This window comes from Bhargavaea sp. CC-171006, assembly GCF_009761675.1.
GTDB classification, from domain to species: Bacteria; Bacillota; Bacilli; order Bacillales_A; family Planococcaceae; genus Bhargavaea; species Bhargavaea changchunensis.
The window spans coordinates 1-56,259 of record NZ_QUZH01000028.1 but is presented as its reverse complement, the minus strand read 5'-3'; the positions used below and the strand labels follow the sequence as shown (position 1 = coordinate 56,259).

Sequence of the window (56,259 nt, the reverse complement as noted above, 5' to 3'; positions counted from 1 at the left end):
GATCATCTTCCTGTATTATGTTTTGGCGACATTGCTTCCGATCGATAAGATCATCGGGCGGCTCTATCCATGGTTCGGCGCACTGCTTGTGGTCTCGGCCTTGGGTGTTGGCATCGGCCTTGTCGTGACGGGGGCACCGATTCCGGAGCTGTCATTCACGAACATGCATCCGGGTGACCTTCCAGTCTTCCCGCTGCTGTTCTTCACGATCACTTGCGGCGCACTGTCCGGTTTCCATGCTACGCAGACGCCGATTATTTCCAGGACGACGAAACAGGAGAATGAAGGGCGTAAGATTTTCTATGGAATGATGATAGCAGAAGGCATCATCGCCATGATCTGGGCAGCAGCCGCCATGAGCCTGTTCAACGGCTACGGCGGGCTGAATGAGCTTCTTGCTGCTGGCGGGCCGGCAGCAGTGGTCAGCGATGTCTCTGTCATGATGCTGGGTGCCATCGGAGGAACTCTTGCAGTCCTTGGTGTCATTGTTCTTCCGATCACTTCCGGGGACACGGCTTTCCGTGCGGCCCGCATGATCATTGCCGATTACTTTAAAATCGGGCAGGCGAAGATTCTGAGCCGCCTCTGGATTGCGATCCCGCTTTTCATTATTTCCTTCGTGCTGACGAAAATCGACTTCAATCTGCTATGGCGCTATTTCTCATGGGCAAATGGAGTCACTGCGATGATCGCCCTCTGGGTCGGCGCGATGTATCTGTTCCTGCAGCATAAGAACCATTGGATCGCAACGGTTCCGGCGATCTTTATGACGTCCATGGTGTTCGTTTATATCCTGTTCGAGCCGACGATGGGCTTCGGGATCGACTTGACCGTGTCCTATATCGGCGGCACCATTGCGACCCTATTCGTGACGGCATCATTCTTCATCTCCGCCCACAAAAAGCGGGGGACGGGAATCCTGCTGGACGAGGATGTATCAGGATTTAATCGGGCTACGATTTATTAATAGAAAAAGTGAAATGCCGATGCCAAACCTTGGCATCGGCATTTTTCTGTGTATTGGAGGAATGGATAGGTGAGACCGGAACTGGGATTTCCGCAGCGTCAGATTTCAGCGGATCGGTTCCCGGCGTGCAAAATCACCCCCGTGAAAGCTCCGCCGGTCACGGATGTAAAGAAGATGCCCGTTTCATCCATCAGCACTTCGGCTTCTTCGACGGTCATGGATGGCTGGAGGTAGAGGACATGGAGCGCTTCCGTTGTCTTTTCCGTGACTGCGGTCCTGCCGGAATCTACAAACGGACTGCCGAACGGCCCCTGTTCATCGGAAGTTATAAGCAGGTTCTCGAGATTGTTGATCCTGCCGTTCAGGCCTCCGTATTCGTCTTCAGAAGAACCTTTGCGTATGGACACGTCACCGGTAACCGCATCCAAGTCGTACAGGCCGCACGGAATGCCTTCGCGGACGGAGAAGAAGTTATTCAGGTCCGCGCCGAGATTGATCTCACCCGGCATCTGGCCTTTTTTCACGCGGCGGATCAGCGCTTCGGCGGAAGGGCGGTAGCGGCCGGGATCCTTACCGAACGCTTTCCAGACTTTACGCCATTCCGCGACACCCGGGATGTCGGTCACGTTCTTGTCTTCCAGGCCGATCTGCATTTCCTGGTAAAAGTAGCCGATCCGCCCATTCAGCATCCCGGGGGCGTCAGAGGTGCTGATTCTGTTATAATGGAGAATGCCGAATTTCAGATCCGGCACCGTTTCAAACAACATCTGATCTGCTGTAATCTTCATGGATATCACCTGTATATTGTGACTTTTCATATATCGTACCATAACAGAAAGGGGCAGTCCCTATGGATACCGTCACGTTGCAAAGGGAACTGCGGGCATTCGCGCGGGAGTCGGGCATCGACAAGATCGGCTTCACGACCGCCGATCCGTTCAGGGAGATGAAGAACCGGCTGAGGCGACAGCAGGAGTCGGGGTTCCAGTCGGGCTTCGAAAAGGGCTCCCTTGATGAACGGACCGACCCTGCGCTGCTTCTGGAAGAGCCGGAGAGCATCATCGCGATTGCAGTCGCCTATCCGTCGAAGCTGGATGGCGCGCCCAAGGGAACGAAGGGAGCCAGGCGGGGGATGTTCTGCCGCGCCTCTTGGGGACAGGACTATCACGATGTCCTTCGGGAAAAGCTCGCGCTGCTCGAGGCCTTCATCCTGGAACGGGTGCCGGACGCGCGTCTCCGGTCGATGGTCGACACGGGAGAGCTTGTCGACCGCGCGGTTGCGGAGCGGGCCGGCATCGGGTGGTCAGGGAAGAACTGCTCGATCATCACGCCTGAATTCGGTTCGTATGTCTATCTCGGGGAGATGATCACGAACATCCCCTTCGCGCCGGATGAACCGATCGAAGACGGCTGCGGCGATTGCACGCTTTGCCTTGATATTTGCCCGACAGGCGCCCTGATCGAAGGCGGCAGGCTCAATGCACAGCGCTGCATCGCATTCCTCACCCAGACAAAAGGCAGTCTCCCGGAGGAGTTCCGGACCGAGATCGGCAACCGGGTGTACGGCTGTGACACCTGCCAGACGATCTGCCCGAAAAACAAGGGCATGCACAACCGGATCCATGAGGCGTTCCGTCCCGATCCGGAACTGGCGAAGCCGCTTCTTGAGCAGCTCCTGAGTCTGTCGAACCGGGAGTTCAAAGAGACATACGGCCATATGTCAGGTTCCTGGCGCGGGAAGAACCCGATCCAGCGCAACGCCATCTACGCGCTCGGCCATTTCAGGGAACAGTCCGCACTGCCGGAACTGTCCCGCATCCTCCGCGAGGATGTGCGGCCATACATGCGAGGCGCATCTGCCTACGCCCTTGGCAAAATCGGCACGGAGGAGGCGGAAACCGCACTCCGGCACGCCGAATCACGCGAGCGGGAAGAGGAGGTCCTGGATGAGATCCGGACCGCGCTCCGCCGTATCGCAGACCAGAAGAAGGAAGTGCACGAATGATTCACGTCGTTTTACATGAACCGCTGATCCCGGCAAACACCGGGAACATCTCACGCACCTGCGCGGGCACGGGGACCCGGCTCCATCTCGTCCGCCCGCTCGGTTTTTCCACCGACGACCGGATGCTGAAGCGAGCAGGTCTTGATTACTGGGAACATGTCGACCTGGAGTACCATGACCGGATCGAGGATGTGTTCTCCGCCTATCCGGGCGGCGATTTCTACTACCTGACAAAATTCGGGGAAGGAAACTACGCCGACAGGGACTTCTCAGATCCGGACCGGGATATCTTTTTCGTTTTCGGAAAAGAGACGTCCGGCCTGCCGAAGGACCTGCTTGCCGCCCATCCGGAGCGCTGCCTGCGCATCCCGATGAATGACCATATCCGTTCGCTCAACCTGTCGAACACGGCGGCGGTCCTCGTCTTTGAGGCGCTTCGCCAGCAAGGCTTCCCGGGCCTCCATTAAGGAAAGCGCGCATACAAAAAGGGACTGCCTGAACGGCAGCCCCTTTTTATCAGCTTCGGCTTGATTTGTTATCTTTTGCTGTGCCCGGCTTGTCTTCATAGCCGCCCGTGAAGATTGCGGAAAGGAAAGCGAAGCACACACCTAGGATCAAGAGAGTGTTCATGTCGTTACCTCCTGGTTCGAAGTTCGATCTCCCATCAGTATAACGCATCCCCGTTAAAAAGAAAATGGTGCTGCGGACAAGCAACAGCACAGTTCGGCGGAATCGCCAAAAATTCGTCACGGAATCTCTATGTAAAAATGAAACTTTCGGCCTGTACGGCCGTATAACAGATAAGACTAAACGAAAGCAGGGATCACTCATGAGAGCATCCACCATCATGCGCTGGGTTACGGGACTGGGAGAGGCTTTTCTTGCCATTCCATTCTTGGGCGGACTTTATGTCATGGGTTCAGGATATACGTTACTCGGTGTCATGTTCGTCCTTCATGCCATCACGCTCATCCTCGCCATCAGGGACTTTTCCGCCAAGTCCGGCTCCATTGCCGGCCTGGTGACAAGCGCCATCGCCTGGATCCCGTTCCTCGGCTGGTTCATGCATGCGGTCTCCGCAGTGCTGCTCATCATCCAGGCCGTCACATCGCGTCCGAAACAGCACTACTAATGGCTGATCATAAAAAAGGGAGACCATTTCACGCATGGATTCTTTGCTCATACTGATGCTCCTCGGCTTGGCGCTCATCTCGGGCGGCATCTTCGGAGCCATCTTCATATCGCTCTACCAGAAAAACAGGAAAGCCGGTCTGGCCATGCTCGTCACCGCATTGCTCGCCGCGCTCGTCCAGCTCTACCTGCTCTTTACCCTGTCCCCATGGCTGACCGCAGCCGTCTTCGTCATCTACGCAGTCATTGCGGCATTTGTGGCACGGACACTAAAGAAAAAGCAACAGGGAGCGGCATATAGAAAATAAAGCAACAAACGGCAACGGTCAGGCACCGTTGCCGTTTTGTTTTTTCTTCCGGAAGAATATCTCCAGTTTAATTGATTTCACCTTGTACCTCCGCCGGATGAATGATTATGATTGGATTTCAGCGAAGGGCCCGAGACACCTACGGGAAAAGCCGGGCAGGCGAGACCCGCAGACGCAGTCGCGGGGCTCGGCGCCGGCCCGCGGTAAGCGAAGGGCCCGTAGCGGAAATTCGAGGGATTCTGAGTGAAAGACCTAATTCAATGTGGCAGGAACAGCAGCTGATAAGCGAACATCACCGCAAACAGATAAAGCAGCGGGTGGACATCGCGCCATCTGCCCTTGACGATCTTGATGATCGGATAGGAGATGAACCCGAGAGCGATTCCTGTCGCAATGCTTGAAGTGAGCGGCATTGTGAGGATGATCAGAAATGCAGGGAAGGCCTCGTCGAACGATTCCCATTCAATCTCCTTGACGATGCCGATCATCAGGCTGCCGACGATGATCAGAGCAGGGGCGGTGATCGCCGCAACCCCGGACAGCGAACCTACAAGCGGGCCGAAAAACGAAGCGATGATGAAGAGCACTCCGACCGTCAAGGTTGTAAGCCCGGTCCGTCCGCCCACGGCGACGCCAGAAGAGGATTCCACATAAGCCGATGTCGGGCTCGTCCCGAACATCGCGCCGAAAGTAGCTGCGACCGAATCGGCGAGCAGGGCAGGGCGGATTCTCGGCATCTTGCCGTCTTTGATCAGTCCGGCCTGGCGGGCGACCCCGAGCATCGTGCCGGTCGTATCAAAGAGGGTTACCATGAGGAATGCAAATACGACACCATAAAGGCCATGGGAGATCACGTCTCCAAATGCATCAATCGGATTCCAGACAATGAGGCCCTCCGGCAGATGCGGCATTTTTACGAAACCGTCCATGAAACGCAGCTGGCCGGTCAGATAAGCGACGGCACCTGTGACCGCCATGCCGATGAAGATCGCTCCGTAGACATTGCGCGCCATCAGGATGACTGTGATGATCAGGCCGAAAAGTGAAAGCAGGACAGGCGGGGAAGTCAGGTCGCCAAGTTTCACCAGATTGGTTTCATGATGGGCGACAATCCCGGACAGCCGCAGGCCGATAAAGGCGATGAAGAGCCCGATTCCGGCAGTAATGCCGTGCTTCAGGTTTTCCGGAATCGCATCGATCAGTTTCTCCCGGATCGGCGTAAGCGATAAGATAACGAAGATGATACCGGCGACGAAGACGGCAGAAAAGGCTGCCGTATAGTCCAGTGCGCCGTCTGAGGCGATGATGACAGAGGTAAAGTACGCATTCAGCCCCATGCCGGGTGCGATGGCGATCGGGTAGTTGGCGAATAGCGCCATCCAGAGTGTCCCGATGACAGAAGCGATGATGGTCGCCATGAACACCTGGTCAAACGGCACACCGGCATCTGCAAGGATGATCGGGTTGACGATGATGATATAGGCCATTGTCAGGAATGTTGTCATGCCGGCCAGAACTTCAGTTTTGACGGATGTATCATGCTGTTTCAGTTGAAACATTGATTTTCCTCCTTTGAAAACACGAACAATTAAAAGGACCATCCACCATATTATTCGTTTTATCGACAGATTTCAACTAAAACTTTTAAAAACAGATGGGTCGATTTCATTCTCGTGCTCCTATAAAATGAAAGAGAATGAGAAGGAGGGAATGAGATGGAACTGAATCTGCAATCGAAGAAGACGCTTGCCAACGGTGTGGAAATGCCGCGCCTCGGCCTTGGCGTGTACAAGATGACCGAGCCGTCCGAGGCGGTCGAAGCCATGGCGGCGGCACTTGAGGCAGGCTATCTTGCCATCGACACAGCTTCCCTATACGGCAACGAAGCTCAGGTCGGCGAGGCGATCCGCGCATCCGGGGTGAAACGGGAAGACATCTTTATCACATCAAAGGTTTGGAACACCGATCAGGGTTATGATGAGACGCTGCGTGCGTTCGAAAAGTCGCTGGAAAACCTGAAGATGGACTATCTGGACCTGTACCTGACACACTGGCCGGTCGAAGGGAAGTTCACGGATACATACCGGGCGATCGAACGCCTCTATGAAGAAAAACTGATCCGTGTTCCGGGGGTTTCGAACCACCATCGCCATCATCTTGAAGCCGTCTTCGCGATTGCCAATGTAAAGCCGATGGTCAACCAGATCGAGCTTCATCCGTACCTGAGCCAAGAGCCGCTCCGCGAATTTTGCCAGGAAGAAGACATTGCAGTGACGGCATGGTCGCCGCTTGCACGCGGAAAGCTGATCGAAGAGCCGGTCGTGAGGCGTATTGCAGAAGCCCACGGCAAGACGCCTGCCCAGACAGTGATCCGCTGGCACCTTCAGCACGACATCATCGTCATCCCGAAATCTGTCCGTCCGGAGCGGGTCCGCTCAAATGCGGATGTGTTCGACTTCTCTCTTTCGGATGAAGAGATGCAGCAGCTCGATGCGCTTAACCGAAACGAGCGTACAGGCAAAGATCCGGATAAAATGGATTTCTGAACACGAAAAGACAGGGTACGGACGCAATGTCCGGCCCTGTCTTTCTTTTAAGATAGAAGCCATTCCGGCCGCAACGGATCCTCGGCGTCCAGTAGTTCGCCGGTAAACGGATGAAGGAAAGAAAGCTTTGCTGCGTGCAGCCTGTAGGAACCATCCGGTGAAGGACGTCCCCCGTACAGCACATCTCCGATGATCGGATGGCCGAGATGGGCCAGATGGACGCGGATCTGATGGGTACGGCCGGTATCCAATTCAAGCTCTATGATGGCACGGCTGCCACTCCCGCCGATCACTTTATAATGGGTGACCGCGTGCTGGCCGGAAGGGGAGACCCTCCTGCGGGTGGCATGATGACGGTCCCGTCCGATTGGAGCGGAGACCGTCCCGCTCTGTTTCTTGAATGGTCCCGCCGTCTCCGCAACATAAGTGCGCCGGATCGCCTTTTCCTCAAGCATCCGGTCGAACACGGCCTTAGCCACCGGGTGCCGCGCGACCAGAACCAGTCCGGATGTCCCCTTATCAAGACGGTGCACATGCTCCGCATAAGGTCCGAAACGGGAAATGACCCGGTTCATGAGGGTTCCGGTGCCGCCCGGTTCATTCGGATGAACGGCGAGGGATGCCGGCTTATGGACAATGAGGCAGTGAGGGTCTTCGTGGACTACGTCCAGCTCACCGATTTCAGGAATATAGTCCGACTTTGATTCGGGCAGGCGAATGGAGAGGGCCGTTCCGGCTTGGAGCGGTTCGTTCCAGCGGATCTGACTGCCGTCCGCCAGCTTCACGGAATCCGCCATCCGCAGTTCATGCACCGTCTTGCGGCCGAGGCGCCACCGGTCCCTGAGAAGCTTTTCTACAGGCAGCCCTTCTTCTTCGGTCATATAAGTGAATTCCATGTGTTCACCTCTTGAAAAAAGCCGCGCTTGCCGCGCGGCTTTGGATTATTTGGCGTATTCGTTCAGGAATGATTCGATGTTCTCATTCGGCTGGGCACCGACCATACGGCCGACTTCCACTCCGTCCTCGAAGTGGATCAGTGTCGGAGTGGCTTCGATTTGATATTGTACAAATCCATCCTCGTATTCGAGCAGGTTAAACTGGTCAATCTGGACGTCCATGTCCTCGGCGACGGGCATCAGGCGCGGCGTCATCTCCTGGCAGTACTGGCAGGTCGGGCTGAAGAAATAAGCAGTGACCGCTTCGCCGGACTCAATCTTCTTCTCCAGTTCGTCAGGGAGGATGATGTTCTGGTAGTTCTCATCATCCAGCTGGTCGATTGTCGCCTGATCCAGCTTCTTGTCCCCATATGGACTGTTTTCCAGCTTGGACTTGTTGGATTGGTTCGTGAGGAAGATGATCATTGCGAAAACGACGATGACCGCGCCTCCGATGATAAGCAGTTTTTTCATGAGAAATTAGTTCGTCTCCTTTTGCCGTTTCAGCATGAGAAAGCTGATGACGGCGATGATGATGAATGCGATCAGGGCCAGGAACGGGATTGTCACAAACCCGAACCAGTTGATATAGGCTCCCGTGCAGCTGACCTGGCCGCAGGCCGGTGCGGAGTCCTGGAGGGCCGGCAGCTTCTGGATCCCGTAGTGGTAAAGCGAGATCATACCGCCGATGACCGACAGTGCCAGGGTATAGGCGGCTGCCCGGAAGTCCTTCCTGAAGTAGGCGACGGCACCAATCACGACGATCGGATACATCAGTATCCTCTGGTACCAGCACATCTCACAAGGAATGTATCCTCGGACCTCCGAGAAATAAAGAGATCCGGCCGTCGCGACAAGCGATACCGTCCAGACGGCCAGCAGCATATTTTCAAGGCGTTTTTCCATAGAAGGCGCTCCTGACTTTTGATTTCATTCTGATTATAGGGCGAGTGCTCCGGGCTTGACAATGATTTTGTCCCGCAGCTCTCCGGAACAGTGACAATCCGGTGGCGCATCCGGTGTGCCGGAAACGTTTATTTTCTTGTGCTCATGGGAAAAGAAATAGAGTTTTCCTGATTGGCCCTGACAGCGTATAATGGGCTCAATGCAATGAAAAGGGGGCTCTGTCATGTCGGAGCAATTTGATCTGTCTTCATTTGAAAAAAGCATGGTCATCCGGGAGATGACCCATGACGATATCGATTCGATCCTGAGGATGCAGGATGCATGCTTCCCGGGTATGGATCCGTGGGACCGGGAACATCTTGAAAGCCATTTGAACATTTTCCCGGAAGGCCAGTTTGTGGCAGAGCTCGACGGAGAAATCATCGGCTCCTGCTCGAGCCTCATCATCAACTTCGATGAATACGACGACCGGCATACATGGGATGACGTGACCGACGAGGGTTACATCACCAATCACAATCCGGACGGCTATAACCTGTACGGAATCGAAGTGATGGTCCATCCGGACTACCGGAGGATGCGCGTCGGGCAGCGGCTGTATGAAGCGCGCAAGGACCTGGCACGCACGCTGAACCTGAAATCGATCGTCATCGGCGGGAGAATCCCGAATTACTATAAATACGAGCATGAAATGACGCCGCGCGAGTATGTCGATGCCGTTTCACGCCATAAAATCTACGATCCGGTGCTGTCTTTCCAACTGCTGAATGACTTCATGCTCATGCGGGTCAATCCCGACTACCTGCCGGATGACACAGCATCGCGCAAGTACGCGACGCTTATGGAATGGAACAATATCGACTACAAACCCCAGTCCAAGCGTCACTTCAAGACCAGTTATCCGGTCCGAATCTGTGTGGTCCAGTACCAGATGCGCCAGATTTCCAGCTTCGAAGACCTGGCAGGCCAGGTGGAATATTTCGTGGATGTCGCATCGGATGCCTATTCTGACTTTGTCGTATTCCCGGAGATCTTCACGACCCAGCTGATGTCGTTCCTGGACGAGCCGATCCCGAGCATCGCCGTCCGGAAGATGACCGACTACACTGAGCAGTACATTGAACTTTTCAGCGATCTTGCCGTTCGCTACAACGTCAACATCATCGGCGGATCGCACTTCGTGAAGGAAGAAGACGATGAGATCTATAACATTGCTTATCTGTTCCGCCGTGACGGCTCGATTGAGAAGCAATACAAGATCCACATCACGCCAAACGAGCGGAAATGGTGGGGAATTTCGGCAGGCGATGCAGTACGGGTATTTGACACCGACTGCGGAAAGATCGCCATCCAGATCTGCTACGATATCGAATTTCCCGAACTGGCACGCATCGCGACAGACATGGGCGCGAACATCATCTTCACACCGTTCAACACGGAAGACCGCCAAGGGTATCTGCGCGTCAGATATTGTGCGCAGGCACGGGCCGTCGAAAACCAGGTATATACGGTCATCTCTGGAACGGTCGGCAACCTGCCGCAGACCGAGAACATGGATATCCAGTACGCCCAGTCGGCGATTTTTGCACCCTCCGACTTTGAGTTTGCCCGCGACGGCATCGTCGGCGAGACGAATGCCAATGTCGAGATGGCGCTGATCGGCGATGTCGACCTTGAAATCCTCCGGCGCCAGCGCCAGGACGGCACGGTCAAACAGCTGAAAGACCGCCGACACGACGTTTACCGTGTCGAGTACCGGAAAAACTGATGAACCAAAGAGTCCCGTCCAGGGGCTCTTTTTTGATCGAGGCGATTGACCTTCTGAAAAATGGTTATTCTGTATTCAAGCGGGTAATGATGGAATGAACAGTCAACGCACAGTCCAAGAGGAGGAGTACATCTATGGCAACCAGCAAATGGCTAAAACTCAGCGCGGCAGCATTCCTGTCTGCAGGCATGCTCGCAGCATGCGGCGGCGGGGATAACGAAGATGACGACATGGACGTAAACGAAGAGGAACCGGTAGAGGAACAAGCACCGGCCGGTGATGGCGGAACTGATGACGGCGAAGGTACCGATATGAATGACGATACCGAAACCGATACCGAAACGGATACAGACACTGAAGAAGATGATTCGACCAATGACGCCGATACCGATGACACGACGGACGATGAAGATATGCTGGACGAGACCGATGAGGAAAACAACAACTCCTGATGAAATAGCAAAAGGTGATTGGAAGCATCTCCTTCCAATCACCTTTTTTATTTGCGGATATCAACCCCCATTGCGGATATGTTTCCCGCCGTTTGCCGTAACGGCACCGATGATCGGCTGATACCCCTGAAGCATCCTGCCTCGTTCAAAATGATAGGTCTTCCCGTCTTTCATCTTGAATTCCAGCGATTCGACGAACAGGGTGCCGCCTTCCTTGGTCAGATTCTCCGTGACACTCTCGAAATCTGTCCATTCATACGTCTCGCTCGTCAAAGTGAACGGTCCGTTGATCACAAAGTGATCAGGCGTGTAATAGTAGTAGTCCTTTACGGTCAGCAAAATGCCTGCAACGCCGACTGCAAATAGGGCAAGTGAAATCGTCCATTTTTTCTTTTTGTCTTCCATTGCGGCAAAAAGGACGAAAACAGCGGCGAGGGCGAGAAATCCGATGCCTCCCGTGATCAGCGACCAGCCGCTCGTGCCGATCACCTCCGCTTCCCGGGTGATGAAGCCGGTCTTCAGCGGGAGAAGAATGGCAGCGGGGCCCAGAAAGGCCATGATGAATAGTATGATCGCGATGGTAAAGGAAATGACCCTGCGCTGATCTACGACGTCATACAAAATAAATCCCCCTTCTGTTTCTGTAGTCATGCCAGATGCTCACCCAACATGCGCTTTCATGGGATGAGCAATTCCGAATGTTTCCAACCTTAATACGACTATGCTCAGAAAAGGTTTCAAATACCTTGCAGAAAAGCCATATGTGTTCAGTTCATAAACATTAATTGGCGATGGACATACATAGTATAGAAGACGAAAAGGGGGCGGTCGTCTTGTCAATTAGGAGGTTTTGTCTGTATGGCGTGGTGGTTTTGGCCGGATTGCTGATTGGGATTGCCGTGACGTTTCTCATGTCTTCGTAAGCTGGAGACTGGCCAATACCTATGAACTTGTGAACAGCAGGTCTGCTATTGGTCGTCATGCCATTGCTATTGTCTTCAACTTATCTATAGCATAATCAAAGCCATGAACCCTTGGGGCTCATGGCTTATTTGGAAATTCCGGCTCGATATGGACGAGCACGGTGGAGAGCGGCTTCACTTTCTGCATCCGCCGCTCGATCTGTTCGGTGATGCGGTGGCTCTCAATGACGTTCAGTGAAGGATCGACAGTGACTGTCAGATCGATGAAGATCATATTGCCGTGCATCCGCCCCTTAAAGTCTTTTAACCGGATAACCCCGGGGACGGAAGCGGCCAGATGGGCGAGCGCTTCTCCTTCTTCTTCGTCGAATCCATCCGTGAGCGTGTAGACGGCTTCCTTGAAGATCGAGGCTGCGGCAAGCAAAATAAGAAGCGCAATAATGAGGGCGGTGATCGTATCGATCACCGGTAAGCCGAATATGGCGCCGGCGATACCTGCGGCTGCACCCAGGCTGACGAGGGCATCGGAGCGGTTATCGAGTGCGGCCGCCCGGAGTGCGGAACTTCCGATCCTTTTGGCCAGCCGGAGATTGTACCGATAGACGGCATACATGATGAGCCCGCTTGCCAGCGCGATGAATCCGGTAAATGCGGAAGGTGTCTGTGCTTCCTCGCTATAGATGGAGCCGATGGCATCCGTCAGCACCTCCAGCCCGACGGCCGCCATGATAAAGGAGGCAATAAGTGAAGCGATCGTCTCGGCACGGAGATGGCCGTAGCGGTGATTGTCATCCGGCGGCTTCTGGGAGATACGAAGTCCGATCAGTACTGCTACAGAGGCAATCACATCGGTCGTATTGTTCAGTGCATCCGCTTTTAGCGCCTCGGACGTTCCGGCGACACCGGCGATAAACTTGACGGTGCTCAGCACAAGGTAACTGATGATGCTCACCCAGGCCCCTCGTTCTCCCTGTTTAAGATTTGAATAAAGGTCCATGTCCCCACCTCCGGATTGTTCAGTATACCCCAATTTTTCGTCGGATGTTTTCCCGCCGGAAACTTCAAATGGCATTCACTCGGGGACAAATAAAAACCCCCGGAAGCCGAGCTTCCGGGAGCGGATCAGGACTCCGCAGCAGCGGCATCTTCGGCCGCCAGCGGTTCAGGTTCGCTTTTAACTTTTTGTACTTCGATGTACAGGATATGGTGTCCTTCCATGTCTTTGACAAGGAACTCATAGCCCTGCTCGTGGATTTTTTCACCTTTGACGATATCGAATCGCTTGGCCATGAACCAGCCGCCGATCGTATCGATATCCTCTTCATCTATATGGATGCCCAGAATGTCGTTCACGTCCTCGATGAGCATCTTCGCGTCGAAGATATAATGGCCTTCGCCGATCGCCTGGACATCCGGCACTTCATTGACATCAAACTCATCCTGGATGTCTCCGACAATCTCTTCAAGAATATCTTCGATGGTGACGAGACCGCTCGTTCCGCCGTATTCATCCATAAGCACGGCCATATGGATCCGCTCGCGCTGGATTTTCAGGAGCAGCTCGCTGATCGGAATCGATTCGATCACTCGGATGATCGGCTGGAGGAAGTCCGTTACAGGACGGTCGCCGGCTGCCGGGTCTTTGATGTAGGCGGTCAGGAGATTCTTCATGTTGATCAGCCCGATGATATGGTCCTTGTCACCGTCTGTCACCGGGTAGCGTGTATATTGCTCGACGCCCATGACGTCCAGCACTTCACGGAGCGTCATGTCCTGTTCGACAGTCATCATCTCGGTCCGCGGAGCCATGATTTCACGGGCAATCCGGTCATCAAACTCGAAGATCTTGTTTACATATTTATATTCGGACTGGTTGATTTCTCCGCTTTTCAGACTGTCTGAGAGAATCATCCGCAATTCTTCCTCGGAGTGTGCTTCCTCGGACTCCGACATCGGCTTGAACCCGAACAGGCGGATCAGCCACTGCGCCGTGCCGTTCATCGTATGGATAAACGGATACATGAGCCGGTAGAAAGCAACGAGAGGGCCGGAAAAGTTCAGGGTGATCGCTTCCGCCTTCTGGATGGCAATCGACTTCGGTGCAAGTTCCCCGACAACTACATGAAGGAACGTCACCACCGAAAATGCGATGATAAACGAAAGCAGCGAGGAGACGTTGCCCTCGATGTTGAAGCGCTCGAAAAGGGGATGGAGCAGACGTTCGACGGTCGGTTCCCCGAGCCAACCCAGACCGAGGGCAGTGATCGTAATACCGAGCTGGCACGCGGAAAGGTATTCATCCAGATTGGAAATGACTTTCTTCGCCCGGATGGCTTTCCGGTTCCCTTCGGCGATCAGCTGGTCGATCCGGGTCGTCCTGACTTTCACGATTGCGAATTCACTCGCGACAAAAAACGCGGTGAATGCGATTAAGGCAGCAAATGCTGCCAATCGTATGGCAATGTCCAAACAATTCCTTTGTCCATGACCCGAATGAGGGGGAGGACAAAGTGTACACCTCCTGTGAATGTAAAAAATAGTGAGTTACTTTCAATGATAAATCTGCATTGCCAAAAAGACAATAAAAAAATCCTGTAAGCCGCCGTAAATTCGTCTATTTTGTGCAGGCGTGAGATAATGGGGGAAATCAAAAGTTGGAGTTGGAATGATGAAAACGAACAGTGTAAAAGTTGATTCAAAAACAGCGGAGGCCATCCGGGCGGGTCAGCCGGTTATTCCAAAGGATGCTGTACGGAACCCTTCTTTATTCGGAGCTGAAGGAACATTATTGCGTTTGGCGGATCCTTCCGGAAATTATTTGGCGACAGGCTACCATGGCCTGCAGAACAAAGGCGCGGGCTGGGTGCTTTCGCGGGATGAGCGGGAAACCATCGACAAGGCATTTTTCTCACGGAAGATCCGGGAGGCTGCGGACCGCCGGAAACCGTTTTTCGAAGACCCGGACACTACGGCATTCCGTGTGTTCAACGGGGAGGGTGACGGCATCGGCGGGATGACAATCGACCATTATGACGGTCATTGGATGATCAGCTGGTACAGCGAGGGCATCTATTCGATGCGGCAATTTGTCTACGACTCCCTGAAAGAGATGCCGGAAGTCCTCTCCGTCTACGAGAAAAAACGATTTGACCTGAAAGGCAAATATATGGAACAGGACGATTTTGTATCGGGAGATCAGCCGGATTTCCCTCTGATCGTAAAGGAAAACGGCATGAACTTTGCTGTTGATCTGAATGACGGCGCGATGACAGGGATTTTCCTGGACCAGCGGGATGTCCGGAAGGCGATTCGTGATGAATATGCGGATGGCCGGCGGGTTCTCAATACATTTTCCTATACTGGGGCATTCTCGGTCGCTGCCGCCTTGGGAGGCGCCGCAGGAACGGTGAGTGTCGACCTAGCAAAGCGGAGCCTTCCGAAGACAATTGAGCAATTCGCCGTCAACGGCATCGATTACGAAGCACAGGACATCGTTGTGATGGATGTTTTCGATTATTTCCGGTATGCCGGACGGAAAGGGCTTGAGTTCGACCTGGTCGTCCTGGATCCGCCGAGCTTTGCCAGATCCAAAAAACGCACGTTCAGCGCGGCAAAAGACTATGCACGGCTTCTGGAAGACGTATTGGCGGTAACGGCCAAAGGAGGCATCGTGGTCGCCTCGACAAATCATGCGGGCTTCGGAATGAAGAAATTCAAGACCTTCATTGACAAGGCGTTCAGGTCATCCGGGAGAAAGTACCGGATCCTTAAGGAGTACCGTCTGCCGGAAGATTTCCGCACACCGCGGAATTCACCGGAATCCGATTATCTGAAGGTCGCTGTGATCAAAGCGGACAGCTGAACGGCAATTGTTTATTAAAACTTTGTAAAGTGCTCCATCTTCCGGGCTGACTCCTTTAGAATGGGGATGGAGATTTTTTTGGAAGGAGTTTTTTCATGGAAAAGAAGGAAAGAGGGTGGTATGGCGAAATCCTGTCGGCGTCGCTTAAGCTCGGCCTGACGTCGTTCGGGGGGCCTGCCGCCCATCTCGGTTATTTCAGGGATGAATACGTCAAAAAACGGCAATGGCTTGATGACCGGGCCTACGCTGATCTGGTGGCGCTATGCCAGTTTCTTCCGGGACCTGCCAGTTCACAGGTCGGCATCGGAGTCGGCCTGATCCGCGGCGGCATCGGAGGGGCGATGCTGTCGTGGTTCGGTTTCACGATGCCGTCTGTCATCATTCTCATGCTGTTTGCATATCTTGTTGCTGGTGATGTGCCGTTCGACACCGGATGGATCCGCGGCCTGAAGATTGTCGCGGTCGCGATTATTCTCCACGCACTGATCGGAATGGGCAAAAATCTGACACCGGACATTCCGAGAATGGCGCTTGCCGCGCTTGCTGCGGCCGGCGTCCTTCTCGTGCCGACTGCCTGGGGCCAGATCGGCATCATCGTCCTGGCCGGTCTCATCGGTTATATCCTATATCGGAACCGCAATGAAGGGAACGGCGGTGAAGAAGCGGCCATCCCGATGCCGATCGGGAAAAAGGCCGGTGCGGTGGCATGGGGGCTGTTCTTCGCCCTGCTTGCGCTATTGCCTCTGCTACGGCAGACCACTGATCATATTCTCGTATCGATCACCGATATCTTCTACCGTGTCGGCTCGATCGTCTTCGGAGGCGGCCACGTTGTCCTTCCGATGCTTGAGCGGGAAGTGGTGCCGCAAGGATACATGGACGCGGAGACATTCATTGCGGGCTACGGTGCCGCTCAGGCCGTGCCGGGACCGCTCTTCACCCTGGCGGCATACATAGGGATGATCATGGACAGCGTGCCGGGCGCGCTCATCGCGGTTGTCGCGATGTTCCTGCCGTCGTTCCTCCTCGTCGTCGGAACATTGCCGTTCTGGTCGGTACTCCGCCGGAAAACCTGGCTTAGGGCCGCGCTGGTCGGCGTCAATGCCGCGGTCGTCGGGATTCTCGCGGCTGCATTGATCAACCCGGTCATCCCGAGTTCGATCTTTTCGGTATGGGATGTAGCAGTGGCTGCGCTCTGTTTCTGGCTGCTCCAGTTCAGGAAGTCACCCCCGTGGGTCGTTGTGGCGGTGGCAGGCGTGCTCGGTGCACTGCTCCATGTATTCCTGTAAGGCCGTATCCACAAATAATGAATCAGGTATATCTGCGGCCATTCTCGGAGATGATGAATAAGTCAAGTGCCAATTTAGAAATTTCTCTGAAAACGGTTGACACGGACTGATCCGCAAGGGTAGTCTGTTAAGGAAAACAAAACCAACGGAAGGGAGGTATGGACGATGTACAACATGATCATTCAACTCGGACTCGACAACAATTGCATATCGCCATGCCTGCCCGCACTGCGGCCGTAATTTCGCGGCACCAGTGTCGATACAAGGGTCCGGCATGCCTGCCGGACCCTTTTTCATTGAGCGCGCCTCCATGATTCGGGGGCGCGTTTTTATGCCTTTTTCAGGTATCACCGCGCAAATGCGTGCTGAATACAAAACAAAAACCGGAGAGGAGAAATGGTGATGTGCATCACAAAAGAACGGAAAATTCTCGTCAAGGAATCTAAAGAAGGCGGGTAGTCCCCGCCATGGAGAGAAGGGATAACCAATGTTCTCAGTCTTATTTAAACTGAACTGGTTCTTCAAGGAGAACTGGAAGCGGTACACGGTGGCACTGATTTTGCTCACCTTCACCAACATCCTCGTCGTCGTACCGCCATGGCTGATCGGCCGGGCGATCGACACGATGTACCGCGGCGATATGACAGAAGGGCTGCTCATGACCTTTGCCGGCGTGATGGTCCTCGTCATGGCCGTCAATTACGCCTCGAACTTTATCTGGCAATACCAGTTGTTCGGCGGGGCGAATGTGATCGAACGTGTTCTCAGGAGCCGGCTTATGAAGCACTTCCTGAAAATGACTCCGACTTTCTACGAAAAGAACCGGACCGGCGATCTGATGGCCCGCTCGACAAACGACCTGCGTGCAATTTCTGAAACGGCCGGGTTCGGCATCATGACGCTGATCGACTCGACGCTTTATTTGGCGACGATCTTGCTGACGGCCGGCTTCCTCGTCTCGTGGAAGCTGACACTGGCGGCCATCCTGCCGCTTCCGATCCTGGCGATCATCATGCAGGTGCTCGGCAAGAAAATCCACGAGCGGTACGTCGTCGCACAGGACGCTTTCGGCGACCTGAACGATGACGTGCTCGAGGCGGTTGCGGGAGTCCGGGTCGTCAGGGCATACGTCCAGGAACGCGCGACTGAAGAAAAGTTCAGGAAGAAAACGGAAGAAGTGTACGAGAAGAACATGGCGGTCGAACGGATCGATGCGCTGTTTGCGCCGACATCGAAAGTGCTCACCGCGGCCAGCTACGCAATCGGCCTCGGCTACGGTGCTTTTCTCGTCTCGACCGGCGAGATGACGCTCGGCAACCTCGTCACGTTCAACGTCTATCTCGGAATGGCCGTTTGGCCGATGATCGCAATCGGCGAACTGATCAACGTCATGCAGCGGGGGAATGCCTCCCTTGACCGGGTACACGAAACCTTATCCTATCTGGAAGACGTGAGGGACCCGGATCGGCCGAAACGGGCTGGTCAGCCGGATGACGTGACTTTCAATGATGTGACATTCCGTTATCCGCAGTCCTCATCGGTCAACCTGGACCGGGTGAAAGTCCGACTCGAACGCGGCGGGACGCTCGGAATCGTAGGGAAAACCGGCAGCGGAAAGACGACGTTCGTCCGCCAGCTTCTCCGGGAATATCCGGCAGGAGACGGTGAACTCAGTTTTTCCGGTGTCTCTGTCAGTGACCTGACGAAAGACGAAGTGCGGGACTGGATCGGCTATGTGCCGCAGGATCATGTGCTGTTTTCACGGTCCATCCGGGACAATATCCTGTTCGGCAAGCCGGACGCGACCGATGCGGATATCGATGAAGCCATCCGCCTGTCGCATTTCCGAAAGGATCTCTCAATGTTGCCGCAGGGCCTGGAAACGCTTGTCGGTGAAAAGGGCGTTGCACTCTCAGGAGGCCAGAAACAGCGGATCTCCATTGCCCGGGCACTGATCAAGGATCCGGACATCCTGATCCTTGATGACTCGCTGTCGGCGGTCGATGCCAAGACCGAGACGGCAATCATCGAAAACATCCGGCAGGGCCGGCAAGATAAGACGACAATCATCACGACACATAGGCTGTCGGCGATCGAGCATGCCGATTGGATCATCGTACTTGAAGACGGCAAAGTCACCGAGGAAGGAACGCACGATTCCTTGCTGGAAGCGGGCGGCTGGTACCGTGAACAATTCGACCGGCAGCAGATCGGGGAGGTGGATCACCATGAGTAAGGGAAAACGTCTGGTGCGCTATGCGACGGACCAGAAACGGTATGTCATTCCCGGCGTGATCTGCCTGGCACTCGCTGTCGCGGCTGACCTTGCCGGACCGCTGATTGCAAAAAAGATCATCGATGACCACATCGCCGGCAGTGAAGGAGGCGGGATGGAATTCGCCCCGATCCTGATGCTGCTTGCGGTCTTCATGGGCTTGGCAGTGGTCACGGCGGTATTCCGCTACATGGAATACCTGCTCCTCCAGAGAGGAGCGAACCGCATCATCCAGAAGATGCGGAACGAAGTGTACGGCAAGATCCAGACACTTCCGGTCCGCTACTTTGACAACCTGCCGGCGGGCAAAGTCGTTGCACGTATCACAAACGACACGGAAGCGATCCGGGACATGTACGTCACGGTGCTGTCCCAGTTTGCGACAAGCGGCATGTACATGATCGGGATCCTCGCCGCGCTGATCTATCTTGAGCCGGCAATGGGAGCGATCACGCTTCTGCTCATTCCAGTGCTTTACATCTGGATGATTTCCTACAGGAAGTACGCCTCCAAATATAACCGGATCATCCGCGGCAAGGTAAGTGACCTGAACGCGATGATCAACGAGGCCATCCAGGGCATGACGATCATCCAGGCTTTCCGCCGGGAAAAGCAGATGGAACAGGAATTTGATGAGCTGAACGACGAGCACTTTAAGTACAACAATAAGCTGCTGTTCCTCGACTCGGCGACGTCGTTCAACCTGGTCGACGTCCTCAGGTCGATGACGTTCATCGCGTTCATCCTGTACTTCGGCAATGTGGCGATCTCCGCTCCTGCGGCGATCTCCGTCGGTGCACTTTACGCGTTCGTCGACTACATCACGCGACTCTTCAACCCGATCACGGGCATCGTCAACCAGTTCTCCCGCCTCGAGCATTCGCTTGTCGCGGCTGAGCGGGTCTTCGAACTGCTCGATCAGGAAGGGGAGGACGTGAGCGACGAGAAGATCGCCCGCTACCGGGGGAACGTCCGGTTCGAGGAAGTCTGGTTCGCCTACAAAGATGAAGAGTATGTCCTGAAAGGAATCGACTTTGAGGCGAAACAGGGTGAGACGGTGGCACTTGTCGGCCATACCGGTTCCGGCAAGAGTTCGATCATGAACCTGCTGTTCCGGTTCTACGACCCGACAAAGGGAAGGATCGTCATCGACGGCACCGATATCACCAAACTGTCCCGACAGACAGTAAGGGACCATATGGGCATCGTCCTCCAGGATCCGTATCTGTTCACCGGAACGATCGGGTCGAACATCAGCCTGGACGACCCGAGGATATCCCGGGAAGTTGTGGAAAGCGCACTAGAGGCCGTCGGCGGCGACCGGGTGCTGAAGAACCTTCCGGGCGGGATCGACGAGCCGGTCGTGGAAAAGGGCAGCACCCTGTCCGCCGGGCAACGCCAGCTGATCTCATTCGCCCGGGCGCTCGCCTTTGATCCGGCGATCCTCATCCTCGATGAGGCGACGTCGAACATCGATACCGAGACGGAAGAAATCATCCAGCATGCGATGGATGTCCTGAAAAAGGGGCGGACGACATTCGTCATCGCCCACCGGCTGTCTACGATCAAAAACGCGGACCGCATCATCGTGCTGGACCGCGGAGAGATTGTCGAGCTCGGCACCCATGACCAGCTGCTCGCCTACGACGGCCAGTATGCGCAGATGTATAAGCTGCAGGCGGGCTCACAGGCTGCGGGGAAGACCGGATAACAGAAAGGCCGGGGCTACAGTCCCGGCATTGATCAGTCTCGTCATTCGCCCGCTTAATCTCGTCATTCGTCAGTTCAGTCTCGTCATACGCACGTTTAATCTCGTCATTCACAGCCGGCCGGTTGCGAATGACGAGATTTTTGCCGTGAATGACGAAATCGGAGCGGTGAATGCTGAAATCGGACCTCCGAATGGCGAAATTGGATCGCAGCGAGAGCGGTCCCGGTGATTCTTCGCCGGGAGCATCTTGTTTTATAAAGAGTGAGATTGACTCCTGCAATGAATTCAATAATAATCTGAATAAATATAGAGACGCTAAAAGGGGAGAAAAGGCCAATGAGGTCAAGCCGGGAAGAAGTAATGTCCATAACAAAAAAGCTGGTTCAGCAGGAGAGCATCGTGAATACGGAGGGGGAGAAGTTGCTTGCACAGACCCTGCACGCACTGATTTCCGGATTGCCGTATTTCATGGATCACCCGGATCAGGTGATTCTCGCCCCGACAAGTGAGGATGAGCGGGAGCGGCACAATGTGTTGGCGTATGTGAAAGGGACGAAAGGGAACAGCGGGCGCACGGTGCTCCTGATGGGTCATCTGGATACGGTGGGCACGGATGATTTTGTCCATCTGCAGGAGGATGCCTGCCATCCCGACCGTCTGATGGAAAAGCTGCGGAAAGAAGAGCTCCCCGATTCTGTAAGGGAACAGCTGGATTCCGGTGATTGGCTTTTCGGACGGGGTGTGCTGGATATGAAAAGCGGGCTGGCTAGCAATACGTACCTCCTGAAGTATTATGCGGAGCATCCCGAAAAGCTGGACGGGAACATTGTGTACCTGGCGGAGTGCGATGAAGAGGACAGCTCCCACGGAATCCTGTCCGCGCTGGACATGCTCAGGCAATGGAAAGAGCAACTCGGCTTCACCTATGTAGGGGCCATCAATGCGGACTTCGTGTCTCCACGCCATACAGAAGACAGGAACCGCTACGTCTATCGGGGAACCGTCGGAAAACTGCTTCCTTCCTTCTTCATTACAGGAGCCGAAGCACATGTGGGATCCTGTTTTGAAGGGATGGACCCGAACCTGATCGCCGCGGAACTGACGAGGCAGATCAGCTACAATCCGGAGCTTTGTGATGAAGCGGACGGGGAGGTGACCGTTCCTCCGGTCTCATTGAAACAGACCGATCTCAAGCCGGGCTACACGGTTCAGACGGCCTTGTCCGCTTTTGTTTATTACAATTTCTTCGTTCATTCATGGTCACCGGAAGACGTATTGAATAAGTTGAAAGGGCAGGCTCTGGTTGCATTTGAACATGCCCTATCCATTTACGGAGCCAGATATCGCCAATACTGCGAGATGACCGGCGAGCCGGTTCGCCAAATTCCCTGGGCGCCGAGAGTGTTCACTTATCAAGAGATGGAAGAACAGCTGGTCCATGAACATGGTGTACGGTTCACTGATCATATGGATCGATTCAAAAAGAATCTCCTCGAAGACACGAGTTTGGACGTGAGGATGTTTTCAGTGAGGGTGGTCGAAGAAGCCTGGAAGTGGATGGCCGACCGGTCGCCCGCGGTTGTCCTGTTCTATTCCTCTCTTTACTCGCCAAGGGTGCGGATCACCGGGGAAACCTCGGATGAAGCAGCGCTGAACCGGGCACTGGATCGGGCGATCGAGGACGTGCAGCCGATGTATCCCCACCCGATCAAGGTCAGAAATTTCTTTCCCCATATTTCCGACATGAGCTTTGTATCCATCAGTGACGATGAAGAGGGGATCGGGGCGGTCAGGGACAACAACCCTGCCTGGGGCACCAAGCACTTCGTCGATTACGAAGCAGTGCGGGAACTTCAGATTCCGGTGATCAACATCGGGCCCTATGGGATGGATGCGCACAGCAAAATGGAACGGGCGGAAATGGCTTATTCATTTGAAGTGGTTCCCGCATTGACCCGGAGCGTCATAGAACGGCTGATCGGCGCAGATGAAACTCAAACTGCGCCTGTCATGGAGGTGCGGGAAGCCCATTCATGATTCCCCATCTGATACCTTCAAGACCATTCCTTCTATTGCCTTTTCCTTTCCGTTTTCGTATAATTCGTATATCGAAATAAACGGAAAGTGAAGGGCCTGTCCATGATTAACTGGTTGAACGAATGGAAAAAGAAGGTCTCTGGATTTAGCCGCAACGTCCGGCTGTTCATACTGGCCAATATCCTCATCCAGGTCGGGATGGGGGTATTTGCCGTGATGTACAATCTGTATATCAAGGCGCTCGGAATGCCGGAAACCGTGAACGGCAGTATAATCTCGATGACGGCACTCGCGACGGCGATCATCCTCATACCGGCTGGGCTGCTCAGTGACCGGTTCGGACGGAAGTGGCTGCTCATCGGCGGGTCTGCGCTTACGATGATGACGTTGTTCTACCGAGCTGTTGAAACGGCGGAAAGCACACTTGTGGCGGCCGCATTCGTGACTGGTCTGACGATGGCATTTGTACAGGTGTCCGGTGTCCCGTTCCTTGCGGAAAACTCGACTGCTTCGGAACGGGTCCATCTGTTCAGCCTTTATTTCTCGCTCGTCACCGTGGCAGGAGTGTTCGGCAGTCTCGGGGGCGGAGTGATTGCGGACATACTGGAAAAGTCGTTCGGCCTGTTCGAAGTGGAGGCGGTCCGGTGGTCACTTCTTGCAGGAGCGGCAATCTTTGCGGCTGGGATTCTTCCGCTCTTCTTCCTTTCTGGTGGAAAGCGGGCGGACCAGCCGCATGTGACTCCGGACCGGATCCCCGAACCGCCTGAAGCAGGTGAGCCGGATGAGGCGGCACTGGGCAGAAACGTGAAACTCATTTTCCATCTCGGACTTGCGAATCTGCTGATCGGTTTCGGGTCAGGGCTTGTCATCCCGTACCTGAACCTGTACTTCGCCAACAGGTTCGATGCATCAAATGCCTACATCGGCCTGATTTTATCACTCGGGTCCGCTATGACGGCCGTCGCGATGATGATCGGTCCGGCGCTGGTCAAGCGGGTCGGCAAGGTGAAGGCGCTCATCTTCTTCCAGCTCGCATCGATCCCGTTCCTGTTCCTGACGGCTTATACGATGTCGCTTGGCCTCGCTTCTCTCGGATTCCTCATGCGCCAGGCGCTCATGAACGCCGGCAACCCGATCCAGAGCGCCATCTCGATGGAAATCGTCCACGACAAATACAAAGGCCTCGCCAACTCCGTCAACCAGACCGTCTTCCAGATGGGCTGGGCGGCGATGGGCCCGGTGTCCGCGGGTCTGGTCGTTGCCTACGGATCGTACTGGGGATACGCGTGGGCGTTTACGATCACGGGCGTCCTGTATATGATTTCGTCCATCTACTATTACATGGTGTTCGGGAGGAGGAAGCTGGCGGGGGAATAGGAATGATTAATCCTTCCAAGCTTTTTTTATGATCGTAACAACCAACCAGATGGTTCCGAGAAAGAATAGGTACATTATAATGAGTGGCGATACAGTAATGAATAATTCCATTAGAATCCCCCAATTTATTTAAAAGGTAATTTGACATATTTATTTATATGTAAAGATGTGAAATGACATGTTATAGCCCCGGCTGCCATTGGCTGTCGGGGCTGTTATTTGTCTTTGCCGGCGGAGATCCCTTATTTGACGGGGGAGCATTAGTAAATATGTGCTAGAATAGACTGAAAATAATGAGTTCTTATGTAAGGTGTCACAGGGCTCAGGTTTGTTTGAGTTGATAACAGAAATCAGAGAGTGTGGTTTGATAAGTTGTGAACAATCAAGGTCCTCAACAGGTTCGTCTATTCGTATATGTCTCTCTGATTCTGATGTTCTTTACAATCAATATCAAACCTGTCTTGGCGGCATCAGAACAGCAAGAATTGGAAGAGGCATTATCTGATTACCTGAACGAACATGGAGAAAAGGCGGCAGGCGTAGCTGTGATCGTCGTCAATGAAGATGAAATCACGTATTTGATGGATGGGTATGCTGATATCAAGCGGCAGGTCCCGGTCGATGAAGAAACAATCTTTGAATGGGGATCTGTTTCCAAAGTCCTCATCTGGATCAGCATTCTGCAGCTGGAAGAGGCCGGTCACCTTGAGTTGGATAAAGATATCGCAACGTATCTGCCCCGGGACTTTCACTCAAAACTTTCATTTGACAGTCCTGTTACATTGACACACTTAATGAATCATACGGCTGGCTACGATGACAGCTACACGGATTTGATGGTTCTGAAACCGGCCGAAATAGCTTCATTAAAAGAGGTACTGGAAGCTGCGGATGTCCGGCAGGTATTTCCTCCGGGAGAGGTTGTTGCGTACTCGAACTACGGGGCCGGGCTGGCCGCCTATGTGGTTGAAGAAGTGAGTGGCATGGACTTCAGATTATATGTACAGAAACACATTTTCGAACCTCTTCAAATGACGAAAACATCAATAGACGCGGAACAAAATGATCTCCCATGGGTGAAAGAGCAAAGGAAAAACGTCCAGGGCTACTCGGAAGATCTGCAGCTGATCCAGCCGAATCATTATGTGATTCCCCTGTATCCTGCCGGAAGTGTGACGGGAGTTGCTTCTGATCTTCAAAAACTGCTGAAGGCGCTGTTGAGTGAAGACGGAGCTCCTTTGTTCCGGCACCGCCAAACGCTCGACGCCCTGCTCCTGCCCACTTTATATTACCCGGGAACGAATGTGCCGAGGATGGCCAATGGGCTGGTTTCCTTGCCGTCCGAAAGCGGACAGGTTTTTGGACACGGTGGGAATACCGTTGCCTTCAGTTCTTCATTTTATGTAGACAGACAAGCGGGGACCGGTGTGTTGGTGATGACCAATATGGCGAATGAGCGCACCTTCACACTTGGTATTCCTGAAATCGTCTTCGGAAAGCCCCATAAGGAAAACCCGTCTACCTTGGAAGACTCATCAAAGTGGGCAGGAATTTATGAGCCGGCCCGCGTGCCCCGGCACGGATTCAGCAAGGTGTATGGCCTTCTTTTGAGAAGCAAATCTGAACAGGCGGAAGCACATGATCTCACGATGAACGGCCTCCGCTATTCGCAGACGGGACCGGGAATGTATCTGACAGGGGACGACTTCAGCGCCTATGCGATCGATGTTTATTCAGAGCATCCGGTAAACGGAAACATGTTGTCTTCCGCTCAAACGGACATGTTGCGTATCCCAATTTATCAACATCTACTTGAGTGGGGATCAATCGCCCTGGGGGCTCTTGCTGCACTGTTATCCATTGTTTTCATGCTCTTCTCCCTGCTGAGAAAAATAAGGATCCATACAATCCTATTGATGCAGCATGTATTGAACCTGCTGGCGGTCCTCAACGCCGTCTGGATCGCCTATCGCACCGCATCGATAACGACCTACACATCCATTCATCCTTTCCTGACTGCGAATTTGTTCTACGTGGCCGCTTCATGGGTCGTCAGCGGCATCCTGATTGCCCGGATGAGAACCGGACGGAAGGACAAACGGGAAGCTTTCATCGGAATTCTCACAGTGATGACTGCAGTCGTACTGACCGGTAACATCCTATATTGGGAATTTTATTTTTAAATGATTAAAAAGCCTCCACATCCGGTTATTCGGCTGTGGAGGCTTCTTGCAATTATTTTCTTTGGTTGTCGGCAGTATTGATCATCCGGTTCTGCTCATTCGGCTCGCGGGCCTTGTCCTTCATCGCTTCCTGTTCGCGTCGCTGCTGTTCGTTCAGCTTATCTTTCTCTTCGAAGTTGTTCTGCGATTTGCTGTCTCCCATCGGGAATTCCTCCTTCCGGTATTACTTGGAGTATTCCCGGCAGACGCTCAAATCAAACGGTCATGTTGAGTGTCCGATCTGAAATAAGGAAGGGAGTTGCAATAAGGCCGCTCGAATTGAAATAAGGGGGCTGAAGTTGCAATAAGGCTGCCCGACTTGAAATAAGGAGGTTGAAGTTGCAATAACACCGCTCGAATTGAAATAAGGCCGCCCGACTTGCAATAAGGAAACCCGACTTGCAATATGGCCTCCCAAGCCGAAACAAGCCTCACTCGTAGACGTGGAACGTCATCAGTTCGTGAATCATCTTCTTGACCTGATCTTCATCCGGCGGTGTTTCGCCTGACCAGACGATCGAGCCGTCCTGGCGGTAGTCGCCGCCGTAGCGCTTGTTTTTATAATGGAAAGAGAACGTCCAGCCCGGGAGCCGGCCTCCTTCGAACATCGGTTTGTACGTGAAATGCTGCAGCATGTCCCTCATCCCTTTCATGATGGCCGCTCCAAACGCATACCTTGGTGTAAAGATGACGAAAGGATGCGACCGCGTGTTTACCGATCAGCTCCGCGAAGCGATAGAGGACAAGTACAAGACGTTCTATTTCTACAAGTCGATGGCTTCGCTCACGAATGACCGGTACTGGCTCGACTTCATCCAGCATGCATTGGATGATGAGAAGAGCCATTATGAAATGTTCCAGCAGCTCTATTATATGATGACGGGCGACTACGTTCAAAGCCTCAGGAAGCCGGGGCCGGTCGACAATATGAAGGGTGCGCTCAAGCAGGCGGTCCGCGACGAGCTGGAAGGGACCGATAAATACAAAGTCATGATGCTTGAATCGCCTCTCCAGGAGGGCATCAACCCGTTTTTCATTGCGATGCACGACGACATGGAACATGCCATCCGGTTCTCAATGATGTACAACGCCATCTGAGGGTGGCGTTCCTTTTTCTGTATAAGTCTCTGTCTGTTATAATGGGACGGACACCAACAGAAAAAGGTGAAGTGATTGAATGCATTTCTGACCATCGCGATGATGGCTGTGATCGGCGCCATCATCGGGGGCATTACGAACCATCTGGCGATCAAGATGCTGTTCCGCCCCCATGAGGCTAAATATATCGGCAACTGGCGTGTGCCGTTCACGCCGGGACTCATTCCGAAGCGCCGGGACGAGCTGGCCAGGCAGTTCGGCAGAATCGTTGTGGACTACCTTCTGACGCCGGATACGTTCCGGAACAAGCTCTTCACGCCCGCTGTCCGGGAAAAGGCGGAGGCAGTGATCGGCCGGCTGATCGGCAAGCATGTATTCGGCGGGGATAAGACATTATCAGACTGGCTGGACATGGCGGGTATGCGGGGCGCAGACGAGAAGATCGAGACAGTCGCGCTCGGTCTCGTGGATGTTAAGTTTGAGGAAGCAAAAGCGCGGCTCCTTACCGGCACAGTCTCGGAGCGGGTGCCTGAACACTGGATGGAAGAGGCGGAGGAGAAGCTTCCGGAAATCCGCCGCTATATCCTGTCACGCGCCATGGACTATGTGAACTCGGCGGATGGCCGGAAGACGATCCGCAACATGCTGGATGACTTCCTGGAATCCCGGGGGACATTCGGCGGCATGCTCCAGTCGCTATTCGGGAGTTCGGAAACCCTCGTCGACAAGATTCAGAGAGAAGGCCTGAAGTTCCTGTCTGCTCCGGGAACCGCACGTCTTTTGGATGGACTGATTGAAGGGGAATATGAGAAACTGAAAAACCGCCCGGTCGAGGAACTGATCGGTGGATTTGACTGGGACGGCCTGAAGGCATCGGTCCTCGCCTATGTCAGGAAAGAGCTGGCTGCAGGCGACCGGCTGGACCGCACGCTGAAAGACTACTGGCCGGAAGGGGAGGCATGGGTGGCGAACAATGTGACGCCCGCCCTCACCGACTTTGCCTTCAGCCAGGCGGAGGCGAAGATGGAAGAGGCGCTCAGCCGCCTGAAAATCGACCAGATGGTCAAAGAGCAAGTCGACACGTTTCCGGTATCCAGACTGGAAGACCTGGTGCTCGGAATTTCCAAACGGGAGTTCAAGATGATCACGGTCCTGGGGGCGGTCCTTGGAGGCCTGATCGGGATCTTCCAGGGGATCTTGTCGTTGCTCATTAATTGATTGGAGTGATGGAAAATGACAGTGAATATTTATGATGACATCAACCGGCTCGAAGCGACATTCCGCAAGACGGATGAATACGCAGCGCTTGTCGGAGCGATCGAAAACGTCAAGAATGACGAAGAGGCGCTGAACATCTTCCGGAACTTCCGGAAGATCCAGATGGACCTCCAGCAAAAGCAGATGGCGGGCGAAGAGATTGACGGCGATGTTCTGGAATACGCGCAGAAAACGGCGCAGCTTGCCCAGAACAACCCGAAGATCGCCGGGATGCTGCAGGCTGAAATGCAGCTGAGCCGCATCATCGAAGACGTCAACCGGATTCTCATGAAGCCGGTGCAGTCCCTTTACGAGAAAATTTAATGAAGCTCAAGCCGTCCGGGGCATATTGCCTTCCGGGCGGCTTTTTTGTGTGTTGATTTCAGTCGTGAACGACTCCGCCTGTCCATACAATGTAGGAAAGTGAATGACTAGTGACGGGTACAGGCAAATGAGAGAGGAGCGGCAAATGAATGAGCTGAAGGTCTGTGTGATCGGCGCCGGGATGATTTCGGATTTTCATTTGCAGTCGTACAGGCAAAACAGGCGGGTGAAGTTGTACGGGGTGTATGACCTGTCGATGGAACGGGCGGCGGAGAAGGCGGTCCGCTTCGGGGTGCAGAAGGTGTTCCGCACAGCGGAAGAGGTGTTTGCGGATCCGGAAGTGGATGCGGTCAGCATCTGTACATGGAATCACACGCACGCGGAACTCGGCGTGAAGGCACTGGAGCACGGCAAGCACGTGCTGATGGAAAAACCGCTCGCGATGACTTTTCCTGAAGCGCTTCGGATCAGGGATGCCGCCGTGGAACCGGACATCGTGTTCCAGGTCGGGTTTGTGCGCCGTTTCGCGGCAGGGACACGTGTGCTGAAAACGTTCATTGACGACGGATTGCTTGGCGAGATCTATTATGCGAAAGGCACCCATCTCCGCAGAATCGGCAACCCCGGGGGTTGGTTTGCGGACCGTTCGCGGTCGGGCGGTGGGCCGCTCATTGATCTTGGGGTGCATCTCCTTGATGTCTGCTGGTATTTGATGGGGAAGCCTGAGGTCGCCCGCATCAGGGGAGTGACGTTCAGCGAGCTCGGAAACCGCGGAAATGTGGAGGGCCTATCGTTTTACAAGGCGGCGGATTACTGCGCCGGCAAGAATGACGTGGAAGATCTGGCGGCGGCAATGGTCACATTCAAAAACGGGGCAACGTTAATGATTGATGTCTCCTTCAGCCTTCACGCCAAACAGGATGAGACCGCAATCCGGCTCTACGGAAAAAATGGAGGGGCGGAGCTCGAGCCGGAACTCGTGCTGATGACCGAACAGAACGATACGATTTTAAACATCCATCCGCAGATCGACCATTTGACGATTGATTTTGATGAGGCGTTCGGTGCGGAAATCGACCATTTTGTCGAGTGTTGCCTGGACGGTAAAAAGTCGGAAGCGCCGCTTGAGGACGGGATTGAAGTGATGAAGATGCTGGACGGTGTCTACGAATCATCCAAAACCGGACGGGAGGTCGTTTACGATCAGGATGACCAATAAAGTCGGGATCATAACGGATAACTTGAGGCTGCCGGTGCGGGAGGCATTGAAGAAGGCGAAGGAAATGGGGGCTGACGGTGTCCAGATGTATGCGGTATCGGGTGAACTGGATCCTGCGGAAATGAGTCCCACAAAAAGGCGGGAGCTGAAGGCGTTCATCGATGACCTCGGTCTTGAGGTCTCGGCACTTTGCGGGGATCTGGGCGGACACGGATTTCAGGACCCGGAGGCGAACCCTGCGAAGATCGAGAAGTCAAAGCGAATCATTGACCTCGCCAAGGACCTTGGAACGGATATTGTGACGACGCATATCGGGATTGTGCCGGAGGATGAATCGGGCAGAATCTATGCGGCCATGCAGGAAGCCTGCAGGGGCCTCGCGTCCTTTGCAAAAGGGATGGACGGGTATTTCGCGATCGAGACGGGACCGGAGACAAGCATCCGGCTGAAGAAGTTTCTGGACAGCCTTCCGGGGGACGGCGTTTCGGTGAACTTCGATCCCGCGAATCTCGTCATGGTCACCGGAGATGATCCTGTGCAGGGGGTGCATGTGCTGAAGGAATATATCGTCCATACCCATGTAAAAGACGGCGTCCGGCTGCGTGCGGCTGATCCTCGCGATGTGTACGGGATGCACGGATACTGTCCGGGCGGCTCACACGAAGAGATTGCGGAGATGGTGGAGCGGGGGGACTTTTTCCGGGAGGTCCCGCCGGGAGAGGGGGCGGTCGATTTTGATGCCTACTTCCGGGCACTTCAAGACATCGGTTATGACGGGTACCTGACCGTGGAGCGGGAAGTGAGGGCAGATCCGGTACGGGATATCTCGGAAGCGATCCGGTTCATCAACCAGTACCGGCATCCGCCGTGAGATAGAAAAAGCACATTCGGCAGAAGAAAATGAATTCGGCGGACCTGTCTGCTATAATAAACGGAGATTTTTCATTCCACTGAAACAAGGAGCACAACATGAAACCCATTCATATACAGCAACAATTCGATCACGACTGGATCCGCATGTTCCAACATATCGCCAATCTGTTTTTCGAGGAGACTGAAATGACCGGTGAGAAGCCGGAGGACGGCATCAGCGTCTCGATGGACTGGTCCGAAGAACGTGGAACCATCAGCGGCCGGGCGGTGCTCCTGGAAGGCAATCGGGAATTCACCGCTGCCTACGAAGAGGAATCCGCACACGGCGGCGATCCGAAAGCCGAAAAACGCCAGCTGAAGCGGGTGCTTTCCCATGTCTTCCTCGATGTCCTCGAGCAATCGACAGGGCTGATCCAGCCGTGGGGCATCCTGACCGGCATGCGTCCGACGAAGCTGTACCACAAGATGCGCCGGCAGGGACTCACTCATGAGGAAATCTCGGAGCGGCTCATCAGCGAATACCGCATCACGCCGGAAAAGATCGAACTCATGAAAGACATCGTCGCCCGGCAACTGAAGATGATCCCGGATCTCGACCGGATCGGCGAGGAAGTCAGCGTCTACATCGGCATCCCGTTTTGTCCGACGAAGTGTGCCTACTGCACATTCCCGGCTTACGCGCTCCCGCGCCGCGGCACGCGCGTCCAGTCGTTCCTGGACGGACTGCACGTGGAGATCGAGGAAATCGGTGCCTGGCTGAAAGAGCGCGGAATCAAAGTGACGTCCGTCTATTTCGGCGGCGGCACGCCGACCTCGATCGAAGCGCATGAGATGGATGCGCTCTACGAGACGCTTTACAAGTCCTTCCCGGACATTGAAAACGTCCGGGAAATCACGGTCGAGGCGGGACGTCCCGACACGATCACGCCGGAGAAGATCGATGTGCTGAAAAAGTGGAACATCGACCGGATCAGCGTCAATCCCCAGTCGTACACCGACGAGACCCTCAAGGCGATCGGGCGGTTCCACACCGTGCAGGAGACGATCGACAAGTTCCACCTGTCCCGCGAGATGGGCATGAACAATATCAACATGGACCTGATCATCGGCCTGCCGAACGAGGGGACGGAGGAGTTTGCGCACTCGCTCGCCGAGACGGAAAAGCTCCAGCCGGAATCGCTCACCGTCCATACGCTGTCGTTCAAGCGGGCGTCCGAGATGACGCGCAACCGCTCCAAGTACACAGTGGCGGACCGCGACACCGTCGTCGACATGATGCACATGGCGCAAAATTGGACCGCGCGGAATGGTTACGTCCCGTACTACCTGTACCGCCAGAAAAACATCCTCGGCAACCTCGAGAACGTCGGCTATTCCAAGCCGGGCGAGGAAAGCATCTATAACATCGTCATCATGGAAGAGGTCCAGACGATCATCGGGCTCGGTTGCGGCGCATCCAGCAAGTTCGTCCATCCTGGAACCGGCCGCATCACCCAGTTCCACAACCCGAAAGACCCGTCCGCCTACATCCTGAGCTATTCGGAATCGATCGACAAGAAGCTCGAAATGCTGGACGAACTGTTTGGGGGAGCCGTGCCGGCAAAGTAAAAACGAGATCAAAAATACAAGAGACCAAACCCATTTCGGTTTGGTCTCCTTTTTTCATTTGTTCGGGTTCTCTTCCAGGTGATCCTGGTAGAAAGGCGAATCCGGGTCTTCTTCAACGACGCTGAACGTATTGCCGTCCAGGTCAAAGAAGTCAAAGTATTTCATGCCGTTTGCTTCCTTAATCGGCGTGGTGACGACAGCGCGGGTGCTGAGTTTCAGGTGCAGGTCGCGGGCGTCCGTGACAAGCAGGTTGAAAAACACATGACGCTCTTTTTCGTCCACGAAGAATTCCGTACCCTGCTGCGTTTTCGTGCGCACAAGCGCAAGCTGTGCGGAGCCGTCCGGCAGCGCATAGCCGATTCCTCCTTCCCACTCGCCGATCCGCTTGAGATCCAGACGGGATTCATACCAATCGGCAGAGTGGTTCAAGTCCGATACCGGGACAAAGATGCTTCCGATTTTCATGGTCAGTACCTCCCTGAGACATGCTTTCCGCTCTATTATAACGAATACGGCAGCTCTATTGTTGGGATGAGTGCTCCTATCCGGTATCTGAAGTGATTTTTAATTTCAGAACAAAAAAGGGAAACGCCTGAACGGTACCGAAAGCCTATAGTGGTGAACGACTATTCATATAATTGATAGGAAGAGGTGTCGTTTTTGGCTTACGAAACAATCCGGCTTGAACGGGAAGGGAAAATTGCGCGTCTGGTGCTGAACCGGCCTGATGCGATGAATGCGATGAACAGCACGATGATGAAGGAACTCGCCGATGCCTTGGAAGAACTCAAAGAAGACCGCTCCACCCAGGTGGTCATCCTGAAAGGCGAAGGCCGCGCGTTTTCCGCGGGGGGTGACATCAAGGAGATGATCGACCCGGAAAGCCCGATGGACCTGAGCATCGTCATGAAAGACGTCAGTCGCCTGGCGATTGCGCTTTATACACTGCCTCAGATCACCATCGCTTCGGTGCATGGCGCCGCAGCTGGCCTGGGATTCAGCATGGTACTCGCGTGCGACGTCATTATCGCGGAGAAATCGGCAAAGCTTGCAATGAACTTTATCGGCATCGGCCTTGTGCCGGATGGCGGCGGACACTTCTTCCTGAAGGAGCGGATCGGCGTCCCGAAAGCGAAGCAGATGATCTGGGCGGGCGATGTCATGCAAGCCGAACAGGCAGCAGGCTGGGGACTTATCGATGAAGTCGCACAGGACGGCACGGCTCATAAAGAATCGGAAGGGATGGCGCAGAAGCTCCTGTCCACACCGATCAGTGCGATGATCGCTTCGAAAGGCATCCTCCACACGTCACGTCTGGAAGAACTACGCAGCGTCCTCGAGCTCGAAACAGACGCCCAGCAGGCGATGAAGGAAACCGCGGACCATAAAGAAGGGATCAAGGCATTCGTCGAGAAAAGAAAGCCGGCTTTCACAGGGAAATAAAGAGGAACCCCGCAGTATCCGAGAAAACGGATGCTGCGGGGTTTTTTCGTATCAGGAATGGAACAGCAGCAGTTTGCCTTCCGGAGAGGCGAGGCGGTGAGTCTGTTCGGACAATTCCTTTTCTTCGAGGAGAGCGCGCCCCTTTTCCTTCGCCGCGTCGTCATGCTCCGCCTGGAACGACTCCTCCGTGATCAGTTCCCCGTCCTGCTTGTATGCCGTCAGTTTATACGTCTTCATTTCAGCATCCCCCTTTCACTACTATCCCCATTATAAAAGATATTCTGAAAAAATGAAGAATTATTGTAAAGGTCGCTTGACGCTATGAATAAAGTAAAGTAAGCTTTACGTAAAGTTTTAGTTACGTAAAGGAGGCTTTACTTTGGCCGTGCAGAATTTTGCCTCCCTGAAGGCACCGGGGAAAGGTGTCTTCACAGGGCTTGCGATTTTTCATACTGCCGTAGCGGGACTGTTCGTCCTTTCATCGGTTCTTTCGGGAGAGTTTCCGCTTGGGCATGAGCTTATGCTGACCTCCATGGCAATCATGCTGTGGTGCCTGTCTGCGCTGCACCCGCATTTTGCCGCGGATGATGAGCGCTGGAGGAGAATCCGGGAACGCGGGATGTTCTACAACTACATTGTTTTGTTGATATTCCTGGCGTTTCTCGTGAATGTTTTCGCTCTGACACCTCTGGAAATGAGCGGCTATCAGACCGTTTCCGTCATTGCCTCGTTCCTCGTTTCATCGGTATTTATCACATTCGTCATTTTGTCCAAGAGGATGTAGGGAGTGGAATATATGAAGCCAAGTGAAAAGTTTACCAAGTGGTTCTTGATCACCTTGATAATCATCGTCGTATTTTGGGGCGTATCCCGAGTGATCAGCCAGATTCAACAAGGAAATATCGGATGGTTTTCAGCACTGGTTCCTTTTATGCTGTTAATTCCTCTTTTCTATAATCTGATCGTTTTCCCGCATTGGGACATGAAGGATGAACGGTGGCGCCGAATTATCGAGCGTTCATCTTTTTACAGTTCCCAAGTTCTCATCTTGGCTCTCGCCGGACTGATCCTAGTGTTGGCATCGTATCCGACCCATTTGACAGCACTTCAGACCGTATTTGTCATTTTTGTGTTTTACGGATTGAGCCAAACAGTGATCACGATGGTCCTGACGAGAAGGATGTAGGAGGAAGCCATGAAAAACTATATCAGGGACAATCGTTCAGAGCGGGGAATGACACAGGACGATCTGGCCGAGGCGCTCGGCGTTTCCAGGCAGACGATCATCTCCCTTGAAAAAGGGCGATATAATCCGTCGCTTGAGTTGGCGTTCAAACTGGCTGCCGTTTTCGGCTGCCGCATCGAAGACTTATTTGATCCGGAGGAGGAGTGACCATGTACGAAGGGTTTGAACTTGGTTCGTTTCTTGCAGGCCTGCCGTTTGGTCTCGCTGTCGCGGGGATTGTCATGTTCTTTAGCTGGAGGAAAGGAAAGAAGGAGCGGCGGTACGACGAACGGTTTTATGCAATCCATAATTGGGCCAGGTCGTTTTCCTGGGTGGTCACAACCATCGTCATCCTGATTGCCTGGACGGTCGTGATGATCATCGAGCCGGTCGGGACGGCATTCTTTGTCCTGATGACGGTCTATATGCTGCACATGATTTCATATATTGTCGGCGCAGCCATCGCCTCAAGTAAGTATTAATCTGAAACTTGCAGCCATCTGGAACCGTATAGGAAATGAAAGGGGAGAGATCATGGCGCTCGAATTAAATCACGTAACGAAGAAGTTCGGGGAGTTCACGGCGGTCGACAACCTGTCGCTCGCGATCGGGGAGGGAACGATGTACGGCTTTCTCGGGGCGAACGGCGCGGGCAAGACGACGACGTTCCGGATGATTCTCGGGCTCCTCAACCCGACTGAAGGACGCATCACCTGGAAGGGGAAGCCGATCGACTACGGAACAAGCCACAAGATCGGCTACCTGCCGGAAGAACGCGGCCTTTACCCAAAAATGAAAGTGGAAGAACAGCTGATCTTCCTCGGAAAACTCCGCGGCATGCACCGGCTTGATGCCAAAGCGGCAATTCGCGAATGGCTGGACCGCTTTGAAGTTCCCCACTATCTCAACAAAAAAGTCGAAGAGCTTTCCAAAGGGAACCAGCAGAAAATCCAGGTGATTGCGGCTCTGATGCACAAGCCGGAGCTGGTCATCCTCGATGAACCGTTTTCCGGCCTCGATCCGGTTAATGTGGAAATACTGAAAAGCGCGGTGAAAAATGTCCGGGATCAGGGCGCGACAATTGTGTTTTCCAGCCACCGGATGGACCATGTCGAGGAATTATGTGAACAGCTGAGCATCGTCCACAAGGGACAGCAGATCGTGGAAGGATCCCTGCGCGATGTCAAGCGGTCGTTCGGCAGGCAGAATGTAAGCATCCGGTCCGACCATGATCTGACAAGGCTGCAGTCCGTACCAGGCGTCCGCAATGCATCCTATGCGCTAAATGGAGCGGTCTTCCAGGTAACGGATGACGAGACGGCGCACAAGTTGCTGCAGGAAGCGCTGAAGGCCGGACCGGTCCGCCACTTCAGCATCGAGGAGCCGTCGCTGCAGGATATCTTCATCGCGAAAGTGGGGAACGAGCATGCGTGATTTCTGGATTATCTTTAAACAGGCCTTCATGAGCAAGGCAAAGTCGAAGACCTTCCTTATCACCACTGCTGTGGTCATTGCCGGCATCTTCCTCCTGGCGAACATCACGACGATCATCGAGGCGTTTGACGACGGGGAGGAGAAAAGCAAGGCCATTCCGGTCGTGACGGACAATGAAGCGGTCGTGGACCGGCTCGCTCAGCAGCTAGCGGCTATGGGGGAGGAAGCTGAGTTTAAAGTGACCGGAGATTTGCGCGGTGCACTCGAAGATCAGCTGAAGGAAGGCGAAATCGAATCGTTCCTCATTCTCCAAGTCCCGGATGGCCATTCAATCGAAGCCGAATATGTTTCGGAGAGCTCGGAAATGTTCGGCTTCCCGATGATGTTGCAGGAGGCCCTGCAGTCGATGCAGACCGAGATGCGTGCAGAAGAGATGGAACTCGCACCGGAACAGGCGGGCGCGCTGTTCGAGCCGGTCGGCTTTGAGCAGACGACGGTTTCCGCATCCGGCAAGACAGAAGAGGAAATGAACCAGGCGCGAATACTCGTCTATGTGCTCATGTTCCTCATCTATTTCGCGGTCATCATGTACTCCAACATGATTGCAACCGAAGTGGCGACTGAGAAGTCCTCCCGGGTCATGGAGATCCTGATCTCCAGCGTATCGCCGGTGAAGCATATGTTTGCGAAGGTGCTCGGCATCGGAACACTAGGACTCGTGCAGATGCTGCTGTTCGGAATCACGGGTTATCTGGCAATCAGGTCGTCTTCTTCAGTATCCGACCTGTCTGAGAGTTTCTTCTCGGAGATGGGCCTCGGAGACATCCCGGCCACGACCATCATCTATGCAATTGTGTTCTTTGTCCTCGGTTATTTCCTCTATGCGGTGCTTGCGGCGCTCCTCGGGTCGCTTGTCAGCCGGACAGAGGATGTTGCCTCGCTGATCACGCCGCTGACATTAATCATCGTCGTGGCGTTCATCATTGCGGCTACGGGCCTATCGACCCCGGACGCGGCATTCGTGACGTATTCTTCTTTTGTGCCGTTCTTCGCTCCACTTGTCATGTTCCTCCGTGTCGGGCTGCTCGACCTCCCCTGGTGGGAGCCGGCCCTTGCCATCGGGCTCATGGTGCTGACGATTGCAGTGCTCGGCTGGTTCGGCGCACGCGTCTACAAAGGCGGTGTCCTCATGTACGGCCCGTCCCGCTCACTGAAAGACCTGAAAAAGGCGATGCAGCTCGGGAAGGAATAAGAGATTTGTCCCCCGCTTTTGCGGGGTTTTTTTAATGGGGGAGTGCGAAAGTGATGAAAGGGGGCGTGAAAGTGATGAAAGGGCGTACGAAAGTGATGAAAGGGTGCGCGAAAGTGACGAAAGGGCATTCGAAAGTGACGAAAGACCGTCGATTCACCAGAGCGTGAGGTTCATAGGAGGAACATGGCAAATCTCATTTCCAAGCCCTACCCTGATATGATAGAATAGGAACAAACATTCGCTATTGAGGAGGTGTCCGGATGACGATCCGATTCATCCATGCGGCCGACCTGCACTTGGGGAGCCCGTTCAAAGGCTTTGCCGGTCTGCCGGGCAAGATATCGGAAACTGTCCGAGAAAGCACGTTCACGGCGTTCCGCAATCTGATTGATTATGCGGCTGGCGCGCGGCCGGATTTTCTTCTGATTGCAGGAGACATCTATGATGGCGAGGACCGGAGCCTGCGGGCGCAGGAGCAGTTCCGCCAGGGTATGGAAACGCTCAGCGAGGTGGGGGTTCCCGTCTTTGTCAGCCACGGCAACCATGACCACCTGTCGGGTTCCTGGGTACGGTTTTCCCTGCCGGAAAATGTCCATGTGTTCGGGCCTGAAGTGGAGACGGCTGAATTGACTGTCCGCGGGACCAACGTGAGAATCCATGGCTTCAGTTATCCGGAGCGGCATGTTACAGAGCCGGTCATCGGACACTATCCGCAGGCGGATAGCGATGCTGTTGAAATCGGGATGCTTCATGGGAGCATCCGGGGAGACGAGGCGCATGACGTGTACGCCCCGTTCACAAAGGACGAGCTCCTCGGCAAGGGGTATGACTATTGGGCGCTCGGCCATATCCATAAGCGCCAGGTGCTCCACAAGCAGCCGCCGATTGTTTATCCGGGCAGCCTCCAGGGCCTTCACCGGAAGGAAAGCGGTGTGAAGGGGTTCTATGACGTGACGATCCGGCAGGGAACTCCGTCACTGGAATTCATCCCCGCAGGTGCGCTTGTCTTCGGCGAAGCCGAAGTGGACTGCAGCGGTATCCGTCATGCGGACGAGTGGCTGGACCGGTGCATGGATCAGATCCGTGCGTTCAGGGAAGCGAACGGCCCGGGACTGATCGACCTCCTGCTTTTCGGGATCGACGAGCAGTCGGAAGCGATGTTCAGTGATGCTCCGGAATCCGAATGGCTGGAATTCATCCGGGAAGCAGCCTCAAACGACTTTCCGGATATCGGAGTCCACCGGATGACATGGGAGCGGGAGGCCGCTCCGTCGGTGCCGGGCGGACTGATGCGCGATGTGCTGGATGAAATCGGAAGCTGGGATATGGACGGCTGGAAAAGCCGCCTTTCCGACCTGTACGGCCACCGCCAGGCGTACAAGTTCACCGGCCGGCTGGACGAGGAAAGCATCAGGGAAATCAGAAAAGAAGCGGAAAGGCTGCTCACCGACGGGCTGATGAAAGGGGGGCGGGCAGAATGATGACCATCACGAAGCTCGTCATCTACGGATTCGGCAAGCACGAGAACGTGACAATCGACCTTGAACGGGGCATCAACGTCCTGTACGGGCCGAACGAAGCGGGCAAGACGACGATCCGGCAGTTCATCCTCCACACGCTTTTCGGCTTTCCGCAGCGGGGAAGTTCGCTTCTCCGGTACGAACCGAAAACAGGCGGCGCGTACGGCGGGCAGGTGCATGTGACGGACAGCGAATTCGGCCCTTGTGTGATTGAACGGATTGCGGGCCGCTCCGCCGGTGAAGTGACTGTCCGCTTTCCGGACGGCAGGGAAGAAGGGGAGGAAACGCTCGGGCGGCTGCTGCGGGGTTACGACCGTCAGTCGTTTGAGTCCGTTTTCTCATTCTCTCTCCTGCAGCTTCAGGAAATCGGCAGGATGAACGAAGAAGAACTGGGACAGGCGCTGATCGCTTCCGGAACAACCGGGGCCGAGGATCTTGCGGGTTACAAAGCACGATTGGAAAAAGAGATGGACGGGCTGTTCAAGAAGTCCGGCCGGGTTCCCGAGATGAATGTCCTGCTGAATGAGATGAAGGAAATCGAGGCTGAAATCGGGGAACATCGGAAAAATTCGGATGCTTATGCCCCCATGAAAGAGCGCATGGCGGAAATCGCTTTGCGGTTAAATGAGATTGCGGAAGAAGAATCCGCACTTACCGCTGATCAGGAACGGCTGTCCATCCTCAGGCAGGCGGCTCCGCTCGAAATCGAACGCCGAAAGACGGAGGAAGAGCTGCAGGCAATCGGTGATGCCCCGTTTCCTGCCGAAGGGATCCGGCGGTATGAAGCACTGAAGGACCGGAAGATTGCTGCAGATGCAGCGATCAGGAACCTTCAGGAACGGATTGCCGCTGTCGGAAAAGAGATGCCGGAAAAACCGGATGCGGAGCGGCTTTCAAAACTCCGGTCTGCTCTCTCCGACGAAGCCGCCTGGCATGAAGCGCGGTCACTGGAGACTGCTGCAGAGCATGCGCTGCGGGAGCTTACCGCAATGAAAGACGGCCTCCTTGCCCGTCTCGGTCTGGCTGACGAAGAAACAGCCGCCCTGGCGGACACATCAATCCGGAAAGAGGAAGAACTTCACAGCCTGACAGAGGAACATGACCGCGCAACAAGAAGTCTCGAACGTCTTGATGAGCGGATTGCAGAAAAAACGGCCGAGGCCGGGCGGATTGCCGATGAGCAAAACAAACTTGAAGCATCCGGGCCGGATGACGGGGAGATCGAGTGGGCATCGAAATGGCCCACGCTCAAAAAGCGCCTCGTGGCTGCTGCAGCCAAACAAAACACAGGGCATAGCGATAGCCGGCAGCCGATCCTGATTCTTGCAGGCCTTGCCGCATTGATCATCGCCATGGCCATCTTTTCTGAGAACTGGCTGTTTGCCGCTGCCGGAGTGGCGGCGGGTGCCGCCTCTGTGTACCTCCTCTTAAGGCAGGGGGACGGCAATGACGGACTGACGGAAGAGGAGCGACTGATTCTCAGCCAATACGGCGGCAGGGAAGAAGAGCTGGACCGCAGGGCAGAGCGGGTGCGACGGCACTTCATTGAACTCGACCGGCTCATCGAAGCGGAAGAACGTATCCGGAGTGAGGTCGGGGAACTCAACACATCATGGAAATCCGCCGCGGCGGTTCTTGATGATACCGAAGAAAGGCTTGGCACATTCCTGGAAGGCTACGGAATCACGGGAAGGCTGCCTGCGGCAATCATGCCGGAACTGTTCCGGCTGGTACGGGAACTGCAGGAAACGTTGCGCCGTATCCGCTCAGAAGAAGAAAAGCGGGACCGGGCGATCCGGACGGCCGGTGCCATAAGGAACGGCGCACATGAACTGATCGGTCATCCCGTGCCGGATCATCTCCTGTTTCCGGGGCTTAAAGAAGCGGAAATGTACTTGCTGAGGACCGGCGAAAAAAGGGACCGGCTGCTTGAAGAACAGAACAGGCTGTCAGATGAACTGGCGGAAGCTGAGAGTCTCAAGACAACTCTTGAATCCGAAATCAATACGCTGTTTGCGACTGCGGCAGCAGAAGGAGAACAGGCGTATTACGAAGCCGCAGGAAAAGCTTCGAGGAAAACGGAGCTAGTGGAGATGATCGGCCGCATTGGTGAGCAGTTAACGCGTATCGGAGCTCCGGGAAAGGCAGCCGCTCCGGATATTGAGCAGATTAGCCTGCGGATCAAGGAGAACCGTGAATCCCTGCAAGCGATCGCGGAAGAGCGGACCGGCCTGATTAAAAGACAGGCAGAACTAAAAGCACAGATGGGTCATCTTGTAGCAGATACCGCATATGATGCCCTGTTGCAGGAATTCGAAGAGAAAAAGGCGGCGTTCCGGGAGCTTTCCGTGAAATGGGCCGCCCGCAAAGCGGCCGTCTCCGCGATCAGCGGAGCCACCGGGAGACTCAAGGAACAGAAGCTGCCGGACGTGATCGATCGGGCTTCAGGATGGTTCCGGGAACTCACGGGCGGTGTCCATGCGGCGCTTGTACTGAATGTCGACGGCCTGATCGAGTCGGAAGGAGCCAGCGGCATGCGATTTGGCCTGAATGAGCTGAGCCAGGCGACAAAGGAGCAGGCTTATATCTCCATGCGGCTGTCTCTTGCAGCCTCTCTTCTGGATTCGGCCCCGTTTCCGATCATCATGGATGATCCGTTCGTCCACTTCGACCGGGCACGGCTCGGCAATATGATAAACTTATTGGAAGAATTGAAGATTCATCACCAGTTCCTGTATTTCACCTGCCACAAGGAGATGGCCGGCGCCTTCAGTGAGGCAGCCGTCATCAGCGTGGCCGGAGCCGGGAGCGAAAGGGGAGTGCTGAGATGAAAGGAGTCGGTACCGAGATGAAAGGGATCGGAACCTATAAAACAGGCGAGCGGGTCGATCTGTTCATGCTCATCAAGCAGGCAACCAAAGGCATGACGACAACAGGAAGCCCGTTCATGACGCTGATCCTGCAGGATAAGACGGGCGATATCGAAGCGAAGCTCTGGGATGCGAAAGAGGAGCATGAGAAGATGTTCCAGCCGGCCTCGATCGTCCGGGTCGGCGGTGATGTCCATGAATATCGGGGCAGAAACCAGCTCCGCATCAAAAGTATCCGTCCTGCCAAGCCGGATGAGCCCATCCAGATTTCCGACCTCGTTCCAAGCGCCGAGAAATCAAAAGAGGAACTATATGAAGAGCTGTCACCCTATATCTTCGAGATCACCAATCCGAACATTCAGCGCATCACGAGATACTTGCTGAAGCAGCACCGGGAGGCGTTCCTCGTTTATCCGGCCGCAACCAAGAACCACCACGACTACGTGTCGGGCCTGCTCGACCATGTCGTCTCGATGCTGCGCCTCGGCAAGGCGATTGCCGAGCTGTATCCAACACTAAATAAAGACCTTCTGTATGCAGGGATCATCCTCCACGATGTCGGTAAGGTGGTGGAGCTGTCCGGCCCTGTCGGCACTGTCTACACGCCTGCAGGCAATCTTCTCGGCCACATTACGATTATGGTCAACGAGATTGCAATGGCCGCAAAAGAGCTCGGGATAGAAGGGGAGGAAGTCGTTCTCCTGCAGCATATGGTCCTGAGCCACCATGGCAAGGAAGAGTGGGGCAGCCCGAAGCGCCCGATGCTGAAAGAGGCGGAGATCCTCCACTACATCGACAACATCGATGCGAAGATGAACATGCTCAACCGCGCACTGTCAAAGGCGGAGCCGGGAGAGTTCACAGAGCGTCTCTTCCCGCTTGATAATCGCCAGTTCTACAAGCCGACCTTCGAGTAAGTCATTCATATCAAAAGAGCCTGACTCCACGAGTCGGGCTCTTTTCAATGACTCTACATGTTTTTGCTTTGCTGAAGCAGTTTGGAAACACCCGTCCGTTCCCATTCTTCCACGGTCTCGTATGCCTGTTCAGGGGAATAACCCTTGCCGACAAGGACCCCCATCAGAATGAATTCCTGGAGGATATGCGTCGAATTGATGCCCCGTTTGACATCATCCAATCCTTCATTCACCAAGTACTCTATGTGCCGGACCCAATCATCAGGGGTCTTGCCGTCAATCAACACGTTATTTCCTGTCTCGTGCCGGATGCGCTGCATTCTTTCCTTGGAATCCGCTTTCGTAGGGTCCACCGTATTAGGCGGATGGTTGGGCGGGGCATAGATTGAGTACAGCTTCATCGGGGTGCTGCCGGTATTGGTCACATTATGCCACGTGCCGGCAGGAACCATGATGGCGGAATCATCCTGGACGTTCCTGACATAATCCAGTCGGTCTTTCCTCTTGCCCATCTGGACATATCCCTGGCCCTGTTCAATACGCAAAAACTGGTCGACAACGGGATGGATTTCCAGTCCGATGTCGTCACCGGGATTGATGGACATTAATGTAACCTGTAAATGAGGGCCGGTCCATAATGCCGTCCGGTAATTTTGGTTAAGTCTGGCTGCCCGGTTGATATTGATGGTGAACGGGTTGGGTCCGTAATCTCTCAACATTTGTGCGGACATCCCCTGATTTACGGGATCTGGCGCCGTCGGGTAGGCGTAAGAAGTTCCTGCGGGGTAGGCCCAATAGTACGGCGTTCCAGCGTAATGACCCGGGTAAGGGGGAGGATGGTACCCATTTCAATCCTTTCAAACAGACTTGGGTATCATCATATGCCCAGGAATGGAAATTGTGCCTGAATGCGAAAAGGGGATGTCCGGAAAATAAGTATCAGTGTGAAAAAGCAAACGGCACGGACTCTGGTCGCTTACCGCGGGCCGGCGCCTAGCCCCGCGTGAAGCGGGTCTCGACAGCCCGGCTTTTCCCGCAGGACAGAAAAGCCTCCTCGAATAAACCTCGCACGAAGGAAATGCGAAGCATTTTCGAGGAGTCTCCCGGCGTCCGTGCCGTTTTCTATATGGCGGGCTGAATTCAGATTTTTGCACAGCCCCTCCGGGCGAAGTTAATTTTGCTGCTGTTCAGCCAGCAGTTGGGTTCGCAGTTGCTGAATCACTTCTTTTGAGGCGGGTGCTGCGGGTTTGTAGTGCCCTTTCTGAAGGGCGTAACTGTAGAGTGTCCGCTGGCGCGACTCATCCTGATTTCTCAACTGAATCAATGTCTGTCTGAGTTCTGCGTTATTCGTTTGTGCAATGATGTTGGCATAGCCGGTCAAGCTTGCATTTAAACCGGCCAGATAGTCATTCACCATTTCTTTATCCTGGAACATAAACATCCTCCTTAATTCAAATAGGACAAGAGATCCTGTTGCGCCTGCTTTGCGGCTTGTGCGTCCCGTTCGAAAAGGGTTTTCAGCTCTGGGTCTGTGCAACGCTGAGCATAATCATCCAACTTCTTGGAGACGTTGCCATGACCGCCAATCAGACTCCGCAAATGTTCGACTTCGAGTTCAGTTAAATCGTGGTTCATCTCGCACCTCCTTATTCATTCAATATCCCCATTCATCATTGTGCCCATACTGAGCACTGCGCCAATCCATCAAAATCAAAAAAGCCCCGGACCTATTTGTCCGGGACGGAGAGTAATCATCAGAGCGGGCGCATCATCCGTACACTGTAAAGGGTGTGTCCGCCGAAGTCCTCTTCGAATTCATCAACGGCACTGAAGCCGCGGGCCTCGTAGAACCGTTTTCCGTTCTCATTGTCACGCTCGACTGTGAGGTAGAGGCGTTCAGCGTCCAGTTCGCCGATCCCGCTCTCCAGAAGGGCGGTTCCGAGTCCCTGGCCCTGACAGGCAGGAAGAAGGTAGATGGCCGAGAGTTCGGCATCCCCGGTCTCCGGAAGGCGGAAGAAGTTGGCGAACCCGACGATGGTACCCTGGTGTTCTGCCACGTATAGGGTGGACTTCTCGAGACGTTTCTGCAGTGATGCGGGACTATAGGCAGTCGCGAGGAACCGCTCCCGGATCTCCCGCGGAATGATTTCTCCATATGTATCGTGCCAGCTTTCAGCGGCAACCTGCCGGACCGCAGGAATATCCTTTTCTTGCATCTTGCGGATCATGACAGTCCCTCCCAGCGGTGAATTTCATCCATTATATAACAAAAACGAACCGGCACCCATATTGGATGCCGGTTCTTCATCAATTATTTTTTCTCTTCGGAATCTGCAGCCGGACCTTTGAACTGGTCAAGCGCGTCTTTCAGGTCTTCATCCTTGATTTTAATATCCGCATCATCAAGCATCTTGGACAGCTTGTCCATCAGGGCGTTCGGATCAGCCTTTTTCTGGACTAGTTCGTCCTTGATTTCCGCGCGGCGCTCATCGGTGATGTCTTCCTTCTTCTCTGCACCTTCCGCTTCACGGGTATCGGTCACCTGGATGATGTGGTAGCCGAAGTCCGTCTTGACCGGTTCACTGATCTGGTCCACTTTGAGGCCATAAGCTGCGTCCGTGAAGTCGGCGACCATCTTGTCGGGACCGAACCAGCCAAGATCTCCGCCGGATTCCTGAGCAGCCGGTTCAGTGGAGTATTCCTTGGCAAGCTCTGCGAAGTCTCCGCCTTCGTCAAGCTTCGTCTTTACTTCTTTTGCCGTTTTTTCATCCTCCACGAGGATATGGCGGGCGTTCAGCTCGGTACCCATGCGGTCGATGTACTGGTCAACTTCTTCGTCCGTCACTTCAACACCTTCAGTCAGGGCCTTTTCCTGGAGAAGGTTGAGCTTGATCATGTCTTTGTAGCTTTCTTCTGTATAGCCTTGCTGGGCGAGGAAGGAATCAAAACCTTCGCCGGCCTGTTCTTTCATGTCGTTATATTGCTTATCGACTTCTTTCTGGTCGACATCGTATTTATCGTCAAGAACTTTTTCGATGACCATCAGCTGGAGCGCCTGCTCGCCAACTGTTGTCTTCATTTCTTCATACAGATCCTGTTGCGTGATGTCACCCACTTTGGACGACACGATGACATCTTCTCCTGCGTTGTTGCTGCAGGCGGAGAGGGCAAGCACCGACGCGGCGACAGTTGCTGCGATTACAGATTTCTTCATTCTAAACTCCCCTTCTGATTGTGTAAACAAAAGTAAATATATCATAAAAACGACCTGGCTACAAAAAGGTTCCCGGCAAATGCCCACAGACCCTTTTCACCCGCGCATACGATACGGGAGAGAAGGGAGGTGATCACATGAGCGGAGGTTTCAACTACGGCGGCGGCTTCGCCTTGATCGTCGTCCTTTTCATCCTGCTGATCATCGTCGGGGCAGCGTACGTCTACTGATGAATAAAGGGGGGCCGGCATGATCCCCCTTCGGCCGCGCCGCCTGAATGACAGCAGCGAAGGGAAAGGACCGGTATGGCCGGCGGATTGTCCGGTGAACTAAAGGAAATGCCGGCACCAGAATACCGTCCTACCGTCGAATCAAAAACGTCCATCCCCCGGAAACCGGGCGGATGGACGTTTATTATTTTCATTCAGGAGATGGCAGTCATGATCTCGACAAAAAACGAGATGATTAAGATCGTGATGAGGATGTTGACCGTCTGATAAATCTTCGGCTGCTTTTCCTCGGGGATTTCCCTGACTTCGCAGAGGGCATAGGTCATCTTGTTGATCTGGAACAGATAGAAGATCGAAAACAGTACAGTGACAAGAATGATCATTCCATTTCCCCCTTTCTACACAACTATTGACTTAGCATATCAGAATACCGGTTAAAAGAAAACCGCTCAATCTGGCAGTGGTACCAGAATTTCGTAGCCGTTGTCGTTTTCTTCGATATAGCACGCCTTCGGAGAACGCGAAAGGTTCTTGAAATAGACGAAATCGATCAGGCAGATGCCACAGTGGTAGGCGAGCAGTGCCGTAAAATAATGCGAAAACGCCGGCAGGAGGATTCCACCTGCAACAAATAGCGGGTTAAGGATAAAAAACGGTGCCACTAGAGAGACGGCGAATCGGTTTTTCGGAATCGGCTCGCAAATGCGAAGCAGGAAGAGCGGGAAAAAGGCCCAGTCCCGGTTGATGACAAGCGTGATCCGCTTACGGTATCTCCATAGGGCCGCGAAGTGGATCACTTTGTGGATCGGGTACAGCAGAACCACCGAGACGAGGAATACAGCGAAAAACGCATCGGACCTGCCGGTTTCCCGGGTGAGTTCAAAACCGATATATGAAAAAATGAAGACGGCAATCATCAGGATGGAAGAAAGCAGGAACAGACGGCTGAGCCCGTAATGCTTTTTCACATTGATGGTCTTCCAGCATCGCATCAGTTGCATCTCCTTTAGTGAATTCCCAAATTGGACGATACATACCGTACTGCGATTCGCGAAAAAAATCAACCGTTTTAAATGAAAAAATCCAAGTTTAGGATACTTCGTCTTTTTCCTCTATGGATTGCACTTCCGCTTCTCCGGCGTCAGCGGCTCGTTCGGCCTGTGCTTCTTTCCCGTACAGCTGCTCCATGTTTCTGAAGCCCTCTTCAAAGATATTCATGAAATCTTCACCGTATATGTTGCGAATCACTGCCATCAGTTCGATGAACTCAGGGAATCGGCCATAGAGCTGGCGGACGGGAAGTGAACCCTCCAAAACAGAATGTTCCGTGTCGAAGTAATGATTATTGATCTCTAGCAAAAGCCCGTGTCCCTGCTCGGTCACTTCGACATATGTACTGCGCTTGTCATCTTCGCGCTTGGAGAAAGAGAGATATCCGCGTTCCTCCAATTTTTTGGAGAAGTTGAATGCTGTTGAAACGTGCATGACACCGAACTTCGCCACCTCTGAAATTGTCGCTCCTTTCAAATGCGCCGCAATCCAGAGGATATGGTGTTCATTGATATTCAGGCCGAACGGCTTAATCCACTGCTGCCAGTCTTTTTCAACCGCTTTCCACAGCGCTTTCGAAAGCTGGGCCATACGTTGGCTGTACAGCATGGCTTCAGGCAGGCTATAGGTTTGTTCCGCCAATTTCTCACCTTCTTTCTCAATGTTCGGATAGTTTAAGAATAGTATATCAATAAAATAGATGACAATGAAGGCTTTTTGTCACAATCGTAATATTTCGCAAGTGTGCCAGGAAATTGCGGCTTCATCTGCATAGGATGATGCCAATTCCGTTAAAGAATAAACGAAAAAAGACTCCGGCCGTCTTACGGCATACGGAGTCCGTCTCCGGCGCTTGTCGGCCGGATAAAATGGCGATTTACAGGGGCAATCCGACCAGTCCGGATGCCGCCTGTGTATGTCGGGAGTGAATTCCCGATGAACCTTATTTCTTGATGGAGCTGACCGCCTGTTCGAGTTCGGCGATGGAAGTCTGGATCTGCTGGACACGCTTTTGAATTCTCTCACGGTTCAGTTCCGTATCTCGGTTCCAGACGTCGACCGATGTTTTCAGCTCATCCGCAACTTCAGGGAAGCGGGTCTTCGCTTCATTGACCAGATGAATGACCGAAGCTTTCAGGTCATTGGTTTTCGCTTTAACATCTTCGATCTTCGGCTTCATGTTATCGGACGAGCTCTTCACTGAATAACGGAGCTCTTTGCCGGATTGCGGGGCGCTCAGCAGGACTGCTGCAGCGCTGCCCGCAGCACCGACGGCGAGTCCGAGGAAAAATGATGATGCTTTCATGAGGGCACTCTCCCTTCTCTCTATAGTTCAATATTCCTTTCCGCCTCTTTATTAAAACATGAGGGGAGAGGGAGCGACAACAGACGAACACCCCGGCCGTGTTTCCGGCCAGGGTGTTTGTCGGTGTTCCGATCAGAGGGACGGCGCCGTCGAATAGTTCGAGCGCTGCGCGAGCCTGAGAACGATCGGATAGATGATAAAGAAGGCGATGGCATTCATGGCGATGGCCGGAACGACGACTGTCAGGAATAGAGCCATGAACGGGAAGTCCCCGCCAAGCACGAAAATCGCGACGGACAGGAAAATCGAACCCGACAGAACGGTTCCAAGCGCGGCAAGAACAGTTGCCGCGGCAAGCTTGTCGGCGAGCTTACCGAGAAGGAGCACCACACCGAAGAAGACGATCCCCGTCACCGTCTTATCGATGACGTTCGGGATAAATCCGCCCGGGAATGTCGTAAACAGGCCGGACAGGATGCCGGTGGATACGGACATGACGAGTACGCTCTTGATGTCGCGGAACAGCAGGATGCCGATGAACATCATCGTCAGCATGAAGTCGGGCTTCATGCCCCCGTTGATCCCCGGAATCACCAGATACAGCGCAGTCCCGATCCCAATCAGTAAAGCCATCAAAACCAGATTTTTCGTTTTCATTGCTCATCTCTCCTCAGCTAAGCTAAATTTTGCTACCCCCGGCGTGCCCTATGGCCGACGGCGGGTTGCTGTAGTCCGATTGTACCGTTTTTGGATGAAATATTCAATCTATCAGTTTTTAATTTGTGCGCCGATCGCCTCGGCGATTTCCTGGAGCTTTTCTTTCGGGAACTCGTCTTCTTTCGTTTCCCAATGCAGCCCGAAGCCGTCCGTCTGGCGATCATAGCGCGGGATGAAGTGGAGGTGGAAATGGTAAACACTCTGGCTGGCGGCCGCTCCGGTGTTGTTCAGGAGGTTCATGCCGGCCGGCTCGAACTCGGCTTTTAGCGCCCGCGCTATTTTTGGCGCAGCGGAGAACAGCTGTGCCGCCTCGTCTTCGCTGAATTCATAGATGTTTTCGCGGTGCACTTTTGGAATCAGCAGAACATGGCCCTTTGTCGTCGGCATGATGTCCATGAAGGCGAGGACATGCTCGTCCTCATATACTTTGGCTGCAGGAATTTCTCCTTCCACCATTTTGCAGAAAATGCATTCGGTCATCGGTCAACATCTCCTTTTCATATCCTGACAACAGGATATCATATATTCAGAAAATAGAGGACGGCGATTCGAGGCATAACCGGTCCGGATTTGCTAAAATGGAGGCATGAATGGGGTGGAAACATGAACGTATTGGAAGTGGAAAAGATCACAGGCGGATATACACGGAAGCCGGTGCTTCACGATTTGTCATTTGAAGTCGGCCCCGGTGAACTGGTCGGGCTCATCGGGCTGAACGGCGCCGGGAAAAGTACGACGATCAAGCATATCATCGGTCTCATGGAGCCGTCGGAAGGCGAAATCCGGATCGGCGGAACGGCTTTCCGGGATGATCCCGAGAAATACAGAAGCTCATTTTCCTATATCCCCGAGACGCCGGTCCTTTATGATGAACTGACGCTCCGCGAGCACCTGGAGCTGACAGCGATGGCGTACGGCATTCCGAAGGACGTGTTCGAGGCAAGGTCATCGGCGCTCCTGCGGGAGTTCCGGATGGAAAAGAGGCTGCGCTGGTTCCCGTCGCATTTCTCGAAGGGGATGCGGCAGAAGGTGATGATCATGTGCGCGTTCCTCGTGAATCCGTCGCTCTACATCATCGACGAACCGTTTGTCGGATTGGACCCGCTCGGCATCCGCTCCTTGCTAGAGCAGATGAGCGAGAAAAAGGCGGACGGGGCTTCGGTCCTCATGTCGACGCATATTCTCGCGACCGCCGAGAAATATTGTGACAGGATCCTGCTTTTGCATGAGGGCCGGATGCGCGCGGCCGGAACGATGGACGAGCTCCGCGAACAGTTTGGCATGCCGGGCGCGACGCTCGATGATCTGTATATCGAGATGGCAGGGGAGCCGGACGATGGGCAGCCTGCGTGATGTGTGGCGCAGCCGCTTCACTCATTATACGGAGGAGCTGCAGCGCTACACGAAGTTCATCTTTACCGGACACCTCGCCATCGTCCTCGTCTTTCTGATCGGAGCGGGGGGCTATGCGTACAGCGGCTGGCTAAAGACCGTGCCGGAGGATTTCCCGGCAGCTCCGCTGGCAGGCATCATCCTGGCTGCGATCCTTGCCTATGCGCCGCCTGTGACGCTTCTGAAAGAAGCGGACGCCGTCTTTTTCCTGCCGATGGAAGAAAAGCTCGGCGGCTACATGCAGAGCGCGCTCAAGTGGACGTCAGTTTCGGGGATCCTGCTGCCGGTCATGGCCTTTATTGTCTCGATTCCGCTTCTTAATGCGGTCTACGGACTCAGAGGGATCGGGCTGCTCGCCCTTGTGCTCGGCATTGCCGCGCTCCATATCTGGAATGTGCGCACCGAATTCGCCCACCGGTGGGCCGAGCAGGGAGAGGGCGCTTGGGGCGACCGTGCCATCCGGTTTGTCCTGACGGCCATTCCGCTCGTTGCTGCCATGTACGGCAAATGGTGGCTCGGCGCAGCACTGCTGATCCCGATCGTGGTGTATGGTGCCCTGAAGCAGCGGACGAGCGAAGGCAAGCCGTTCCCGTTCCTTCATTTTATCGAGCTGGAGCGCGGCCGGATGAGCCGGTTCTACCGCTTCGCCAACCAGTTCACGGACGTTCCGCATCTGCGCGGAGCGGTCCACAGGAGGGCTTGGCTCGACTGGGTGTACGGAAACGCAACGTTTGAAACGAAAGCCTCGCCGCGCTACCTCGCGATGAGGACGTTCATCCGGTCGGACGACCTGTTCCTCCTGTGGGTCCGGCTGACCGCGATTTCGATGATCGGCGCGCTCTTTATCCCGATGCCGGCGGTCGCGGCCGTATTCAGCGGCGCGCTCGCTTTCGCGACGGCCTATCAGCTGCGGGACGCGCTCGCCAGCCAGCATGAGTTCCGGATGGACCGGCTTTATCCTGTATCTGAGGCGGTGCGTGCTTCCGCGGTGCGCCGCACGGTACGCAGCGCGCAGGTGATCCAGGCTGTGCTGGTTCTCGTTGCAGCGTGGTTCCAGTACGGGATGGGGGCAGGGATGCTGCTGCTCGCCATAGCGGTGCTGGTCATCTCGGAAATCACGCTCCGCATGTCGGGGAAGAAATAAATAAGAAAACTGGCTTCGCAGTGCGCGAAGCCAGTTTTTTTGTGGATATTACGCGTTGCGCCAATATGTCAACGTCTCAATGAAATATAGCAACGTTTCAATGTAATATGTCAACGTCTCAATATAATATAGCAACGTCTCACTAAAGGTCGTAGACTCCAGTCAGTTCCGAAGCTTGTCCATGTTCGCAAATCCGATGTCCGTACCGACATGTCCCGTGATCGTCGACCGCTCGATGTCGTCACCACGGAGCCAGGCCGCGAAGTCGAATTCGACCGGATCTGTGTCCCCTCCAAGTGCGAACCAGGCGGTGAGCGTCTCCGGGAAGTAGGCGGAAGTATGAATCGTGCCGGCCCAGCTTTTGTAATTGTCGGCGAAGACGCCTTTGCCGGTGTCGTTCAGGAGACGCCAGGCCTGCAAGGCATCGGACAACGCTTCCGGCCTTTCCTTCATGGCGTCCATCCGCTCGATGGAATCTTTCAGGTAGCGGCGGTTTTCGTCAGTCTGCTGCTCAAAGTGGTTCGTGCAGTAAGCGGATTCCCTGACGATGACGCCGCGAGGACCGGCTTCGACAAGGGCACGATTGCCGGTTTTGTCGAGCAGGTTGTAGCTGAATGAGCCGCGGTGGGGGAGGTCCTGCAGAAATCGGACGGCCTCCTCCACATCTGCGCATGTCTCCAGGATCAGCCGGCCGACCATCCAGCAGACGAATCCGTCACCCGGCCGCTTCCGGTTCGTGAAGTTGTAGCCCATCGCCAGGCCCTTTTCATTCAGGCCGTCCATCCGTCCGGTGATCCGCTGGGCGGGCCCGATGATGGCGTAGCCTCCGTCATCGGGTTGGAATACGGTATAGAGCCCTTCGTAAGTGTTTGGATGGAAGTCGTAGTTCCGCACGATGAAGTTACTGCCTGTCAGCACCGAACATCCCGCGCGGACGGGTTCTGTCCGGTAGCCGCCGAAGTCCCGGAGAATCTCTTCCATCGGCAGGCCGAGCGCGTCCCGCATGCCGTTCAACTCCTCCCACAACTGCGGTGCGAACCGGCCGAAGATGACTTCCGCTTCGCGGACATTGATGTGGAAACGGGGCTTCATCGTCCGCCACTTGGTCCTGCGATTATGGAGCGTCAAGGAGTCGCGCAGCCGTTCGCCTTGCAAATAACCGAAATCATAGTGCGATCCGCGGAACTGGACCACGTCTGTATAGATCTCTCTCATTAGGATTCATCCTTTACAACAGTTGTCTTTGTCCATCTTGGAACAGCGCCGGACGACGGTCAAGAATTGCTCCATGTAAAAAGAGTTTGTCTGAAAAGTGTATTTCCAGCATAAAAAGCAAACAGCAGTGGCTCTCGTCGCTTTCCGCGGGCGTTGCCTTAGCCTCCTCGGACTCCGTCCTGCGGGGTCTTCGGCTAACGCTATTCCCGCAGGAGTCTCCCGACGCCACTGCTGTTTGCCATAGATACAAGAATTACTTATTGGTCAGCCCCACTGAAAAATCTTATTCGCCTTGGTAGCCTGTCGCGGCAGCCCCAAGAATTTTCGCCGCCTGCAGCATTGCACGCTCGTCAAAGTCGAAGCGTGGGTGGTGGTGCGGATACGGCTCTTCCGGAGCGGCGCCGGTGAAGAAGAACGTGCCCGGCACGTTCTCGAGATAGTAGGCGAAGTCTTCGCCGCCCATCTGAGGTGCGCCTTCCACAGCTTCCAGGCCTTCGAGACCCTCGATTGTCTTCACGAGGAAATCTGTCTCTGCCGCATGGTTGACGACAGCCGGATAACCGCGGAAGTATTTGTAATCGATCTCGCTGTCTGTAGAGATTGCGGTTCCTTTGACGACACGGGCGATTTCGCTTTCCATGAGATCACGGATTTCCGGCTGGAACGTGCGGACCGTGCCTTTGAGTTCAGCAGAGTCGGCGATAACGTTGAACGCGTTTTCTGCGACGAACGAGCCCACGGAAAGGACGGCCGATTCGATCGGGTCAACACGGCGGGAAACGAGCTGCTGGAGGTTCTGGACCAGTTGGGAGCCGATGACGACGGCGTCTTTTGTCTGGTGCGGGTTCGCGCCGTGTCCTCCGCGGCCCTGAACCTTGATCTCGAACCGGTCGGCTGCCGCCATGATCGGGCCTGTACGGTATTCCACCGTGCCGTAAGGCGTCTGCGACCAGAGGTGCGTGCCGAAGATGGCATCGACACCGTCCAGGCAGCCGTCCTCGATCATCGAAATGGCGCCGCCCGGGGCAAATTCCTCGGCATGCTGGTGGATCATCACATATTCGCCGGCCAGCTCATCGCGGAGCTCGTGGAGCGCTTTGGCGAGCGTCAGGAGTGTCGCCGTGTGGCCGTCGTGTCCGCATGCATGCATGACGCCGTCAACGGTCGACTTATATTCGACGTCTTTCTGGTCCTGGATCGGCAGGGCATCGAAGTCGGCGCGGAGCGCAACCGTCTTGCCGGGCTTGCCGCCCTTGATGCGTGCGACGACACCGTTGCCGCCGACATTCGCGCGGAACTCGACACCGAGCTCAGTATAAAAGTCCTGGATGTATTGGGCTGTTTTATATTCCTTGAACGAAAGCTCCGGATGCTGATGAAGATAGCGGCGGATGTTGATCATGTCATCATTGGAAGCTTCCAGTTTGGAGAAGAGGCGTTCCTGCAAACTTTCGGCGCTTACTGTCTGTTCGGTCATTGAAATCCCTCCGGTAGGCGAAATAATTTGAATGTTATTTATTATAGACCCCATTCTGAAGAAGGGCAATAGCATGGAAACAGACAAAAAGTGTCACGGACCGGGGACGCGTGCGAATCCATGGAGTTTGCATACGAAAGTCCTCTCGTCCCCAAGCTTTGCTGATGAAACGGGAAAGCTCACGTATGCTCTTTCCTCCAAATAAAAAAACGGCGCCTGGGCGCCGTTTCAGACTGTAGACAAAACGGACCTAGAGGAAATCTCTCTAGGTCCGTTTAGTAATTTTATTGGAAATTTATCGTGGTTTTCTCCTTAAATCCCCTTGGAATGACCGGCCGTCAGGCCGGTTCGGGTGACTCCCAGGTCCAGCAGGCCAACCTCTTCAGATTCAGGGCAGCAAAAGTAAGCATCGCCTGCATGGACATTTTTGCCCTTCCACGAAGGGTTGTCCAACGCATGCCACACTTCTCCTTGGCATCTCCGAAACCGCGTTCTACGGTCTCTTTCCGCCTTGCATAGATTTCTTTGTTTTCTGGGGTGAGCCGAATGGCCTCTGCCTGATCGAGGTAGTCCTGCCAGATATGCCGGGTGATGACTTTTACATGATTCTTGCTTTGAGTGCATTGAGCAAGCAGCGGACAACCTGCACATTTGGCCCCGTTCGATTTGTACTCCCGGTAGCCCTGCTTATTGGTGGTCGAATACCGGAGTTCCTGTCCGTTCGGACAGATATAGGCATTCCTTTCGGAATCGTAGTGGA

61 protein-coding genes (1 of these 61 only partly in view) are annotated in these 56,259 nt (G+C 54.3%); 35 read left to right on the top strand and 26 right to left on the bottom strand.

Annotated features, from left to right (window positions below):
- A protein-coding gene (locus DZC51_RS13660) for a carbon starvation CstA family protein (protein ID WP_157296826.1) crosses the window boundary here: on the top strand, positions 1-967 show its 3' portion. 494 nt of this gene lie to the left of the window's left edge; 967 of the gene's 1,461 nt are visible here — the last part of the coding sequence; the start codon falls outside the window, past its left edge; it ends in the stop codon at positions 965-967.
- Between the two features lie 98 nt (positions 968-1,065).
- Here DZC51_RS13660 and DZC51_RS13655 read toward each other — a convergent pair whose 3' ends face one another.
- On the bottom strand, positions 1,066-1,755 hold the full coding sequence (locus tag DZC51_RS13655) for a B3/B4 domain-containing protein (RefSeq protein ID WP_157296824.1): 690 nt from the start codon (positions 1,753-1,755) through the stop codon (positions 1,066-1,068).
- Between the two features lie 62 nt (positions 1,756-1,817).
- On the opposite strand from DZC51_RS13655, the gene queG reads away from it, so the two are divergent.
- From queG to DZC51_RS13635, 4 genes are all read left to right on the top strand, one after another.
- The gene (gene queG / locus DZC51_RS13650; protein WP_157296822.1) at positions 1,818-2,972 is read left to right on the top strand and encodes a tRNA epoxyqueuosine(34) reductase QueG; all 1,155 of its coding nucleotides are present in this window, start codon (positions 1,818-1,820) and stop codon (positions 2,970-2,972) included.
- Positions 2,969-3,439, top strand: a complete 471-nt coding sequence (trmL, locus tag DZC51_RS13645; protein ID WP_157296820.1) for a tRNA (uridine(34)/cytosine(34)/5-carboxymethylaminomethyluridine(34)-2'-O)-methyltransferase TrmL — start codon at positions 2,969-2,971, stop codon at positions 3,437-3,439. Before queG ends, trmL begins: the two co-directional genes overlap by 4 nt.
- A gap of 362 nt (positions 3,440-3,801) precedes the next feature.
- Positions 3,802-4,104: a hypothetical protein gene (locus DZC51_RS13640; RefSeq protein WP_157296818.1), complete on the top strand. Its 303-nt coding sequence runs from the start codon at positions 3,802-3,804 to the stop codon at positions 4,102-4,104.
- A 34-nt stretch (positions 4,105-4,138) separates the two neighbouring features.
- The gene (locus DZC51_RS13635; protein WP_157296816.1) at positions 4,139-4,411 is read left to right on the top strand and encodes a hypothetical protein; all 273 of its coding nucleotides are present in this window, start codon (positions 4,139-4,141) and stop codon (positions 4,409-4,411) included.
- Positions 4,412-4,668: 257 nt separating this feature from the next.
- On the opposite strand, the gene DZC51_RS13630 is transcribed toward DZC51_RS13635, so the two are convergent.
- A complete protein-coding gene (locus DZC51_RS13630) occupies positions 4,669-5,970 on the bottom strand; it encodes an NCS2 family permease (RefSeq protein ID WP_157296814.1) in 1,302 nt (433 codons plus the stop codon).
- A gap of 156 nt (positions 5,971-6,126) precedes the next feature.
- Between DZC51_RS13630 and DZC51_RS13625 the strand changes: the two genes are divergently transcribed.
- Positions 6,127-6,957, top strand: coding sequence for an aldo/keto reductase (locus tag DZC51_RS13625; RefSeq protein WP_157296812.1), 831 nt, complete (start codon positions 6,127-6,129; stop codon positions 6,955-6,957).
- Positions 6,958-7,004: 47 nt separating this feature from the next.
- On the opposite strand, the gene DZC51_RS13620 is transcribed toward DZC51_RS13625, so the two are convergent.
- Genes DZC51_RS13620 through DZC51_RS13610 form a run of 3 tightly spaced genes read right to left on the bottom strand, consistent with a single transcriptional unit; the run spans position 7,005 to position 8,798 of the window.
- Positions 7,005-7,853, bottom strand: a complete 849-nt coding sequence (locus tag DZC51_RS13620; RefSeq protein WP_157296810.1) for an RluA family pseudouridine synthase — start codon at positions 7,851-7,853, stop codon at positions 7,005-7,007.
- 45 nt (positions 7,854-7,898) lie between these two features.
- Positions 7,899-8,366 carry a thioredoxin family protein gene (locus DZC51_RS13615; protein WP_157296809.1) on the bottom strand — a complete coding sequence of 156 codons (468 nt, stop codon included), beginning with the start codon at positions 8,364-8,366 and terminating at the stop codon, positions 7,899-7,901.
- 6 nt (positions 8,367-8,372) lie between these two features.
- The gene (locus DZC51_RS13610) at positions 8,373-8,798 is read right to left on the bottom strand and encodes a disulfide oxidoreductase (RefSeq protein ID WP_157296807.1); all 426 of its coding nucleotides are present in this window, start codon (positions 8,796-8,798) and stop codon (positions 8,373-8,375) included.
- Between the two features lie 223 nt (positions 8,799-9,021).
- Between DZC51_RS13610 and DZC51_RS13605 the strand changes: the two genes are divergently transcribed.
- Entirely contained in the window at positions 9,022-10,566 is a 1,545-nt protein-coding gene (locus tag DZC51_RS13605; RefSeq protein ID WP_157296805.1) for a bifunctional GNAT family N-acetyltransferase/carbon-nitrogen hydrolase family protein, read from the top strand.
- A 134-nt stretch (positions 10,567-10,700) separates the two neighbouring features.
- Positions 10,701-11,018, top strand: coding sequence for a hypothetical protein (locus tag DZC51_RS13600; protein ID WP_157296803.1), 318 nt, complete (start codon positions 10,701-10,703; stop codon positions 11,016-11,018).
- 60 nt (positions 11,019-11,078) lie between these two features.
- Here DZC51_RS13600 and DZC51_RS13595 read toward each other — a convergent pair whose 3' ends face one another.
- The 3 genes from DZC51_RS13595 to DZC51_RS13585 form a co-directional block, all read right to left on the bottom strand.
- The gene (locus DZC51_RS13595; protein ID WP_157296801.1) at positions 11,079-11,639 is read right to left on the bottom strand and encodes a hypothetical protein; all 561 of its coding nucleotides are present in this window, start codon (positions 11,637-11,639) and stop codon (positions 11,079-11,081) included.
- A gap of 420 nt (positions 11,640-12,059) precedes the next feature.
- Positions 12,060-12,938 carry a cation diffusion facilitator family transporter gene (locus DZC51_RS13590; RefSeq protein ID WP_157296799.1) on the bottom strand — a complete coding sequence of 293 codons (879 nt, stop codon included), beginning with the start codon at positions 12,936-12,938 and terminating at the stop codon, positions 12,060-12,062.
- A gap of 125 nt (positions 12,939-13,063) precedes the next feature.
- The gene (locus DZC51_RS13585; protein ID WP_198304125.1) at positions 13,064-14,410 is read right to left on the bottom strand and encodes a hemolysin family protein; all 1,347 of its coding nucleotides are present in this window, start codon (positions 14,408-14,410) and stop codon (positions 13,064-13,066) included.
- 196 nt (positions 14,411-14,606) lie between these two features.
- On the opposite strand from DZC51_RS13585, the gene DZC51_RS13580 reads away from it, so the two are divergent.
- The 8 genes from DZC51_RS13580 to DZC51_RS13545 all read left to right on the top strand — a co-directional run bounded on the left by DZC51_RS13580 (position 14,607) and on the right by DZC51_RS13545 (position 26,675).
- Positions 14,607-15,803 (top strand): class I SAM-dependent rRNA methyltransferase, encoded by a 1,197-nt coding sequence (locus tag DZC51_RS13580; protein ID WP_157296798.1) that lies wholly within the window; start codon positions 14,607-14,609, stop codon positions 15,801-15,803.
- Between the two features lie 95 nt (positions 15,804-15,898).
- A complete protein-coding gene (chrA, locus tag DZC51_RS13575; RefSeq protein WP_157296796.1) occupies positions 15,899-17,092 on the top strand; it encodes a chromate efflux transporter in 1,194 nt (397 codons plus the stop codon).
- A gap of 487 nt (positions 17,093-17,579) precedes the next feature.
- Positions 17,580-19,328, top strand: a complete 1,749-nt coding sequence (locus DZC51_RS13570) for an ABC transporter ATP-binding protein (RefSeq protein ID WP_157296794.1) — start codon at positions 17,580-17,582, stop codon at positions 19,326-19,328.
- On the top strand, positions 19,321-21,078 hold the full coding sequence (locus tag DZC51_RS13565) for an ABC transporter ATP-binding protein (protein ID WP_157296792.1): 1,758 nt from the start codon (positions 19,321-19,323) through the stop codon (positions 21,076-21,078). Before DZC51_RS13570 ends, DZC51_RS13565 begins: the two co-directional genes overlap by 8 nt.
- 28 nt (positions 21,079-21,106) lie before the next feature.
- Positions 21,107-21,307 (top strand): hypothetical protein, encoded by a 201-nt coding sequence (locus tag DZC51_RS13560; RefSeq protein WP_157296791.1) that lies wholly within the window; start codon positions 21,107-21,109, stop codon positions 21,305-21,307.
- Positions 21,308-21,414: 107 nt separating this feature from the next.
- On the top strand, positions 21,415-23,115 hold the full coding sequence (locus DZC51_RS13555; protein WP_157296789.1) for a M20/M25/M40 family metallo-hydrolase: 1,701 nt from the start codon (positions 21,415-21,417) through the stop codon (positions 23,113-23,115).
- 102 nt (positions 23,116-23,217) lie between these two features.
- On the top strand, positions 23,218-24,492 hold the full coding sequence (locus tag DZC51_RS13550; RefSeq protein WP_157296787.1) for an MFS transporter: 1,275 nt from the start codon (positions 23,218-23,220) through the stop codon (positions 24,490-24,492).
- Between the two features lie 485 nt (positions 24,493-24,977).
- Positions 24,978-26,675: a serine hydrolase domain-containing protein gene (locus tag DZC51_RS13545; protein WP_232524145.1), complete on the top strand. Its 1,698-nt coding sequence runs from the start codon at positions 24,978-24,980 to the stop codon at positions 26,673-26,675.
- A 52-nt stretch (positions 26,676-26,727) separates the two neighbouring features.
- Here DZC51_RS13545 and DZC51_RS13540 read toward each other — a convergent pair whose 3' ends face one another.
- Positions 26,728-26,877, bottom strand: coding sequence for a hypothetical protein (locus DZC51_RS13540; RefSeq protein WP_157296785.1), 150 nt, complete (start codon positions 26,875-26,877; stop codon positions 26,728-26,730).
- 268 nt (positions 26,878-27,145) lie between these two features.
- Positions 27,146-27,349 carry a YheE family protein gene (locus DZC51_RS13535; RefSeq protein ID WP_157296844.1) on the bottom strand — a complete coding sequence of 68 codons (204 nt, stop codon included), beginning with the start codon at positions 27,347-27,349 and terminating at the stop codon, positions 27,146-27,148.
- 73 nt (positions 27,350-27,422) lie between these two features.
- Here DZC51_RS13535 and DZC51_RS13530 point away from each other — a divergent pair, with 73 nt between their 5' ends.
- The 6 genes from DZC51_RS13530 (at position 27,423) to DZC51_RS13505 (ending at position 33,093) form a co-directional block, all read left to right on the top strand.
- Complete coding sequence (locus tag DZC51_RS13530; protein ID WP_157296784.1) at positions 27,423-27,812, top strand: ferritin-like domain-containing protein; 390 nt, start codon at positions 27,423-27,425, stop codon at positions 27,810-27,812.
- A 75-nt stretch (positions 27,813-27,887) separates the two neighbouring features.
- On the top strand, positions 27,888-29,030 hold the full coding sequence (locus DZC51_RS13525; protein WP_157296781.1) for a DUF445 domain-containing protein: 1,143 nt from the start codon (positions 27,888-27,890) through the stop codon (positions 29,028-29,030).
- A gap of 15 nt (positions 29,031-29,045) precedes the next feature.
- A complete protein-coding gene (locus DZC51_RS13520; protein WP_157296779.1) occupies positions 29,046-29,393 on the top strand; it encodes a YlbF/YmcA family competence regulator in 348 nt (115 codons plus the stop codon).
- 145 nt (positions 29,394-29,538) lie between these two features.
- On the top strand, positions 29,539-30,612 hold the full coding sequence (locus tag DZC51_RS13515) for a Gfo/Idh/MocA family protein (RefSeq protein ID WP_157296777.1): 1,074 nt from the start codon (positions 29,539-29,541) through the stop codon (positions 30,610-30,612).
- Positions 30,602-31,483: a sugar phosphate isomerase/epimerase family protein gene (locus DZC51_RS13510; protein ID WP_157296842.1), complete on the top strand. Its 882-nt coding sequence runs from the start codon at positions 30,602-30,604 to the stop codon at positions 31,481-31,483. Before DZC51_RS13515 ends, DZC51_RS13510 begins: the two co-directional genes overlap by 11 nt.
- 98 nt (positions 31,484-31,581) lie before the next feature.
- The gene (locus tag DZC51_RS13505; protein ID WP_157296775.1) at positions 31,582-33,093 is read left to right on the top strand and encodes a coproporphyrinogen III oxidase; all 1,512 of its coding nucleotides are present in this window, start codon (positions 31,582-31,584) and stop codon (positions 33,091-33,093) included.
- Between the two features lie 54 nt (positions 33,094-33,147).
- Here DZC51_RS13505 and DZC51_RS13500 read toward each other — a convergent pair whose 3' ends face one another.
- Positions 33,148-33,558 (bottom strand): VOC family protein, encoded by a 411-nt coding sequence (locus DZC51_RS13500; protein WP_157296773.1) that lies wholly within the window; start codon positions 33,556-33,558, stop codon positions 33,148-33,150.
- Positions 33,559-33,753: 195 nt separating this feature from the next.
- On the opposite strand from DZC51_RS13500, the gene DZC51_RS13495 reads away from it, so the two are divergent.
- Positions 33,754-34,536, top strand: a complete 783-nt coding sequence (locus tag DZC51_RS13495; RefSeq protein ID WP_157296771.1) for an enoyl-CoA hydratase — start codon at positions 33,754-33,756, stop codon at positions 34,534-34,536.
- 51 nt (positions 34,537-34,587) lie between these two features.
- Here DZC51_RS13495 and DZC51_RS13490 read toward each other — a convergent pair whose 3' ends face one another.
- Complete coding sequence (locus DZC51_RS13490; protein ID WP_157296769.1) at positions 34,588-34,773, bottom strand: YhzD family protein; 186 nt, start codon at positions 34,771-34,773, stop codon at positions 34,588-34,590.
- A 142-nt stretch (positions 34,774-34,915) separates the two neighbouring features.
- Between DZC51_RS13490 and DZC51_RS13485 the strand changes: the two genes are divergently transcribed.
- From DZC51_RS13485 to yhaM, 9 genes are all read left to right on the top strand, one after another.
- A complete protein-coding gene (locus DZC51_RS13485) occupies positions 34,916-35,320 on the top strand; it encodes a hypothetical protein (RefSeq protein ID WP_157296767.1) in 405 nt (134 codons plus the stop codon).
- Positions 35,321-35,332: 12 nt separating this feature from the next.
- Positions 35,333-35,722: a hypothetical protein gene (locus DZC51_RS13480; protein ID WP_157296765.1), complete on the top strand. Its 390-nt coding sequence runs from the start codon at positions 35,333-35,335 to the stop codon at positions 35,720-35,722.
- A 9-nt stretch (positions 35,723-35,731) separates the two neighbouring features.
- Complete coding sequence (locus DZC51_RS13475; RefSeq protein WP_157296763.1) at positions 35,732-35,929, top strand: helix-turn-helix transcriptional regulator; 198 nt, start codon at positions 35,732-35,734, stop codon at positions 35,927-35,929.
- Positions 35,930-35,931: 2 nt separating this feature from the next.
- Positions 35,932-36,243 carry a DUF2178 domain-containing protein gene (locus DZC51_RS13470; RefSeq protein WP_157296761.1) on the top strand — a complete coding sequence of 104 codons (312 nt, stop codon included), beginning with the start codon at positions 35,932-35,934 and terminating at the stop codon, positions 36,241-36,243.
- A 52-nt stretch (positions 36,244-36,295) separates the two neighbouring features.
- Positions 36,296-37,195 (top strand): ABC transporter ATP-binding protein, encoded by a 900-nt coding sequence (locus DZC51_RS13465; protein ID WP_157296759.1) that lies wholly within the window; start codon positions 36,296-36,298, stop codon positions 37,193-37,195.
- Positions 37,188-38,447, top strand: coding sequence for an ABC transporter permease (locus DZC51_RS13460; protein ID WP_157296757.1), 1,260 nt, complete (start codon positions 37,188-37,190; stop codon positions 38,445-38,447). Before DZC51_RS13465 ends, DZC51_RS13460 begins: the two co-directional genes overlap by 8 nt.
- A 260-nt stretch (positions 38,448-38,707) precedes the next feature.
- Positions 38,708-39,928 carry a metallophosphoesterase family protein gene (locus DZC51_RS13455; protein WP_157296755.1) on the top strand — a complete coding sequence of 407 codons (1,221 nt, stop codon included), beginning with the start codon at positions 38,708-38,710 and terminating at the stop codon, positions 39,926-39,928.
- Positions 39,925-42,798 carry an ATP-binding protein gene (locus DZC51_RS13450; protein ID WP_157296753.1) on the top strand — a complete coding sequence of 958 codons (2,874 nt, stop codon included), beginning with the start codon at positions 39,925-39,927 and terminating at the stop codon, positions 42,796-42,798. Before DZC51_RS13455 ends, DZC51_RS13450 begins: the two co-directional genes overlap by 4 nt.
- Positions 42,799-42,815: 17 nt before the next feature.
- Positions 42,816-43,754, top strand: a complete 939-nt coding sequence (gene yhaM / locus DZC51_RS13445) for a 3'-5' exoribonuclease YhaM (RefSeq protein ID WP_157296840.1) — start codon at positions 42,816-42,818, stop codon at positions 43,752-43,754.
- A 53-nt stretch (positions 43,755-43,807) separates the two neighbouring features.
- Here the strand turns inward: yhaM and DZC51_RS13440 are convergent, their stop codons facing one another.
- The 5 genes from DZC51_RS13440 to DZC51_RS13420 all read right to left on the bottom strand — a co-directional run bounded on the left by DZC51_RS13440 (position 43,808) and on the right by DZC51_RS13420 (position 46,968).
- Positions 43,808-44,473 (bottom strand): cupin domain-containing protein, encoded by a 666-nt coding sequence (locus DZC51_RS13440; protein ID WP_370513697.1) that lies wholly within the window; start codon positions 44,471-44,473, stop codon positions 43,808-43,810.
- 452 nt (positions 44,474-44,925) lie between these two features.
- Entirely contained in the window at positions 44,926-45,189 is a 264-nt protein-coding gene (locus tag DZC51_RS13435) for a spore coat protein (protein ID WP_157296749.1), read from the bottom strand.
- A gap of 11 nt (positions 45,190-45,200) precedes the next feature.
- Positions 45,201-45,389 (bottom strand): hypothetical protein, encoded by a 189-nt coding sequence (locus tag DZC51_RS13430; RefSeq protein WP_157296747.1) that lies wholly within the window; start codon positions 45,387-45,389, stop codon positions 45,201-45,203.
- Between the two features lie 119 nt (positions 45,390-45,508).
- Entirely contained in the window at positions 45,509-45,982 is a 474-nt protein-coding gene (locus DZC51_RS13425; RefSeq protein ID WP_157296745.1) for a GNAT family N-acetyltransferase, read from the bottom strand.
- 83 nt (positions 45,983-46,065) lie between these two features.
- Positions 46,066-46,968, bottom strand: a complete 903-nt coding sequence (locus tag DZC51_RS13420; RefSeq protein ID WP_157296743.1) for a peptidylprolyl isomerase — start codon at positions 46,966-46,968, stop codon at positions 46,066-46,068.
- Positions 46,969-47,105: 137 nt separating this feature from the next.
- Between DZC51_RS13420 and DZC51_RS13415 the strand changes: the two genes are divergently transcribed.
- A complete protein-coding gene (locus DZC51_RS13415) occupies positions 47,106-47,198 on the top strand; it encodes a YjcZ family sporulation protein (RefSeq protein ID WP_008300760.1) in 93 nt (30 codons plus the stop codon).
- A 194-nt stretch (positions 47,199-47,392) separates the two neighbouring features.
- Here DZC51_RS13415 and DZC51_RS13410 read toward each other — a convergent pair whose 3' ends face one another.
- From DZC51_RS13410 to DZC51_RS13385, 6 genes are all read right to left on the bottom strand, one after another.
- Positions 47,393-47,581, bottom strand: a complete 189-nt coding sequence (locus tag DZC51_RS13410; RefSeq protein ID WP_008300758.1) for a hypothetical protein — start codon at positions 47,579-47,581, stop codon at positions 47,393-47,395.
- A 66-nt stretch (positions 47,582-47,647) separates the two neighbouring features.
- Entirely contained in the window at positions 47,648-48,190 is a 543-nt protein-coding gene (locus DZC51_RS13405) for a DUF3267 domain-containing protein (RefSeq protein ID WP_157296741.1), read from the bottom strand.
- A 97-nt stretch (positions 48,191-48,287) separates the two neighbouring features.
- Positions 48,288-48,857, bottom strand: coding sequence for an HTH-type transcriptional regulator Hpr (locus tag DZC51_RS13400; protein ID WP_232524147.1), 570 nt, complete (start codon positions 48,855-48,857; stop codon positions 48,288-48,290).
- A gap of 334 nt (positions 48,858-49,191) precedes the next feature.
- Positions 49,192-49,554, bottom strand: coding sequence for a YtxH domain-containing protein (locus DZC51_RS13395; RefSeq protein ID WP_157296737.1), 363 nt, complete (start codon positions 49,552-49,554; stop codon positions 49,192-49,194).
- Positions 49,555-49,686: 132 nt separating this feature from the next.
- Positions 49,687-50,211 (bottom strand): tryptophan transporter, encoded by a 525-nt coding sequence (locus DZC51_RS13390; protein WP_157296735.1) that lies wholly within the window; start codon positions 50,209-50,211, stop codon positions 49,687-49,689.
- Positions 50,212-50,322: 111 nt separating this feature from the next.
- Positions 50,323-50,751 (bottom strand): HIT family protein, encoded by a 429-nt coding sequence (locus DZC51_RS13385; RefSeq protein ID WP_157296733.1) that lies wholly within the window; start codon positions 50,749-50,751, stop codon positions 50,323-50,325.
- A gap of 123 nt (positions 50,752-50,874) precedes the next feature.
- Here DZC51_RS13385 and DZC51_RS13380 point away from each other — a divergent pair, with 123 nt between their 5' ends.
- Positions 50,875-51,624, top strand: a complete 750-nt coding sequence (locus tag DZC51_RS13380) for an ABC transporter ATP-binding protein (RefSeq protein WP_157296731.1) — start codon at positions 50,875-50,877, stop codon at positions 51,622-51,624.
- Positions 51,608-52,807 (top strand): ABC transporter permease, encoded by a 1,200-nt coding sequence (locus DZC51_RS13375; protein WP_157296729.1) that lies wholly within the window; start codon positions 51,608-51,610, stop codon positions 52,805-52,807. Before DZC51_RS13380 ends, DZC51_RS13375 begins: the two co-directional genes overlap by 17 nt.
- Positions 52,808-52,969: 162 nt before the next feature.
- On the opposite strand, the gene DZC51_RS13370 is transcribed toward DZC51_RS13375, so the two are convergent.
- From DZC51_RS13370 to DZC51_RS13360, 3 genes are all read right to left on the bottom strand, one after another.
- On the bottom strand, positions 52,970-54,022 hold the full coding sequence (locus DZC51_RS13370) for a C45 family autoproteolytic acyltransferase/hydrolase (protein WP_157296727.1): 1,053 nt from the start codon (positions 54,020-54,022) through the stop codon (positions 52,970-52,972).
- A gap of 283 nt (positions 54,023-54,305) precedes the next feature.
- On the bottom strand, positions 54,306-55,499 hold the full coding sequence (locus tag DZC51_RS13365) for a M20 metallopeptidase family protein (RefSeq protein WP_198304124.1): 1,194 nt from the start codon (positions 55,497-55,499) through the stop codon (positions 54,306-54,308).
- A gap of 338 nt (positions 55,500-55,837) precedes the next feature.
- Positions 55,838-56,259 (bottom strand): transposase (locus tag DZC51_RS13360; protein WP_157296289.1); only part of this gene is annotated, 422 nt, incomplete at its 5' end.

Excerpts from the sequence above, each read along its gene's own strand:
- DZC51_RS13505 (WP_157296775.1), top strand. The coding sequence starts at position 31,582 with ATGAAACCCATTCATATACAGCAACAATTCGATCACGACTGGATCCGC.
- DZC51_RS13395 (WP_157296737.1), bottom strand. The coding sequence starts at position 49,554 with ATGAAAGCATCATCATTTTTCCTCGGACTCGCCGTCGGTGCTGCGGGC.
- DZC51_RS13400 (WP_232524147.1), bottom strand. The coding sequence starts at position 48,857 with ATGCTGTACAGCCAACGTATGGCCCAGCTTTCGAAAGCGCTGTGGAAA.
- DZC51_RS13590 (WP_157296799.1), bottom strand. The coding sequence starts at position 12,938 with ATGGACCTTTATTCAAATCTTAAACAGGGAGAACGAGGGGCCTGGGTG.
- DZC51_RS13630 (WP_157296814.1), bottom strand. The coding sequence starts at position 5,970 with ATGTTTCAACTGAAACAGCATGATACATCCGTCAAAACTGAAGTTCTG.
- yhaM (WP_157296840.1), top strand. The coding sequence starts at position 42,816 with ATGAAAGGGATCGGAACCTATAAAACAGGCGAGCGGGTCGATCTGTTC.
- DZC51_RS13605 (WP_157296805.1), top strand. The coding sequence starts at position 9,022 with ATGTCGGAGCAATTTGATCTGTCTTCATTTGAAAAAAGCATGGTCATC.
- DZC51_RS13415 (WP_008300760.1), top strand. The coding sequence starts at position 47,106 with ATGAGCGGAGGTTTCAACTACGGCGGCGGCTTCGCCTTGATCGTCGTC.
- DZC51_RS13555 (WP_157296789.1), top strand. The coding sequence starts at position 21,415 with ATGAGGTCAAGCCGGGAAGAAGTAATGTCCATAACAAAAAAGCTGGTT.
- DZC51_RS13635 (WP_157296816.1), top strand. The coding sequence starts at position 4,139 with ATGGATTCTTTGCTCATACTGATGCTCCTCGGCTTGGCGCTCATCTCG.
- DZC51_RS13600 (WP_157296803.1), top strand. The coding sequence starts at position 10,701 with ATGGCAACCAGCAAATGGCTAAAACTCAGCGCGGCAGCATTCCTGTCT.
- DZC51_RS13410 (WP_008300758.1), bottom strand. The coding sequence starts at position 47,581 with ATGATCATTCTTGTCACTGTACTGTTTTCGATCTTCTATCTGTTCCAG.
- DZC51_RS13460 (WP_157296757.1), top strand. The coding sequence starts at position 37,188 with ATGCGTGATTTCTGGATTATCTTTAAACAGGCCTTCATGAGCAAGGCA.
- DZC51_RS13390 (WP_157296735.1), bottom strand. The coding sequence starts at position 50,211 with ATGAAAACGAAAAATCTGGTTTTGATGGCTTTACTGATTGGGATCGGG.
- DZC51_RS13490 (WP_157296769.1), bottom strand. The coding sequence starts at position 34,773 with ATGAAGACGTATAAACTGACGGCATACAAGCAGGACGGGGAACTGATC.
- DZC51_RS13470 (WP_157296761.1), top strand. The coding sequence starts at position 35,932 with ATGTACGAAGGGTTTGAACTTGGTTCGTTTCTTGCAGGCCTGCCGTTT.
- DZC51_RS13480 (WP_157296765.1), top strand. The coding sequence starts at position 35,333 with ATGAAGCCAAGTGAAAAGTTTACCAAGTGGTTCTTGATCACCTTGATA.
- DZC51_RS13370 (WP_157296727.1), bottom strand. The coding sequence starts at position 54,022 with ATGAGAGAGATCTATACAGACGTGGTCCAGTTCCGCGGATCGCACTAT.
- DZC51_RS13465 (WP_157296759.1), top strand. The coding sequence starts at position 36,296 with ATGGCGCTCGAATTAAATCACGTAACGAAGAAGTTCGGGGAGTTCACG.
- DZC51_RS13580 (WP_157296798.1), top strand. The coding sequence starts at position 14,607 with ATGATGAAAACGAACAGTGTAAAAGTTGATTCAAAAACAGCGGAGGCC.
- DZC51_RS13385 (WP_157296733.1), bottom strand. The coding sequence starts at position 50,751 with ATGACCGAATGCATTTTCTGCAAAATGGTGGAAGGAGAAATTCCTGCA.
- DZC51_RS13535 (WP_157296844.1), bottom strand. The coding sequence starts at position 27,349 with ATGCTGCAGCATTTCACGTACAAACCGATGTTCGAAGGAGGCCGGCTC.
- DZC51_RS13425 (WP_157296745.1), bottom strand. The coding sequence starts at position 45,982 with ATGATCCGCAAGATGCAAGAAAAGGATATTCCTGCGGTCCGGCAGGTT.
- DZC51_RS13475 (WP_157296763.1), top strand. The coding sequence starts at position 35,732 with ATGAAAAACTATATCAGGGACAATCGTTCAGAGCGGGGAATGACACAG.
- DZC51_RS13455 (WP_157296755.1), top strand. The coding sequence starts at position 38,708 with ATGACGATCCGATTCATCCATGCGGCCGACCTGCACTTGGGGAGCCCG.
- DZC51_RS13510 (WP_157296842.1), top strand. The coding sequence starts at position 30,602 with ATGACCAATAAAGTCGGGATCATAACGGATAACTTGAGGCTGCCGGTG.
- DZC51_RS13540 (WP_157296785.1), bottom strand. The coding sequence starts at position 26,877 with ATGGGAGACAGCAAATCGCAGAACAACTTCGAAGAGAAAGATAAGCTG.
- DZC51_RS13655 (WP_157296824.1), bottom strand. The coding sequence starts at position 1,755 with ATGAAGATTACAGCAGATCAGATGTTGTTTGAAACGGTGCCGGATCTG.
- DZC51_RS13365 (WP_198304124.1), bottom strand. The coding sequence starts at position 55,499 with ATGACCGAACAGACAGTAAGCGCCGAAAGTTTGCAGGAACGCCTCTTC.
- DZC51_RS13570 (WP_157296794.1), top strand. The coding sequence starts at position 17,580 with ATGTTCTCAGTCTTATTTAAACTGAACTGGTTCTTCAAGGAGAACTGG.
- DZC51_RS13640 (WP_157296818.1), top strand. The coding sequence starts at position 3,802 with ATGAGAGCATCCACCATCATGCGCTGGGTTACGGGACTGGGAGAGGCT.
- DZC51_RS13620 (WP_157296810.1), bottom strand. The coding sequence starts at position 7,853 with ATGGAATTCACTTATATGACCGAAGAAGAAGGGCTGCCTGTAGAAAAG.
- DZC51_RS13420 (WP_157296743.1), bottom strand. The coding sequence starts at position 46,968 with ATGAAGAAATCTGTAATCGCAGCAACTGTCGCCGCGTCGGTGCTTGCC.
- DZC51_RS13375 (WP_157296729.1), top strand. The coding sequence starts at position 51,608 with ATGGGCAGCCTGCGTGATGTGTGGCGCAGCCGCTTCACTCATTATACG.
- DZC51_RS13625 (WP_157296812.1), top strand. The coding sequence starts at position 6,127 with ATGGAACTGAATCTGCAATCGAAGAAGACGCTTGCCAACGGTGTGGAA.
- DZC51_RS13565 (WP_157296792.1), top strand. The coding sequence starts at position 19,321 with ATGAGTAAGGGAAAACGTCTGGTGCGCTATGCGACGGACCAGAAACGG.
- DZC51_RS13380 (WP_157296731.1), top strand. The coding sequence starts at position 50,875 with ATGAACGTATTGGAAGTGGAAAAGATCACAGGCGGATATACACGGAAG.
- queG (WP_157296822.1), top strand. The coding sequence starts at position 1,818 with ATGGATACCGTCACGTTGCAAAGGGAACTGCGGGCATTCGCGCGGGAG.
- DZC51_RS13615 (WP_157296809.1), bottom strand. The coding sequence starts at position 8,366 with ATGAAAAAACTGCTTATCATCGGAGGCGCGGTCATCGTCGTTTTCGCA.
- DZC51_RS13515 (WP_157296777.1), top strand. The coding sequence starts at position 29,539 with ATGAATGAGCTGAAGGTCTGTGTGATCGGCGCCGGGATGATTTCGGAT.
- DZC51_RS13500 (WP_157296773.1), bottom strand. The coding sequence starts at position 33,558 with ATGAAAATCGGAAGCATCTTTGTCCCGGTATCGGACTTGAACCACTCT.
- DZC51_RS13430 (WP_157296747.1), bottom strand. The coding sequence starts at position 45,389 with ATGAACCACGATTTAACTGAACTCGAAGTCGAACATTTGCGGAGTCTG.
- DZC51_RS13520 (WP_157296779.1), top strand. The coding sequence starts at position 29,046 with ATGACAGTGAATATTTATGATGACATCAACCGGCTCGAAGCGACATTC.
- trmL (WP_157296820.1), top strand. The coding sequence starts at position 2,969 with ATGATTCACGTCGTTTTACATGAACCGCTGATCCCGGCAAACACCGGG.
- DZC51_RS13440 (WP_370513697.1), bottom strand. The coding sequence starts at position 44,473 with ATGTTGAGAGATTACGGACCCAACCCGTTCACCATCAATATCAACCGG.
- DZC51_RS13450 (WP_157296753.1), top strand. The coding sequence starts at position 39,925 with ATGATGACCATCACGAAGCTCGTCATCTACGGATTCGGCAAGCACGAG.
- DZC51_RS13610 (WP_157296807.1), bottom strand. The coding sequence starts at position 8,798 with ATGGAAAAACGCCTTGAAAATATGCTGCTGGCCGTCTGGACGGTATCG.
- DZC51_RS13405 (WP_157296741.1), bottom strand. The coding sequence starts at position 48,190 with ATGCGATGCTGGAAGACCATCAATGTGAAAAAGCATTACGGGCTCAGC.
- DZC51_RS13435 (WP_157296749.1), bottom strand. The coding sequence starts at position 45,189 with ATGTTCCAGGATAAAGAAATGGTGAATGACTATCTGGCCGGTTTAAAT.
- chrA (WP_157296796.1), top strand. The coding sequence starts at position 15,899 with ATGGAAAAGAAGGAAAGAGGGTGGTATGGCGAAATCCTGTCGGCGTCG.
- DZC51_RS13550 (WP_157296787.1), top strand. The coding sequence starts at position 23,218 with ATGATTAACTGGTTGAACGAATGGAAAAAGAAGGTCTCTGGATTTAGC.